Origin of the sequence: Pseudomonas sp. SJZ103, assembly GCF_007828335.1 — a bacterium.
Taxonomy (GTDB): domain Bacteria; phylum Pseudomonadota; class Gammaproteobacteria; order Pseudomonadales; family Pseudomonadaceae; genus Aquipseudomonas.
Window position 1 is genome coordinate 569,063 of sequence record NZ_VIUN01000002.1, and the last position, 57,180, is coordinate 626,242.

The 57,180-nt window shown below is 60.1% G+C and carries 53 protein-coding genes (2 of these 53 only partly in view); 20 read left to right on the top strand and 33 right to left on the bottom strand.

What is annotated here, in order from left to right:
- A protein-coding gene (locus FBY10_RS07885; protein WP_131697709.1) for a cation:proton antiporter crosses the window boundary here: on the bottom strand, positions 1-1,624 show its 5' portion. Its footprint begins 140 nt before the window's first position; the window shows 1,624 of its 1,764 coding nt (coding positions 1-1,624); it begins with the start codon at positions 1,622-1,624; its stop codon lies beyond the left edge, outside the window.
- 291 nt (positions 1,625-1,915) lie between these two features.
- Between FBY10_RS07885 and FBY10_RS07890 the strand changes: the two genes are divergently transcribed.
- On the top strand, positions 1,916-2,401 hold the full coding sequence (locus FBY10_RS07890; RefSeq protein WP_003177014.1) for an acyl-CoA thioesterase: 486 nt from the start codon (positions 1,916-1,918) through the stop codon (positions 2,399-2,401).
- A 26-nt stretch (positions 2,402-2,427) separates the two neighbouring features.
- Here the strand turns inward: FBY10_RS07890 and pdxY are convergent, their stop codons facing one another.
- Positions 2,428-3,300 carry a pyridoxal kinase PdxY gene (gene pdxY, locus FBY10_RS07895; protein ID WP_027608215.1) on the bottom strand — a complete coding sequence of 291 codons (873 nt, stop codon included), beginning with the start codon at positions 3,298-3,300 and terminating at the stop codon, positions 2,428-2,430.
- A 117-nt stretch (positions 3,301-3,417) separates the two neighbouring features.
- Between pdxY and FBY10_RS07900 the strand changes: the two genes are divergently transcribed.
- Positions 3,418-3,813 (top strand): DUF3301 domain-containing protein, encoded by a 396-nt coding sequence (locus FBY10_RS07900; RefSeq protein WP_065926772.1) that lies wholly within the window; start codon positions 3,418-3,420, stop codon positions 3,811-3,813.
- Here FBY10_RS07900 and FBY10_RS07905 read toward each other — a convergent pair.
- Genes FBY10_RS07905 through dksA form a run of 4 tightly spaced genes read right to left on the bottom strand, consistent with a single transcriptional unit; the run spans position 3,807 to position 7,095 of the window.
- Positions 3,807-4,769: a GTP-binding protein gene (locus tag FBY10_RS07905; RefSeq protein ID WP_145337382.1), complete on the bottom strand. Its 963-nt coding sequence runs from the start codon at positions 4,767-4,769 to the stop codon at positions 3,807-3,809. The two genes, FBY10_RS07900 and FBY10_RS07905, sit on opposite strands and share 7 nt — an antisense overlap.
- A gap of 44 nt (positions 4,770-4,813) precedes the next feature.
- A complete protein-coding gene (locus tag FBY10_RS07910; protein ID WP_131697711.1) occupies positions 4,814-5,458 on the bottom strand; it encodes a DUF1826 domain-containing protein in 645 nt (214 codons plus the stop codon).
- Positions 5,458-6,663: a zinc metallochaperone GTPase ZigA gene (zigA, locus tag FBY10_RS07915; protein WP_145337381.1), complete on the bottom strand. Its 1,206-nt coding sequence runs from the start codon at positions 6,661-6,663 to the stop codon at positions 5,458-5,460. Before zigA ends, FBY10_RS07910 begins: the two co-directional genes overlap by 1 nt.
- 27 nt (positions 6,664-6,690) lie before the next feature.
- The gene (gene dksA, locus FBY10_RS07920) at positions 6,691-7,095 is read right to left on the bottom strand and encodes an RNA polymerase-binding protein DksA (RefSeq protein WP_131697713.1); all 405 of its coding nucleotides are present in this window, start codon (positions 7,093-7,095) and stop codon (positions 6,691-6,693) included.
- 127 nt (positions 7,096-7,222) lie between these two features.
- On the opposite strand from dksA, the gene FBY10_RS07925 reads away from it, so the two are divergent.
- Positions 7,223-7,591, top strand: a complete 369-nt coding sequence (locus FBY10_RS07925; protein ID WP_053127519.1) for a hypothetical protein — start codon at positions 7,223-7,225, stop codon at positions 7,589-7,591.
- Here the strand turns inward: FBY10_RS07925 and FBY10_RS07930 are convergent.
- Positions 7,588-8,799, bottom strand: a complete 1,212-nt coding sequence (locus tag FBY10_RS07930; protein WP_145337380.1) for an N-acetylmuramoyl-L-alanine amidase — start codon at positions 8,797-8,799, stop codon at positions 7,588-7,590. The two genes, FBY10_RS07925 and FBY10_RS07930, sit on opposite strands and share 4 nt — an antisense overlap.
- Before the next feature lie 128 nt (positions 8,800-8,927).
- Here FBY10_RS07930 and folE2 point away from each other — a divergent pair, with 128 nt between their 5' ends.
- Genes folE2 through FBY10_RS07965 form a run of 7 tightly spaced genes read left to right on the top strand, consistent with a single transcriptional unit; the run spans position 8,928 to position 14,547 of the window.
- Positions 8,928-9,818, top strand: a complete 891-nt coding sequence (folE2, locus tag FBY10_RS07935; RefSeq protein ID WP_145337379.1) for a GTP cyclohydrolase FolE2 — start codon at positions 8,928-8,930, stop codon at positions 9,816-9,818.
- Positions 9,815-10,483, top strand: a complete 669-nt coding sequence (locus FBY10_RS07940) for a metal ABC transporter ATP-binding protein (protein ID WP_145337378.1) — start codon at positions 9,815-9,817, stop codon at positions 10,481-10,483. The genes folE2 and FBY10_RS07940 overlap by 4 nt, the downstream gene beginning before the upstream one ends.
- Positions 10,483-11,349, top strand: coding sequence for a metal ABC transporter permease (locus FBY10_RS07945; RefSeq protein WP_053127510.1), 867 nt, complete (start codon positions 10,483-10,485; stop codon positions 11,347-11,349). The genes FBY10_RS07940 and FBY10_RS07945 overlap by 1 nt, the downstream gene beginning before the upstream one ends.
- 11 nt (positions 11,350-11,360) lie before the next feature.
- Positions 11,361-12,239 carry a metal ABC transporter substrate-binding protein gene (locus FBY10_RS07950; protein ID WP_145337377.1) on the top strand — a complete coding sequence of 293 codons (879 nt, stop codon included), beginning with the start codon at positions 11,361-11,363 and terminating at the stop codon, positions 12,237-12,239.
- The gene (hisI, locus tag FBY10_RS07955; protein ID WP_083236315.1) at positions 12,236-12,649 is read left to right on the top strand and encodes a phosphoribosyl-AMP cyclohydrolase; all 414 of its coding nucleotides are present in this window, start codon (positions 12,236-12,238) and stop codon (positions 12,647-12,649) included. The genes FBY10_RS07950 and hisI overlap by 4 nt, the downstream gene beginning before the upstream one ends.
- Positions 12,646-13,206 carry a DapH/DapD/GlmU-related protein gene (locus FBY10_RS07960; protein ID WP_131697719.1) on the top strand — a complete coding sequence of 187 codons (561 nt, stop codon included), beginning with the start codon at positions 12,646-12,648 and terminating at the stop codon, positions 13,204-13,206. Before hisI ends, FBY10_RS07960 begins: the two co-directional genes overlap by 4 nt.
- 3 nt (positions 13,207-13,209) lie before the next feature.
- A complete protein-coding gene (locus FBY10_RS07965; protein ID WP_131697720.1) occupies positions 13,210-14,547 on the top strand; it encodes a dihydroorotase in 1,338 nt (445 codons plus the stop codon).
- A gap of 21 nt (positions 14,548-14,568) precedes the next feature.
- On the opposite strand, the gene FBY10_RS07970 is transcribed toward FBY10_RS07965, so the two are convergent.
- A complete protein-coding gene (locus tag FBY10_RS07970) occupies positions 14,569-15,090 on the bottom strand; it encodes a DUF3617 domain-containing protein (protein WP_092355965.1) in 522 nt (173 codons plus the stop codon).
- 130 nt (positions 15,091-15,220) lie between these two features.
- Between FBY10_RS07970 and cls the strand changes: the two genes are divergently transcribed.
- Positions 15,221-16,660, top strand: coding sequence for a cardiolipin synthase (cls, locus tag FBY10_RS07975; protein ID WP_131697721.1), 1,440 nt, complete (start codon positions 15,221-15,223; stop codon positions 16,658-16,660).
- A gap of 137 nt (positions 16,661-16,797) precedes the next feature.
- Here the strand turns inward: cls and cfaB are convergent, their stop codons facing one another.
- The 8 genes from cfaB to hflK (FBY10_RS08015) form a co-directional block, all read right to left on the bottom strand.
- On the bottom strand, positions 16,798-17,982 hold the full coding sequence (gene cfaB / locus FBY10_RS07980; protein WP_145337376.1) for a C17 cyclopropane fatty acid synthase CfaB: 1,185 nt from the start codon (positions 17,980-17,982) through the stop codon (positions 16,798-16,800).
- A gap of 88 nt (positions 17,983-18,070) precedes the next feature.
- On the bottom strand, positions 18,071-18,859 hold the full coding sequence (locus FBY10_RS07985) for a DNA-binding domain-containing protein (RefSeq protein ID WP_131697723.1): 789 nt from the start codon (positions 18,857-18,859) through the stop codon (positions 18,071-18,073).
- Positions 18,850-19,695 carry a DUF692 domain-containing protein gene (locus FBY10_RS07990; protein ID WP_131697724.1) on the bottom strand — a complete coding sequence of 282 codons (846 nt, stop codon included), beginning with the start codon at positions 19,693-19,695 and terminating at the stop codon, positions 18,850-18,852. The genes FBY10_RS07985 and FBY10_RS07990 overlap by 10 nt, the downstream gene beginning before the upstream one ends.
- Before the next feature lie 66 nt (positions 19,696-19,761).
- The gene (locus tag FBY10_RS07995) at positions 19,762-20,013 is read right to left on the bottom strand and encodes a hypothetical protein (protein WP_065937926.1); all 252 of its coding nucleotides are present in this window, start codon (positions 20,011-20,013) and stop codon (positions 19,762-19,764) included.
- 116 nt (positions 20,014-20,129) lie between these two features.
- Positions 20,130-22,016, bottom strand: a complete 1,887-nt coding sequence (locus tag FBY10_RS08000; RefSeq protein WP_145337375.1) for a cation-translocating P-type ATPase — start codon at positions 22,014-22,016, stop codon at positions 20,130-20,132.
- Positions 22,013-23,047, bottom strand: a complete 1,035-nt coding sequence (gene hflK, locus FBY10_RS08005; protein ID WP_092355974.1) for a protease modulator HflK — start codon at positions 23,045-23,047, stop codon at positions 22,013-22,015. The genes FBY10_RS08000 and hflK (FBY10_RS08005) overlap by 4 nt, the downstream gene beginning before the upstream one ends.
- Positions 23,044-24,033 (bottom strand): protease modulator HflC, encoded by a 990-nt coding sequence (gene hflC / locus FBY10_RS08010; protein ID WP_167655939.1) that lies wholly within the window; start codon positions 24,031-24,033, stop codon positions 23,044-23,046. The genes hflK (FBY10_RS08005) and hflC overlap by 4 nt, the downstream gene beginning before the upstream one ends.
- A 9-nt stretch (positions 24,034-24,042) precedes the next feature.
- Positions 24,043-25,947 carry a protease modulator HflK gene (hflK, locus tag FBY10_RS08015; protein WP_145337373.1) on the bottom strand — a complete coding sequence of 635 codons (1,905 nt, stop codon included), beginning with the start codon at positions 25,945-25,947 and terminating at the stop codon, positions 24,043-24,045.
- Positions 25,948-26,265: 318 nt separating this feature from the next.
- Between hflK (FBY10_RS08015) and FBY10_RS08020 the strand changes: the two genes are divergently transcribed.
- The 9 genes from FBY10_RS08020 (at position 26,266) to pbpC (ending at position 40,768) form a co-directional block, all read left to right on the top strand.
- On the top strand, positions 26,266-26,889 hold the full coding sequence (locus FBY10_RS08020; protein WP_053127483.1) for a CDP-alcohol phosphatidyltransferase family protein: 624 nt from the start codon (positions 26,266-26,268) through the stop codon (positions 26,887-26,889).
- 10 nt (positions 26,890-26,899) lie between these two features.
- On the top strand, positions 26,900-28,654 hold the full coding sequence (locus tag FBY10_RS08025) for a bifunctional alpha/beta hydrolase/class I SAM-dependent methyltransferase (RefSeq protein ID WP_145337372.1): 1,755 nt from the start codon (positions 26,900-26,902) through the stop codon (positions 28,652-28,654).
- 2 nt (positions 28,655-28,656) lie between these two features.
- A complete protein-coding gene (locus FBY10_RS08030; protein WP_145337371.1) occupies positions 28,657-29,955 on the top strand; it encodes a phosphatase PAP2/dual specificity phosphatase family protein in 1,299 nt (432 codons plus the stop codon).
- On the top strand, positions 29,945-30,388 hold the full coding sequence (locus FBY10_RS08035; RefSeq protein WP_145337370.1) for a hypothetical protein: 444 nt from the start codon (positions 29,945-29,947) through the stop codon (positions 30,386-30,388). The genes FBY10_RS08030 and FBY10_RS08035 overlap by 11 nt, the downstream gene beginning before the upstream one ends.
- 9 nt (positions 30,389-30,397) lie before the next feature.
- Entirely contained in the window at positions 30,398-31,018 is a 621-nt protein-coding gene (locus FBY10_RS08040) for a 1-acyl-sn-glycerol-3-phosphate acyltransferase (RefSeq protein ID WP_131697732.1), read from the top strand.
- Between the two features lies 1 nt (position 31,019).
- A complete protein-coding gene (locus FBY10_RS08045; RefSeq protein ID WP_032885177.1) occupies positions 31,020-31,952 on the top strand; it encodes a phosphatidate cytidylyltransferase in 933 nt (310 codons plus the stop codon).
- A gap of 438 nt (positions 31,953-32,390) precedes the next feature.
- Entirely contained in the window at positions 32,391-32,591 is a 201-nt protein-coding gene (locus tag FBY10_RS08050) for a DUF3077 domain-containing protein (RefSeq protein WP_145337369.1), read from the top strand.
- Positions 32,592-32,685: 94 nt separating this feature from the next.
- Positions 32,686-38,490 (top strand): alpha-2-macroglobulin, encoded by a 5,805-nt coding sequence (locus FBY10_RS08055; protein WP_145337368.1) that lies wholly within the window; start codon positions 32,686-32,688, stop codon positions 38,488-38,490.
- Positions 38,471-40,768: a penicillin-binding protein 1C gene (gene pbpC / locus FBY10_RS08060; protein WP_145337367.1), complete on the top strand. Its 2,298-nt coding sequence runs from the start codon at positions 38,471-38,473 to the stop codon at positions 40,766-40,768. Before FBY10_RS08055 ends, pbpC begins: the two co-directional genes overlap by 20 nt.
- On the opposite strand, the gene FBY10_RS08065 is transcribed toward pbpC, so the two are convergent.
- From FBY10_RS08065 to FBY10_RS08145, 17 genes are all read right to left on the bottom strand, one after another.
- Positions 40,765-41,142 carry a hypothetical protein gene (locus FBY10_RS08065; protein ID WP_131697736.1) on the bottom strand — a complete coding sequence of 126 codons (378 nt, stop codon included), beginning with the start codon at positions 41,140-41,142 and terminating at the stop codon, positions 40,765-40,767. The two genes, pbpC and FBY10_RS08065, sit on opposite strands and share 4 nt — an antisense overlap.
- Before the next feature lie 1,650 nt (positions 41,143-42,792).
- On the bottom strand, positions 42,793-43,350 hold the full coding sequence (locus tag FBY10_RS08070; RefSeq protein ID WP_145337366.1) for a hypothetical protein: 558 nt from the start codon (positions 43,348-43,350) through the stop codon (positions 42,793-42,795).
- Positions 43,351-44,081: 731 nt separating this feature from the next.
- Entirely contained in the window at positions 44,082-45,323 is a 1,242-nt protein-coding gene (locus FBY10_RS08075; protein WP_145337365.1) for an MFS transporter, read from the bottom strand.
- Positions 45,313-46,044: a 2OG-Fe dioxygenase family protein gene (locus FBY10_RS08080; RefSeq protein ID WP_145337364.1), complete on the bottom strand. Its 732-nt coding sequence runs from the start codon at positions 46,042-46,044 to the stop codon at positions 45,313-45,315. The genes FBY10_RS08075 and FBY10_RS08080 overlap by 11 nt, the downstream gene beginning before the upstream one ends.
- A gap of 4 nt (positions 46,045-46,048) precedes the next feature.
- Complete coding sequence (locus tag FBY10_RS08085) at positions 46,049-47,413, bottom strand: acetyl-CoA carboxylase biotin carboxylase subunit family protein (protein WP_145337363.1); 1,365 nt, start codon at positions 47,411-47,413, stop codon at positions 46,049-46,051.
- 30 nt (positions 47,414-47,443) lie between these two features.
- Positions 47,444-48,598: a KamA family radical SAM protein gene (locus FBY10_RS08090; protein WP_145337362.1), complete on the bottom strand. Its 1,155-nt coding sequence runs from the start codon at positions 48,596-48,598 to the stop codon at positions 47,444-47,446.
- A 147-nt stretch (positions 48,599-48,745) separates the two neighbouring features.
- The gene (locus tag FBY10_RS08095; RefSeq protein ID WP_145337361.1) at positions 48,746-49,963 is read right to left on the bottom strand and encodes a phenylacetate--CoA ligase; all 1,218 of its coding nucleotides are present in this window, start codon (positions 49,961-49,963) and stop codon (positions 48,746-48,748) included.
- 27 nt (positions 49,964-49,990) lie between these two features.
- Positions 49,991-51,286 carry an ATP-grasp domain-containing protein gene (locus tag FBY10_RS08100; RefSeq protein ID WP_145337360.1) on the bottom strand — a complete coding sequence of 432 codons (1,296 nt, stop codon included), beginning with the start codon at positions 51,284-51,286 and terminating at the stop codon, positions 49,991-49,993.
- A gap of 5 nt (positions 51,287-51,291) precedes the next feature.
- A complete protein-coding gene (locus tag FBY10_RS08105; protein ID WP_178116727.1) occupies positions 51,292-52,149 on the bottom strand; it encodes an arylamine N-acetyltransferase in 858 nt (285 codons plus the stop codon).
- Positions 52,139-52,861 (bottom strand): SDR family NAD(P)-dependent oxidoreductase, encoded by a 723-nt coding sequence (locus FBY10_RS08110; protein ID WP_145337358.1) that lies wholly within the window; start codon positions 52,859-52,861, stop codon positions 52,139-52,141. The genes FBY10_RS08105 and FBY10_RS08110 overlap by 11 nt, the downstream gene beginning before the upstream one ends.
- Complete coding sequence (locus FBY10_RS08115; protein ID WP_145337357.1) at positions 52,854-53,195, bottom strand: hypothetical protein; 342 nt, start codon at positions 53,193-53,195, stop codon at positions 52,854-52,856. Before FBY10_RS08115 ends, FBY10_RS08110 begins: the two co-directional genes overlap by 8 nt.
- Positions 53,185-53,736, bottom strand: a complete 552-nt coding sequence (locus FBY10_RS08120) for a hypothetical protein (RefSeq protein WP_145337356.1) — start codon at positions 53,734-53,736, stop codon at positions 53,185-53,187. Before FBY10_RS08120 ends, FBY10_RS08115 begins: the two co-directional genes overlap by 11 nt.
- 27 nt (positions 53,737-53,763) lie before the next feature.
- Complete coding sequence (locus FBY10_RS08125; RefSeq protein ID WP_145337355.1) at positions 53,764-54,153, bottom strand: hypothetical protein; 390 nt, start codon at positions 54,151-54,153, stop codon at positions 53,764-53,766.
- Positions 54,154-54,210: 57 nt separating this feature from the next.
- On the bottom strand, positions 54,211-54,738 hold the full coding sequence (locus tag FBY10_RS08130; RefSeq protein ID WP_145337354.1) for a DUF6622 family protein: 528 nt from the start codon (positions 54,736-54,738) through the stop codon (positions 54,211-54,213).
- 8 nt (positions 54,739-54,746) lie between these two features.
- Entirely contained in the window at positions 54,747-55,526 is a 780-nt protein-coding gene (locus tag FBY10_RS08135; RefSeq protein WP_145337353.1) for a nicotianamine synthase family protein, read from the bottom strand.
- Positions 55,527-56,768 (bottom strand): AMP-binding protein, encoded by a 1,242-nt coding sequence (locus tag FBY10_RS08140; RefSeq protein ID WP_145337352.1) that lies wholly within the window; start codon positions 56,766-56,768, stop codon positions 55,527-55,529.
- Between the two features lie 14 nt (positions 56,769-56,782).
- Positions 56,783-57,180: the end of a beta-ketoacyl-[acyl-carrier-protein] synthase family protein gene (locus FBY10_RS08145; RefSeq protein ID WP_145337351.1), read on the bottom strand. The gene runs 865 nt beyond the window's last position; only the last 398 of its 1,263 coding nucleotides appear in the window; its start codon lies off the right edge, out of view; its stop codon occupies positions 56,783-56,785.

Below are 57,180 nucleotides of genomic sequence, written 5' to 3' on the forward strand. Positions count from 1 at the left end.
TGGTCGGCAGAATACTGGCCGACAAGGCTGCCAATAGCACAAAGATCACCAGCAGCGACAAAATCGGGATCAGCTCCGCAATCACCCGTCGCACCCGCTGGGTATGTCGCCCGGCCATTTCCGGTTTCACGCTCATCTCCGCCAGCAACATCGACAGCGCCTTGAGCTTGCGGTACGCCGCAATCAGGAACGGCAGCGACAACAGCAATGCCCCACCCCAGATCAACGCCTTCTGCCAACTTGGATCACTGATCCAACCCTCCAGATACCCGCCAATGCGCACCGCGAAAAAGCTTCCGGCGAAGAAAATCGCGATCACCAACGCCAGGTTAACGCCCACCTGCAGGATGATCTTGCGGATCATCGACGCCAGCATTGCGCCCTCGCCCTGAGGCTGAATACTGCGCAACCATTCGCCGTACATGCCAAACACCCGGCTCATGCGCTTTGGCATCACGGCGGCGATCTTCAATGACAAAGGGTCGGCAGCGCGAATCAGGTATGGCGTGAGCAGTGTAGTGATCGCCGAAACGGCCACCGCCACCGGATACAGGAAGTCGCTGGTGACCTGCAAGGTCATGCCCAGCGCGGCGATAATGAAGGAAAACTCGCCAATTTGTGACAGCCCCATGCCTACGCGCAATGAGGTACGGCCGTCATTACCGGCGATAAAGGCACCCAGGCCGCAGGACAGCATCTTGCCCAGCACCACGGCCACGGTGATCACCGCGATCGGCCAGGCGTATTGCAGGAGAATCTGCGGGTCGATCATCAAGCCGATCGCCACGAAGAAGATCGCGCTGAACATGTCGCGAACCGGCTCGATCAGGCGCTCGATCTTAACCAACTGCCGGGATTCGGCCATGATCGCGCCGATCAAAAACGCCCCCAGCACCATGCTGTACTCCAGCTTGACCACCAGCAGGCAGAAACCGAAACACAGGCCCAGTACGGTGATCAGCAGCATTTCGTTGCTTTCGAACTTGGCCACATAAGCCAGTAGGCGGGGCACCAGCAAAATACCGATGACCAACGCGACGATCATGAACAGCGAGAGCTTGCCGACCGTGGAGAACACCTCGCCGGAACTCACCGTACCGCTGACGGCGATGCTCGACAGCAAGGCAATGATGCCGATGCCGAGGATGTCCTCCACAATCAGCACACCAAAAATCAGTTGGGCGAAGCGCTGGTTTTTCATCTTCAGGTCATTGAGTGCCTTCACGATGATGGTGGTAGAGGAAATCGCCAGGATCGCGCCGAGGAACAGCGAGTCCATGGTGTTCCAGTCGAACCAGCGGCCAATCTCGTAGCCGATCCAGATCATCAGGATGATTTCCAGGAAGGCCGCGATAAACGCCGTGGCCCCCACCTTGAACAGTTTGCGCAGGCTGAACTCCAGGCCCAGGCAGAACATCAGGAAGATGACCCCCAGCTCGGCGAGGGTCTTGATGGTGTCTTCGTCGTGGATCAGGCCGAACGGCGGTGTGTGCGGGCCAATGATGAAGCCGGCGACGATGTACCCCAGCACCACGGGTTGCTTGAGGCGGTGAAACAGGACGGTGACCACCCCTGCCACCAGCATGATCACGGCCAAGTCCTGAATAAAGCTGATGGCGTGCATGGCGAGGGGCTCCTTGAGGGTACTGGCGCTTTTCCCACTTCCGCACGCGCCTTTGAAAAATCGCAAAGTGCGGAAGGAAAAGTCTGCCTTAATCGTAAGAAATGCCCTGAGATGGGCTTTTGAAGGTTAACACCGCGACTTCCGCCGGAAAGCCGGTGCAATATATGGAAACAGATCGGTGAACGCGTGACGGCAAGCCGCCCACCGGCGTCCCGTAAGGGATGGCGCTGCAAAGATCCCAGCACCCGCAGAGGTGCCCCCCAACCAATGCCTACAACCCGTGAGTGTGCTATGGAACCCGGAAACGCCCAGCTGTCGATGACGGTATTGATGACCCCTGACATGGCCAACTTCTCAGGCAATGTCCACGGCGGCACCTTGCTCAAGTACCTCGACGAAGTGGCCTACGCCTGCGCTAGCCGTTATGCCGGTCGCTATGTGGTGACGTTGTCGGTGGATCAGGTGATTTTTCGCGAGCCGATCCATGTCGGCGAGCTGGTGACATTCCTTGCATCGGTCAACTACACCGGCAATACGTCGATGGAAGTGGGCATCAAGGTAGTGACCGAGAACATCCGCGAGCGCTCGGTACGTCATACCAACAGCTGTTTCTTCACCATGGTGGCCGTGGACGACCAGCGCAAACCCGCTGCCGTACCGCCGCTGCAACCGCACAACAGCGAAGACAAGCGCCGGTTCGTGCAGGCCCAGCAGCGCCGGCAGATCCGCCAGGAGCTGGAGAAACGCTACCAGGAAATCAAGGCTGACGCGCTGTAAGTCCGGGACTGTAAACCCTCCCGCACTTACAGGCTGATCGGCGTCGCCTCGAAACGTACGCGAGGATGGGCGATGCGGTCCTGGGCGCGTACCAGTTCCAACTCGTAACTGGCGCAGGCCTGGGTTTCCAGCAACACTTCGTGCACCGCCGCGGCCGTGAACTCAAAAGCCGCCAGCAGACTGTCGCCCAGCAACACCCGCGCCAGGAACAGCCCCGACGTCAGGTCGCCCACGCCCACCGGCTGGCGCGGGAACGCCAGCAGCGGCCGACGCAGGTGCCAGCTGCCCTCGGCGGTTACCAGCAGCATCTCGAAACCGTCCGGCAACTTGCCCGGGTAATCCAGGTGCTTGACCAGTACCGCCTTCGGGCCACGGGCCAGCAATGCCTTAGCCATGCCCAGGCAGTCGAACAGCGATTGCGGCTTACGCCCGGCAAAGCTATCCAGTTCCAGTTGGTTGGGGCACAGGAAGTCGGCCATGGCCGCAGCTTCATCCAGCAGGAAATCGCTGACTTCCTGCGGCACGATGCAGCCCTTTTCCGGATGGCCCATCACCGGGTCGCACAGGTACAGGGCCTTGGGGTTGATGGCCTTGATGCGCGCCACACCGGTAAGAATCGCGCGGCCCTGATCCGCACTGCCCAGGTAGCCGGACAGGATCGCATCGCAGTTGCCCAGCTCGCCGATGGCGGCAATGCCTTCCACCAGCGCAGGAATCTGCTGCGGCGCCAACACTTCGCCCGCCCACTGACCATACTGCGTATGGTTGGAGAACTGCACCGTGTTCAGCGGCCAGACATTTACCCCGACCCGCTGCATGGGGAACACGGCGGCGCTGTTTCCGGCGTGGCCAAAGACCACATGAGACTGGATCGCAAGCAGATGAGGTGTGCGTTTCATGCAGGGGATTTCCGTAAAGCCATTGAAATTCTGGCCGCGCAGTATGCGACTAAACGCAGCCTGTACGACAGGCCGACGACACAGTTAAGCTGCTCTCACTTTGTTGGAGTTTTTCGCATGCTCACCCTGGGAAACATCTTCGTGTTGATGCTGCTGGCGACCGGTGCCGCCTGGGTATGGCACAACCACGGCCTGCGAGAGCGGGCGCTGGCGCGGGTCAAGCAGCATTGTGCCAAGCTCGATATCGAATTGCTCGACGGCGCCGTGGCGTTAAAGCGCATCGGTTTTGTGAAGGATGCCAACGGTCGGCGGCGTCTGGCGCGTATCTACAATTTCGAGTTCACCGTCACAGGCGAGACTCGTCACAGCGGGACCATCACACAATTCGGTGCCCACAGCGCGCAGATCGAACTGGCGCCCTACCCGTTCGAGGTCAAGGAAGCGCTGCCCAGCGCCAATGTGATCGAGCTGAGCCAATGGCGCCAGGACCACGCCACCAAGAACCGTCAGTAACGGCAGGCAGCCAGTGCGGCCTGCAATGCGGCCACGTCCTGTGGTGCGCTGAAGATCAGTTCGATACGTGAGTCGCGACGCCATTCGCTGGGTTGCCAGACGAGCGGGCTGTTATCCACAGCGTTGGCCGAGATCCACCCATCACGGCTGTGGATAACCAGTTTGGCGCGGCACCACTCAAGCCCTGTCAGCCACAGGTGCAGACGCTCGGAATCGAATTGCTGGCTCGGGTGCCAGCGCCAACCGATACTCCAACCGCCCTCCTGGGCCTGACTCAGGCAGATCGGCACTGCCGGATCGCTCCAGATAGCCGGCAATTGAGCCAGCCCCTTAGGCAGGGCAAAGTTATCCACAGCAGCTTCAGCCTGTGCATTCAAGCCTGGCAGTTTGCCGAGCGGCACGCGCGCCTGTTGGGTCCAATAAATATCGCGGTCGGGTAGCTGTCGTTCGACCGCCTCACGTTGCCCAGCATCCAGCCCCTCATCCTTGTTCAGCACCAACAGTCCGGCACTGGCCAACGCTTCCTGCTGCGTTGGCGGTAAGGGTTTGCCCGCTGCCAGCGCCTGGACATCCAGCACCAGCACACAGGGCTGAACCGCCAGCACCTGCTGCCACGGCGCTTCGCGCAACTGCTTGAGCAACTGCGCAGGATGGCCCAGGCCCGAGGGTTCGATAAACAACCGATCTGGATTGGCCTTACGCAGCAACCGGCCCAGGCCTACCTGGAACGGTGCGCCATTCACACAACAAAGGCAGCCACCGGCAACTTCACCGAGGGCAATGCCGTCGTCATCCAGGGTCAGCAGTGCAGCGTCCAGGCCGATCTGGCCGAACTCGTTGATCAACACCGCCCAGCGCTCGTTGGCCGGGCGTTGGGCGAGCAGGTGCTTGATCAGGCTGGTCTTGCCGGCGCCCAAGGGCCCGGCAATTACGTGGGTGGGAATGTTCTGCAGCATGAGAGCCATCGTTCGGACCGTGTAGAGCGTTTGATCCTACGCGGTTACGCGAGCCAATCCAGCGTCAGAATCAATCGGCGCTCATCCGCTTTCAGCGCGGGGGAGCGATGGATCAGGCCGTGGTCTTCGTTGCCATGCCATTTAGTGCCTTTGAGCAGCGCCACTTCACCGCACTGGATCTGTTCGATGCGCTGGCTCGGTTCGGCGTCCGGTTGGCTGAGCTTGCGGCGGTCCATCACCCCTTCGCGCAACCACTGGCTGCCGATGCCGGCATAGGTGGTGATCAGCCGCACCGGCACATGGTCAACGTGAAAACGGGGGCACATGGCTTTATCCAGCAAACGCAGGCGCACACCGATGCGCTTGGCGCCGAGCAGGCACGCAAAGGCGCTGACCAGCCACGACACATCGGCGATAAAACCTTCGTAGCCTTCAAGATCGCGGTAACTGGACGCCAGACCGCGCAAGTTCGGCTCGGCGTCCTCTCTGTTGAGTTCGATCACCAAGGACTCGGCCAACGGCTCATTGAGCGCCACCAGCAAAGCGCCGAACTCGGCGATATGCAACGGCAATTGACGCTGCCACAGCGCCAGGTTCACGCCATCTTCGAGAATATCGGACAGCGCCAGCGGGGTGTCACCACGGGTCTGACGAACCACGGGGCGCAAGGGGATAACCGGTGCCAGCATCAGGCAACCTCTTCGTACCAGGGACCAAACGGATCAGCCAGCAGGCGCCAACCTTCGACGCCCTGGGCCATTTCTTCATCGGTGAGCAAGCACGCGTCCAACTCGGTACGCATCCGCGCGAAGTCGATGTTCTGTCCGATAAACACCAGTTCCTGACGGCAGTCGCCGGTACTGAGCTGCCAGTTACCCATGATTGCCGCGACGCTTTCTTCGTCTTGGGGCCATTGGCTTTTCGGCACAAAGCGCCACCAGCGTCCGGCAAACCCGTGGCGCATCAAGCCACCGGCCTGGGACCAACTGCCCGCATCCTGATGCTTGCTGGCCAGCCAGAAAAAGCCCTTGGAACGCAGCAATTTACCGTTGACCCAAGGCCGGTCGATAAAGTCGAAGAAGCGTTGCGGATGGAAGGGGCGCCGTGCGCGATAAGCGGTGGACGCGATGCCGTACTCTTCGGTTTCCGGCACATGTTCACCACGCAACTCCTGCAACCAGCCTGGCGCTTGCGCGGCGCGTTCGAAGTCGAAGCGGCCGGTGTTGAGGATCTTGTTCAGCGGCACTTCGCCCATGACCATCGGGATGATTTCCGCCTGGGCATTGAGGCGCTCAAGGATCGCCATCAGCTCTTCGCGCTCACAGCTGCTGATCAGGTCGATCTTGCTGATCAGGATCACGTCGGCGAATTCGATCTGCTCAATCAACAGGTCGGTGATCGAGCGTTCGTCCTCCTCTCCAAGGGTTTCGCCCCGTGAGGCGAGGCTTTCGGCAGCCTGGTAGTCGAGCAGGAAGTTCATGCCGTCGACCACGGTGACCATGGTGTCCAAGCGCGCGATGTCGGCCAGGCTTTGCTCGTTTTCATCACGGAAGGTGAAGGTTTCAGCCACCGGCAACGGCTCGGAGATACCGGTGGATTCGATCAACAGGTAATCGAAGCGATCTTCCTTGGCGAGTTTTCCGACTTCTTCGAGCAAGTCTTCACGCAAGGTGCAGCAGATACAGCCGTTGCTCATCTCCACCAGTTTTTCTTCGGAACGGTTGAGGGTGACGTCACGCTGCACCTCGCTGCCGTCGATGTTGATTTCGCTCATGTCGTTGACGATCACCGCCACGCGCAGGTTTTCGCGGTTGCGCAGGACGTAGTTGAGCAGCGTGCTTTTACCGGCGCCGAGAAAGCCGGACAACACGGTAACGGGGAGACGATTGGGCATCAGGTAATCCTCATCAGGGTTGGCCGGTCAAATCGCCCGTTTATGGCGTTCGCGCAGCTCTTGACGTTCTTTGGCTTCGATACACAGGGTGGCGGTGGGGCGCAGCAGCAGACGTTGCAGGCCGATGGGCTCGCCCGTTTCGCGGCACCAGCCGTACTCGCCACGGGCGAGCAGTTCGAGGGCGTCGTCGATCTTGTCGAGCAGCTTCTTTTCCCGCTCCAGCAAGCGCAGTTGCCACTGGCGCTGTTCTTCGGCGCTGCCCACATCGGCCGGATCGCTGTTGGGCTCCTGCTCGCGCAGTAACAGGAATTCGCCCTCGATGCGCGCTTGCAGTTCATTGCGCTGAGTCAGCAACAGTTCGCGGAAAAAGCCCTGCTGGGCTTCATTCATATAGTCGGCGGGCGGCTGGGCCAGCAGGTCTTGTTCGGTCATAGGGAATGGGTCACGGGTCAGGCTGTGCTTTGATGTTATAGTATAACAATACAAATAAGCCAATCCCCCTTGCTCGTTGCGACGAAGGGCGCAATGCTTGAACACTTCCCAGCCCCCGAGATCCCTTATGAAATACCTGGTGTGCGCCCTGTTACTGGCAGCGGCAGGGCCTGCCTGCGCCCAAGCGCCAAGCTTGCTGGCCAATTGCACGCGCAGCGCCAACCTGTTGGCCTGTGTGGACCCGCTGGGCAATGCCTACAGCGTAGCGACGGTGGGCACCACCACGTATTTGCGCGGTTTCGAGGTGGTCGGTAAACGTTATTGGGCACAAACCAACAGCCGCTACGGGCAACTGACGTTCTTTACCGGCCTGGCGTCGGATGGGGAGGCATGGGTCGGCTACACGCGGCGGGTGGGCTGGACCACGATCAACCGGTTTTCCAGCTCCGGAGGCGCCACTGCCAAGTTCACGTGCAGCCGAATTACCGGCTGTTAGGCCTGAGCGTTCTTCTGTTCCTGCACCCAGGCCATGTAGCTGTTCATCGGCGGGTTCTTCTGGAAGTATTTTTTCAGGCCTTCGAACAAGCCATCCGCAACCGCTTGTTGATGGCGCGCCGTCACCAGGCGCTGGGCGTCCTGGGCGTTGGAGATAAAGCCGGTCTCCACCAGGATCGACGGCACGTCCGGTGACTTGAGCACCGCGAACCCCGCCTGTTCCACACGTTTCTGATGCAGGCTGGTGATGCTTTGCAGGCTCCCCAACACCGAGCTGCCCAGTTGCAGGCTGGACGCGATGGTGGCGTTCATCGACATATCAAGAATCACCCCGGCCAGCATCGGATCCTTATCCTTGAGATTGAGCAACGTGGTGGCGCCCAGCAAATCCGCGCCGTTTTCACGCTGGGCCATAAAGCGCGCCGTGGCCGAGGTCGCGCCGCCCTCCGACAGCGCATACACAGAGGCGCCCGAGGCCGTGAGCCGTGGCGCGGCATCGGCATGCACCGAGATGAACATATCGGCCTTGTGCTGACGGGCGATGTCCACGCGCTTGCGCAGCGGCACAAAGAAGTCGTCGTTACGCACCAGTTTCACGTCAAAACCCTTTTCACGTTTCAAGCGCTTGGCCAGCAGTTGGGCGATCGACAGCACCACATCTTTTTCGCGCTGCCCCTTGGACCCGACAGCACCGGGGTCTTTGCCGCCGTGGCCGGGGTCGACCACCACAATGATGTCGCGCTTGGGGTGCGCCTTGTCCACCGAAGCCACCAAGGGCACGGCTTCAGCAGCGATTTGACGCGGTGCACGGGTGGCGCTGGTCAGGTCCAGCACCAGGCGATGCCCCTGCCCGTCCTGAGGCGGCAATACAAAGCTGTTGAGCTGCATCGGCGCGGCCAGGTCAAGCACGATGCGTGTATCCGCCTTGCCGAAATGCCCCGAGCGAATCGAGGTGATCCCGCTGTTCTTCAGCTCAAGTTGAGAAAAGTCACCACTGAGGCCTGCGCCGCTCAAGTCGATGATCAGGCGTTCCGGGGCAGTCAGGGAGAACGTCTTGTATTGCACTGGGCCGCTTAGGTCGAACACCAGCCGCAGCTTGTCGTCCGAGCGCCACAGGCGTGCATTGCGGATCTGGGTCGCGTGGGCGGCGAACGGCAAAGCAAACAAAGGGCTGGCCAGGAGCAGGTGGAGGAGCTGACGTCTGTGCATGACAAATACCGCGAATAAAGGAGCGTCCGTACTCGACATGACTGAAAAAAGGTCGGGGCAGAAAATTCATCGTCGACTCTATTGTTATACTATAACATGTCGAATTATTTCCAACGATGGACCTGCTTATGAATGCGCTGACTCTGCCGGATATTGCCGCGCAGGCTTCACGCCAAGCCTTGCCACTCGACTGGGTGGGCATGTGCGGCATCGCCCTGCCGATCCTCATCGATGGCCAGCGCCTGACCGCCACCGCCGATGCCGGCGTCAGCCTGGACGACGGCACCGCCCGTGGTATTCATATGTCGCGCCTTTACCTGGCGCTGGAGATGCTCGACCAGCAGCCCATTACACCCGCACTTCTGCGCAATGTACTGCAGCGGTTTCTCGACAGTCATGAAGATTTATCTAAGAACGCCTACCTGCGTCTGCACACGAATTTACTGCTGAAACGCCCCGCGCTGGTCAGCCCACTGGCCGGCTGGAAGGGCTACCCGGTGAGCATCGAGGCGCGCCTGAAAAACCAGATGTTCCACGTGGAACTAAAAATTGACGTTACCTATTCTTCAACCTGCCCCTGCTCCGCTGCCCTCGCCAGGCAGTTGATTCAGCAGCAATTTCTCCAAGACTTCGGCAACACGTCGTTGCTGCATGAAGACGTATTGACCTGGCTCGGCAGCGCCAACGGTATCGTCGCCACGCCCCACAGCCAGCGCAGCAGCGCGCAGTTGCACGTGCACCTGCAAGGCGATCACCTGCCACTGACCGAGCTGATCAACGCTGCCGAAGCCGCCCTCGGCACCGCCGTACAAACCGCCGTAAAACGCGCGGACGAACAAGCCTTCGCCCTGGCCAATGGGCAGAACCTGATGTTCTGCGAAGACGCCGCACGCCGCCTTAACCTCGCCTTGAAACGCTCGGATGCCGTCAAAGCCTTCCACCTCAAAGTGATCCACGCCGAAAGCCTGCACGCGCACGATGCCGTGGCTGAAAGCCGCTGGACGAGAAACCCTTCATGATCAGTTGCACCGCCTTGCGCTGGGGCGCCCCCGGCCAACCGCTCACTCCCGCCGTGGATTTCACCCTGGAAAAAGGCAGCCTCACCGGTGTGATCGGCCCCAACGGCTGCGGCAAAAGCAGCCTGCTCAAAGTCATCGCTGGCCTGCAAAAACCGTTGGCGGGCAAAGTGACCGTGGATGTTCCACGCCGAGGTGGCCTGTCGTTCCTGCCCCAGCAACAGCACCTTGACCGTCAGTTCCCCATCAGCCTGCAAGAACTGGTCGCCGCCGGTTTATGGGGCACACGGCTCACCCCGCAACAACGCAGCGAACGCCTGCAAGCGGTACTGGAAGACTGGTGCCTCAGCGGTCTGGAACAGCGCCCGCTGATGGCGTTGTCAGGCGGCCAACTACAACGCGCATTGCTCGCTCGCATGAGCCTTGCCGAGTCGCCAGTGTTACTGCTTGACGAGCCCCATGCCGCTCTGGACGAAGAAGGCCAGGCGCTGTGCTGGAACCACATCCACGCCTGGCACGCCGAAGGCCGAACGTTGGTGGTGGTGTGCCATGACCTCGCCTCCGTACGCCATCACACCCAGCAAGTGGTGCAAATCAAAAGCAGTGGCTGTGTGTTCGGTTCCAGCAAAGAGTTGATCCGCCCGCAGCCTCACATGCAGGTGGCCTGATGCACTTCGCCGCCCACCTGTGGATGCCCTTCCTCGACTTCGTCTTCATGCGTCGCGCCCTGATCGGCGGGCTGGTGCTCGCCTGCAGCACCGCTCCGCTCGGCGTATTTCTGATCCTGCGCCGCATGAGCCTGATCGGTGACGCCGTCGCCCACGGCATATTGCCCGGCGCTGCACTGGGCTTCTGGTTCGCGGGCTTGAGCTTGCCCGCGCTGACCATCGGCGGCCTGGGCGCGGGCCTGAGCATGGCCGGCCTGTCGGCGTGGATCACCCGCCGCACCGGCCTGCGCGAAGACGCCAGCCTCGCCGCTATCTATCCCATCTCCCTCGCCGCCGGTGTATTGATCCTGGGCCTGGCCGGCAAGCGCCTGGACCTGCTGCACCTGCTGTTCGGCTCTGCCCTGGCCGTCGACGAAACCACCCTGACCGGCATGCTCTGGGTCTCCGGGTTCAGCCTGATCGCCATGGCGCTGATCTACAAACCGCTGCTGCTGGACACCCTCGACCCGCTGTTCCTGCAAACCGTCAGCCGCCTTGGCCCCCTGGCCCACGGCTTGTTCCTGACCCTGGTGGTACTGAACCTGGTGATTGGCTTCCAAGCCATCGGCGCCTTGATGGTGGTGGGATTGATGATGTTGCCGGCCATCGCTTCACGCTTCTGGAGCCGGCGCCTGCCGGTGTTGATCGCTGTATCGGCGGTGCTGGGATGCCTGTCGGTGTGGTTGGGTTTATTGCTGTCGTTCTACTTCTCGCTGCCCAGCGGCCCGGCGATTGTGCTGGTGGCTGGCGGTGGGTACCTGCTGTCCGTGGTCTTCGGTCCGGTGCACGGCTTGCTGCGCCGCCCGCCTTTGCTTACATCCCAATGAGGTGTTTCCCGATGCGCGCTCTACTCGTGCTGTTCAGTCTGCTGCTGCCGCTGTCGATGGCCCAGGCCGCCGACAAACTCCAAGTGGTTACCAGCTTCAGTATTCTCGATGACATCACCCACCAGATCGGTGGCGAGCACATCCAGATCAGCAACATGGTCGGCCCCGACGCCGATGCCCACACCTACGAGCCAACCCCGGACGATGCCAAGGCGCTGCTCAAGGCCAAGGTGATCATCAAGAACGGCCTGGGCTTCGAGCCGTGGCTGGATCGCCTGGTCACCAGCACCGAAACCAAGGCCACGGTGGTCACCGCCAGCAAAGGTGTGATCTCCCACACCATGGAGGAAGACGGCGAAACCATCCCCGACCCGCACGCCTGGCACAACCTGGCCAACGCCGAAATCTATGTGAACAACATCACCAAGGCGCTGGTAGCTGCCGACCCGGCCAACAAGGCCGACTACCTGCGCAACAGCCAGGCCTACCTGAAGGAAATCTACCGCCTGCTGGCCGAAGCCAAGACCAAATTCGGCGCGCTGCCGCCGGGTAACCGTCGCATCGTTACCTCCCATGACGCCTTCGGCTACCTGGGCCAGGCCTATGGCATCCAGTTCCTGGCGCCGCAAGGCCTGTCCACCGAACGTGAACCGTCGGCCGCCGAAGTCGCCGCGCTGATCACCCAAATCCGCAAAGACAAGGTCAAGGCCGTGTTCATGGAAAACATCAAGGACTCGCGCCTGCTCAAGCAGATCGCCGATGAAAGCGGCGCGCAGATTGGCGGCACGCTGTACTCCGACGCCCTGGCTGCAGAAGGGCCGGCGAGCACCTTCATCGGGCTGTTCGAGTACAACCTCAACACCCTGTGCGCAGCGTTGAGCAAGCCATGACCCTGAGCATGCTCGAACTGGAAGGGGCTGCCGTCGGCAGCCGCTTTCCACTCGCAGCCGTGCTCGACGCCCTGCCGTGGAACAGCGACGGCCTGATCGCCGCCATCGCCCAGCAACACGGCAGCGGCGAAGTGTTGATGTTGGCCTGGATGAATCGCCAGGCCCTCAACGAAACACTGGCTACCGGGCAGGTCTGCTATTGGTCGCGCTCGCGCCGACAGCTCTGGCGCAAAGGCGAAAGCTCCGGCCACTGGCAACAGTTGGTGGAAGCGCGCCTGGATTGTGACGGCGACGCGGTACTGCTGATCGTCGACCAGCAAGGCCCGGCCTGCCACACCGGCCGCCACACCTGTTTCTACAACGCCATCGACGGCGCCTACGTTCACATCATTACGGAGCCAGTTGCATGATCCGCAAGAACCCTTCCGGCGATCTGCCGGTGATTGCCGAATCGGCCTACGTCGACAAGACCGCGATCATCTGCGGCAAAGTCATCATCGGCGAGAACGTGTTTGTCGGCCCCTACGCCGTGATCCGCGCCGACGAAGTCGACGCCAGCGGCGCCATGGACCCGATCACCATCGGCGCCAATTCCAATATCCAGGACGGCGTGGTCATCCACTCCAAGTCCGGCGCGGCGGTGACGATAGGAGCATTTACATCCATCGCGCATCGCTCCATCGTCCACGGCCCCTGCACCGTCGGCGACCGCGTGTTTATCGGTTTCAACAGCGTGCTGTTCAACTGCGCCGTCGGCGATGGATGCGTGGTGCGCCATAACTCGGTGGTCGACGGCCGTGACTTGCCCGTCGCCTTCTACGTGCCCTCCACTACCCGTATCGGGCCGAATACCGACTTGTCGCAATTCCCGCCGGTGAGTGTCAGCGCCTCGGAGTTTTCCGAAGACGTGGCACGTACCAACGTCGACCTGGTGCGCGGTTACAAAGCCCTGCAAAACGAGTTCTGAGCCATGAGCCGCCTGCTGATCCGCAATGCCCGCCTGGTGAATGAAGGCCAGGAGTTCGATGCCGACGTGCTGGTCGTCAATGGCCGTATCGAGAAGATCGCCAGCAGTATCGAGGGGAACACCGCGCCGGTGGCCATCGACGCCCAAGGCCAGTGGCTGCTGCCGGGCATGATTGACGATCAGGTGCATTTTCGCGATCCGGGCGCGCCGGACAAGGGCAGCTTCTACAGCGAGTCCCGCGCGGCCGTGGCCGGCGGCATTACCAGCGTGATGGACATGCCCAACACCCAGCCCGCCACGCTGAACCTGGAAGCCCTGGCCGATAAAAAGCGCCGCGCGGCCCTGCACTCGGTGGCCAACTATGGCTTTCACTTCGGCGTCAGCAACGACAACCTCGACACCGTCGCCGCCCTCGACCCACGCGAAGTGGCCGGGGTCAAAGTGTTCATGGGCGCCTCTACCGGCAATATGCTGGTGGACGATCCACGAATCCTGGAACGGCTGTTTGCCGAAGTGCCGACCATTCTGCTGGCCCACTGCGAACACACGCCGAGCATCCAAGCCAACGAGCAGCGCATGCGTGAGCGCTTTGGTGACAAGATCCCCGCCGTTGCCCACCCGCTGATCCGTGATGCCGAAGCCTGCTATCGCTCATCCTCCTTCGCCGTGGAATTGGCCAGGCGTCACGGTACACGCCTGCACGTGCTGCACCTGACCAGCGCCCGCGAGCTGGAATTGTTCGAAGACAAACCGCTGGCGCAAAAACGCATTACCGCTGAAGTCTGCGTGCATCACCTGCTGTTCGATGACCACGACTATCACCGTCTCGGCCACCAGATCAAATGCAACCCGGCGATCAAGACCCGCGCCGACCGCGACGCCCTGCGCCTGGCCTTGCTGAGTGATCGTCTGGATGTGATTGGCACGGACCATGCGCCGCATACCTGGGCGCAAAAACAGTTGGGGTATCGTGAAGCGCCCTCGGGTTTGCCCCTGGTGCAACACGCGCTGCCTGCGCTGTTGGAGTTGGTGGCCGATGGGCTGCTGCCCCTGGCCACCCTGGTGGCCAAGACCAGCCACCGTGTCGCCGACCTGTTTGCCATCCCCGACCGGGGTTATCTACGCGAAGGGTATTGGGCCGACCTGGTGCTGATCAAACCGGAGCCCGAGGGAAAGCCGGTCAGGGATGAGCCGATTCTTGCCCGCTGTGGTTGGACGCCGTTCGCCGAACGTCGCTTTCGCCACAGTGTGAGCACCACCTTGGTCTGCGGCCACCTGGCCTGGCACAACGGCCAGGTAGTCGACAGCTGCCAGGGTTTACCCCTGCATTTCCTAAGGTAGGAGCGCGCTTGCTCGCTCCTATTAAGCGCGAGGCTTGACCGTACCGCAATCGGTGCCCAGCCATTGGGCGTGGGTATCCAGGCTGCCCTTCTGCTGAACGCCGGTGGCATTGAAGGTGCCGTTGACGGTGGTGGTGAATTCTTTCTGGCTCTGGAAGGTAGCGACGCCGGTGCCCTGGGCTTTCGGGCAACTGAAACGGAATTTCCACTGGTTACCGGTCTTGTCGGTCACTTCCTGTTTGCAGCCCGATTGCGGGTCGGTCAGGGGGATTGAATCAGAGGCGACCTGTGCCGGGGTGAGGCACACCTGCACGCCTTTGCCGGCCATGGTGATGCCTTGCTTTTCCAGCATGGCGCGCTGTTCGGGGGTCATCTGTTGCTTGAGCTGACCGAGGATCAGCGACAGGTCCGGCAGGTCCTGGTTATCGACTTTCATGTTGCTGGTGGTCAATTCCCACAAGCCCGGCGCCAGCATCTGCGCCTGCGCTGCCACCGGCAACGACAAACCAACAACCATGGCCAAACCAAGCAGACGAGCATTCATCGGGTAACTCCTGGGCAATTGTGGGCGTTAGACGCCACAAAAGTGCCAGTGTTGCACGGCAAATAAAATAGCGACATTCGCAGCCGTTCATGGTCTGTTAGGCATTGGATTGCCTGGAGTACCGTCGTCCATGGATTTCTTTGGCCCGCACCTGCTCGCCTACTTCATCGCCACGCTGCATTTTCTCGGGACTCTCGCCGCGATCCACGCGGTGCTGACCGTCAGGACCGCCCAAGGCTCGATCGCCTGGGCCCTGTCGCTGATGTTCATGCCCTACCTCACGCTGATCCCCTACCTGATTTTTGGCCGCAGCACCTTCGACGCGTACATCCAGGCCCGCCGCCAGGCCAATCAGGAAATGCACACCGCCATCGCCGAGCTGAACTGGCGCCCATGGGTCGAAGAAGCCCTCGCCGCGCGTAATTCCAGCGCCTACGCCTCACTGCGTGCCATGCCCAAACTGGGCCGCATGCCGTGCCTGGCGAACAACGAAGTGCGCTTGCTGATCAATGGCGACGCCACCTTCGGTGCGATCTTCGAGGCCATCCGCAACGCACAAACCGCCGTACTGTTTCAGTTCTTCATCATCCATGACGATGAACTCGGCCGTCAGTTACAGGCTTTGTTGAAGGAAAAGGCCGCCCAAGGCGTGGGCATCTACGTACTGTACGACCGTATCGGCAGCCATGCCCTGCCCCATCGCTACGTGCAATCGCTGCGCGACGCCGGGGTGCAGGTCAAGGCATTCGCCACCCGCAGCGGTTGGCTCAATCGTTTCCAGGTCAACTTCCGCAACCATCGCAAGATCGTGGTGGTGGACGGTGTCACCGGGTTTGTCGGTGGGCACAATGTGGGCGATGAATACCTGGGCAAAAAACCGCCGCTGGCGCCGTGGCGCGATACCCATGTGCAAGTTACCGGCCCGGTAGTGGCGTGCCTGCAGGAGTCGTTTGCCGAGGACTGGTTCTGGGCCGCGCGCGAGCTGCCGCCGCTGATCCTGCCGGACGCCTACCCCGAAGACGGCGTGCTCTGCCAATTACTCGCCAGCGGCCCGGCCGACCCGTATGAAACCTGTTCGCTGTTTTTCGTCGAGGCTATCCACGCGGCAACCGAGCGCGTGTGGATCACCAGCCCGTATTTCATCCCTGACGAAGCGGTCTTCGCCGCCCTGCGCCTGGCGGTCCTGCGCGGGGTGGATGTACGCCTGCTGCTGCCATCGCGGCCCGACCACCGCATCGTGTACGCCGCGTCCAGCCTGTATGCGATCGAAGCGGTGCGCGCCGGTGTCCGGGTGTTCCGCTACACACCGGGTTTCCTGCATCAAAAGGTGGTGTTGGTGGACAGCGAGATCAGCGCCATCGGCAGTGCAAACATGGATAACCGTTCGTTCCGGCTGAATTTCGAAGTGATGTTGCTGACGGTCGACGAAGCCTTCGCCAAGCAGGTGGAGCAGATGCTGCTGGACGACTTCGCGCAGGCCCATGAAGTGAGCCAGGAAGAAAGCCGCGAGACCCGCCGCCTGCAACAACTGGGCATGCGGGTGGCGCGCTTGATCTCACCGATTCTCTAACAGCCAATGCGGTAAAAAATGTGGGAGGGAGCTTGCTCCCGAGAGCGGGTGGTCAGTCAACTGGTGGCGACTGCTATACCGCTATCGGGAGCAAGCCCCCTCCCACATTTGGATCTCCACCTTTCTGGAACATCAGCTCAGCGATAGATATCCTCCCGCGTCCACGGCAGTTCATGGCTGCCATCCGCGTGAGGCTTCACCGCGAGAATCTGGTGCAGGTTGATCCAGCCCCGCGCAAACGCATAAGCACACCCGGCCAGGTACAGCCGCCAGATGCGCAACGCTTGCTCCGGCACCAGCTTCGCCGCCGCTTCCAGGTTGTCTTCCAGGCGCTCGCTCCAATGGTCCAGGGTGCGCGCGTAATGCAGGCGCAGGCTTTCGACGTCGACCACTTCCAGCCCGACTTCACTGATCTCAGCGGTCATCATCGCCAAATGGGGCAGTTCGCCGTTGGGGAACACATAACGCTCGATAAACTCCCCAGCGCCACGGCCCACGGGCCGGCCGTCGGTGTGCTTGGCGGTAATGCCATGGTTCATCACCAGGCCGCCTTCGCGCACGGCACCAAACAGGGTCTTGCAGTATTGCGCCAGGTTGGCGTGGCCGACGTGTTCGAACATGCCCACGCTCACCACTTTGTCGAAACGACCATCCTGGGGCAGATCGCGGTAGTCGAGCAGTTGCAGGTCGATCCGGTCTTCCAGGCCCTCGGCTTTCACCCGCTCCTTGGCCAACGCCAACTGCTCTTTACTCAGGGTGATGCCAAACACCTTGACCCCGAACTCCCGCGCCGCAAACCGCGCCAGCCCGCCCCAGCCACAGCCTACGTCGAGCAGGTATTCGCCTGGCTGCAAACGCAGTTTGCGGCACAGGTGGCGGAATTTGTCTTGCTGGGCCTGGTCGATGGATTCGCTGCCGGTTTCGAAATAACCGCAGGAGTACGCCATGTCCTGGTCCAGCCATAGCTGGTAGAACCCGTTGGACAGGTCGTAATGGTAGGAAATGGCCGCGGCGTCGGTGGCCTTGTCGTGGATCGAGCGCACCGGACGACTCCCCTCGTCGTCGTCAATCAGGGCATGACTCAGTTCGTCACACACCCGGATCACTTCAGTGATGGAGCCTTCCAGCTCCAGTTTGCCCTCGACGAAGGCTTCGCCCAACGAGTCGAGCGTGGGGTGGGACAGTTTGGGCACGACCGTGGGGTCCTTCACCACGATGGTCACACTGGGCTCGGGGCCCAAGTTGAATTCATGGCCATCCCAGAGTCGAAGACGCAGCGGCAGCTGTAGATTCTGTAAGGCCGGTGGAAGTTGCGCGAGCATGAGTAGTCCCCCCCTTGTTTCAGACGTCTGGAATGAGGGTAGACCATCCCGAGAAAAAGTAGGAGGCTATCGATTTGATAGCGTTCTTCTATGGGGCTCGGCGCTGGAGCAAACCGTCCTGGATCCACTGTTTCAGCCATGTCACCGCTTGCAGTGGTGCACCCTCTCCATAAGTGACTGCCAACTCTGCACACAGTTCTGAAAAATCCCAGCCGGTGGTCACCATCCCCGCCAAGGCGCAGGCCTCGAAGGGTTCCAGGCTGCGGTAACGGCATACATTCTGGTGGCGCCACACCACGCAGATGTGTGCCGGATCAAGCACCTCGCTGCCTGGGAAACTGGATTTATCCTTGCTGGATCGCCAGATCGCCAGCGTGTTGAAGCGGCAGAGTAACTGCTGCACTGAAGGCGCCAGGTTGACCTGTAGACCCGGCCACTCTTCGGCAGGCAACAACGCCATGTCGTCCAGCATCAGCAACCGCCCTTCGGGCGCGTCAAACGCCAGGGTGAACGCCCACTCCAACCGCGCCAGCTCGGCCAGCGGCGCGCTTTGTTCGGCCACCAGATGCTCAAGGATAAACGCCGCAAACCGCTCCCCCAGCCAGCGCAAACTGTAATGCGCAGAGGGATGGCGGCGAACATAGGCTTCGCTCAGCAACGCAAACTCATCATCCCCCAGCCAATACCGGATGGCACCGAAGTCATGTCGCAGCACGTCCTGCAACCGCGAGAGGTAGGCATTGTGATAAATCGCCAGGCCCGTTTCCACATCCAGTGTCGGCCCACCAAGCAACGTGGCGGCGAAATCACTGCTGGCAACCGGCGTCTCGGATAACAGGTGCCGTTCAAAAGCCAACTGCCAATCGGTCAGGCGCATAACGCTCTCCTGGCCAGGGCGGTGGCCCCCAGTTCGCGGGCCTTGCTCAACTCGGTGAGCAGTTCTTCGAGCGGCGGGAAATGGTCATCGCGCTCCAACAATGTCGAGACCGGCCCCACGTGCTCCAGGGTCTGTTGATACAGCGCCCACACCGGATCGCACACCGGATGGTCGTGGGTATCGACCACGTAGTCGCCGTAATCCATATGCCCCGCCAAATGCAACTGGCGGATGCTGTCGGGCGGCAGGTTGCGGATGAAGGTCCAGGCATCGAAGCCATGGTTGCGTGCACTGACATACACATTGTTAACGTCCAGCAGCAACTGGCAGCCCGACAAGTGGGCCAGGGCATTGAGGAATTCCCATTCGGTGAATTCATCCGCCTTGGCACGCACATAGCTGGAGACGTTTTCCAGCACCAGCGGGCGCTGCAACACATCCTGCACTTGGCGAACGCGAGCGGCCACGTGGTAGAGGCTTTCTTCGGTGTAAGGCAGGGGCAGCAGGTCGTGCAACTGGTGCGCGCTGCCACGGCTCCAGCATAGGTGATCGGAAATCCACGCCGGCTGGATGCGCTCGGCCAGGGATTTGATTTGCTTCAGGTAATCGATATCGAGGGCATGAGGCCCACCAATGGACAGGGACACACCGTGCATCACCAGAGGATAGCGCTCGGCTATTGCGTCCAGGTAGTACAAGGCCTTGCCGCCCTGAACCAGATAATTCTCGGAGATCACTTCGAACCAATCCACCGGCGGCGATTGTTCAAGGATCTGTTGATAGTACTCACTGCGTAAACCCAGGCCGTAACCAAGGCTCGGAAGGGAAACAGGCATAGGACACTCCAGGGAAAAGTGTCCGCAGCGGTGGGTGCAGCCGCTGCGGTTGCACTCGGTGGCCGGTTATTCGCCGACGGTGCCGCCTTTCTGGTCGCACATGGCCTTGCTCATGGACAGGAAGCCCTGGCCCTTACAAGCTCCCTGGCCTTTGCAGGCGTGGTCTTTGGTCTTGCAATCGTTCTGGCCTTTGCAGGCGTTGACGCCATAGCAGTGAACGGTGGCGTCTGCGGCTTGTACCTGGGTAGCAACACCAGCAAACATGGTGGCGGCGGCCATCGCCAGCGCAGCACCAGCAGCAGCGGATTTAATCTTCATTCTTGTATTCCTCATGATCGGTAGTGGCGTCGGCCTGAACGGATTGCCCAGTCTCGACACTGCACTAGAGTGAGGCCCCACATCGGCGTTACAGCCGTGTGCAAATATTCCTGAAATTAATCCTCAAGCTTCGACAGCGGTTCCTGAAACCGCAGCAAACGCCCGGCATTGCCCAGTACCAGCAAGGTGCTGAGGTTATGCAACACCGCCGCAATCATTGCCCCCGCAGCACCCAACCAGCCAAAGGCGGCAAACACCACGATGGCCAAAGTCCAGCCCAGGCCGATGACCACGTTAACCTGCAACGTACGCCGGCACTGGCGACTCAAGCGCACACAGGTGCCCAGGCGCCGCAGGTCGCTGCCGATCAACACCACATCCGCCGAGGCCAGCGCAATGTCCGCCCCGCCCGCGCCCATGGCCACGCCGACCACCCCAGCCTTGAGCGCCAGGGAATCGTTGATCCCATCACCGACCACCATGGGCCGGAAGCCGCTGCCGATTTCCCCCAGCACGCGGTTGAGCTTGTCCTCGGGCAATGCCTGGGCTTCGACATCGCTGATGCCCACGTCCAGCGCCAGGCTGTCGGCCACGCTTTGACGGTCGCCAGTGAGCAGCAGTTGGCGGCCCAGGCCCAAATCCCGCAACTCTTGCAGGGCTTGGCGCGCCTCCGGCTTGACGCTGTCGGCCAGCAGCAGCCAGGCCAGAAACTGCCCGTTCAGGGCCAGCCCGGCAATCGGGCCGTCATGGTCAGGCACGGCGGTGGTGACAATACCCAATTGCTCGAACAACTCGGGACGGCCCAACGCCGCTTCGCCCTGCTCGGTCTGTGCCACAACGCCCAAGCCCTGGCGCTCGCGAATATCCGTGAGCGCCAGCATTTGCGCCTGAGTCGCCAACCCCGCCAACGCACGGCTGACCGGGTGGCTGCTGGCCGAACCAAGGCTGGCCGCAAGGTTGAGCAGCGCCTGGCGGTCGGTCGACGAGGTGTCGATGGACTGCAAACGCAGGGTGCCAAAGGTCAGGGTGCCGGTCTTATCCACCACCAGCGAGGTCAGGTCCGCCAACTCTTCGAGGAACGCCGAGCTGCGAATCAGGATCCCGTGCCGGGCCGCGACGGCGATGCCGGCAATCGCCGTCGCCGGTGCCGACAGCACCAGGGCGCAAGGGCACGCCGCCACCAGCACCGCGAGCATCGCCTGGGCGTCATTGGTCACAAACCAGGTCACTGCCGCCAGCAGCAACACCAGCACCATATAGCTGCCCGCGTAACGCTCCAGCAGCCGCGTGATCGGCGGCTTGGAACGTTCGGCGTTCTGCATCAGCGCGATGACTTTGCCCAGGGTCGACTCATTGCCGGTGCGCGTCACTTGCAGACGGAGCAGGCCATCGAGGTTGATCGCCCCGCCAAACACCTGCACCCCCACACTGGCTTCCAACGGCACCGACTCGCCGGTGATCGGCGCCGTGTCCAGGCTCGCCTGGCCCGACAGCACCACGCCATCGGCAGGCACGCGATCACCGGCCCGCACTTCGACGATATCGCCGGTGCTCAGCGTGCCGTTATCCACTTCGATGATGCTGCCGTCGGCCTGCACCCGCCGCGCATGGCTGCGGGTCAGTTTACCCAGGGCATGAATCGCCTCCTGGGAGCCGATCACGCTGCGCTCTTCCAATACGTGGCCGAAGATCATGATGATCGGCAGCAGCGCGGCGGTCAGCAGATCGCCGGTGGCCCAGGCGCCGAGCATCGCCAGGGCGATCAGTTGGTCGGTAATGCCATGCAGGCTGGGAAAACGCAGGCTGTACCAGGCCGAGCGCATCACCGGCACCGCCACCAGCAACGAGGCCACACCGAGCAGCAACTGGCTGACGCCCGTCTGGTCCGGCGCCAGCCAGCGCCATACCAGGCCCAGCATCAGCAAGCCCAGGGCGAGCATGGCCAGGGTCAATTGCCGGGCAGCGCTGCGCTGTTCGGCGGAGGTCAGCATGGGTGCGCTCATTGTTCGGCTCCCTGGATGATCAAGCGGGAGTCGTCTTTAGGATCGACCGTGGTCACCGAGCCCGCCTGGCCGAGAATCTTCGGCATACGCTCGCGGTACAGGCGCAACAGCAAGCCCGGGTCTTTGACCTGGGCCAGGCTGGCGACCGTAGCGGTTTGCGCCTGGGCATTGGCCAGGCGTTCACTGGCCTGGGCGTGGGCGACCTGCACCAGGCGGTCGGCCTGCTGGTTGGCGGTCTGGGTGAGTTTTTCCGCTTCGGTCCGGGCGTTTGCCACGGCTTTGTCGGCTTGTTGACTGGCGGTGAGTACGGCGTTGAACGCGTTCACCGCCGGGCCCGGCAGGCTCGATTGCACATCCACCCGCGTCACCTCGATGCCCAACCCCAGGCCGGTGGCGGCCAACTCGGCCAGGCGCTTGTTGATGCCTTGCACCAAGTCACCCCGCAGCCGCTCGCGACGCTCGGCGGCGCCATTGTCGGTGCCGATCAATTCGGGGCGCGCCACCAGGATCGTGTCCAGATCGCGCGCCGCCGTCAGGGCCACGGCGCTGCGGGTCACCAGGCGATCCAGGGCAGGCAGCACATGCGCGCCCTGCAACACAAAGGCGTAGGGCTCGGTGACCTTGTAGAACACCCGCACATCCAGCTGCACCACTCCGGCATCGCCGGTCAGCAAATAGCCGGAGCCGGCCAGGGCGTCGCTCAAGGGCGTGGCGAAACTGGCCACACGGTCCGCCTGCACCGCCGCATCGGAGCGCAACAGGTTCTCCACCCGACGCTCGATCACCCGGTCGGCCGCCGGCAATAACACCACCTGCTCGAACGGCTGCGGCCAGGCCAGCAGCAGCCCGGCATTCTGGATGCGGTCGAGGGCGCCGAAGTGCAGCACCACGGCGCGGTTCTGCGGGTCGATCTGCCGCACATTGGAAAACGCCCACGCCAACGCCGCCAACACGGTCACCGCGTACAACGCCAGGAACGTCAGGCGCCCGGCCTGGATCCAGGGGCTGTCCGGGCTGTCACGCTCGGTCATGGCTGAACGTCCTTGGGCCCGTCCACCAACGCGCGAAAGGGCGCGGCGTCGGTGCGCAGGATGATCTTGGTGCCGGGGGTCACGACCGTGCCCAAGGTGTCCAGGGAGCGCAGCAGGTTATACAGCTGCGGATTGCCGGCATAGGCACGCCCATAAATCTGCGCGGCCTCGACCCGTGACTGGGCTTCGATGTCGGCGGCTTTCACCGTGGCGTCGGCCTGCACGATGCGCGCGTCACGCTCAGCCGCGGAGCGAATCTGCGCGGCCTCGCGCTTGCCCACGGCCGTGCGTTCGGTGGCGATGGTTTCACGCTCGGCACGCATGCGGTCGACGGTGGCGGTCAGCGTGACCGACGGCAACGTCAGGCGCTCGATCCCCACCTGCACCACACGCACGCCATAGGTGGTGAGCAATTGTTGATCAATCTGCTGGCGCAGCTGCGCCTCGAAATCGGCGATGCGCACCTGGCTGGCGTCGGTGTTGATCAAGCTCGACAGGTCAAAGCTGGCCGCCGTGGTTTCCAGCGCCGAGCCGACGAAGGTGCGAATCTGCCGCGCCGCCTCATCCGGCTGGTTCTGCACGGCGCGCATAAAGCGCTGCACATTGTCGGCATCGCCCTGCACCTGCCACGCCACATAGGCCTGCACGATAATCCGCAGGCCGTCGCGCGTGCCCACATCCTGCAAGCCGCTGGAGGTGGTGCGCAGGCGCAAGTCCACCGGGATCGCCGCTTCGAACGGCGCCGGCCAGCGCCAGCCCAGGCCCGGTTCCAGCAACACCCGCGACGGGTTGCCAAAGCGGGTAATCACCGTGGCCTCGCCGGAGCGCACCTGCACCAGGCTCGCCGCCGCCACCGCAAACAGCACCAGCAACACCGCCCAGGCCATGCGACGCCAAGGGAAAGGACCCGCCGCCTGTTCATCACCGTGATGATGGTGATGGTGGCCGTGGTGGTGACCATGATCGTGAGAGTGAGCGCTCAACAGACAGACTCCTTATTGAACGGCTTTACGCGGCAGAGAAGGGTCGGCCGGCAAAGTAAAAGAACGCAGATCAATCGTCGGCGCGCCCTCGGCGCCCAGGCGGTGATCCAGAATAAGCAGCTTGGCGTGGGCCAGGCCCAGGCTGAGTTGGCCCAGGTACTGTTCCAGCACAAAGGCCCGACCGGCCGTGGCGTAGGCCTTTTGTTCGGCGGTAAAGCGCAGGTCGGCCGCTTGGGCGCCGGCATTCACTTCGCGGGCAGTGGCCAAGGCCTGGTCGCGGGCGGTGCTGGCTTGCAGCAAGGCCTGGTTAGTGTGTTCGCTGGCGGCGCCGCGCTCGCGGGAGATCAGGGCCTGGGCGCCGATCTGCGCGGCTTGCACGCCGTGGTAGGCGTTGGCGGCGCCGGCCGGTGGGTGGATGGCTTCCACGACGGTGGCGAGGATTTCCACACCGCTGTCGAGTGTCTGCAAGTCCGCCTGCACGGCGCGGCCGATTTCGTCGGCCAGGCGGGTGCGTTGTTCGCCGAGCAATTCGTCGAGGGTACGCGAAGCAAAATCGTGCACCAGGATGCGGCTGGCGGTGCTGCGAATCAGGGTCGGCACATCCGCACTGTTATAGGTGGCGGCGAGTGCGGCCTGATCGGTGAGGCCGATGCGGTAAACGAAGCGCACATCCATGTTGACGATCTGGAAGCTCTGTTTATCGCCGCTGCTGCTGGCGATCACCTGGGATTTGTCATTCACATGGCTGGCGTCCCACAACCGATTGGCAATCAGCGGTGCCGGGCCTTCGGCAGGCGCCAGCTCAGGAATAGAGGCTTCGCTGACGCTGGTGGCCAACTCATGCACCACGCCGTTCTCCACATTGATCACGCGGCCCAAGGGCCACGGCAACCCGGCATGCAGGCCAGGACCGAACACCTCGACGGGTTTGCCAAAGCGTTCATAAATCCCACGGCCTTGCAGAGGCACTTCATGCACGCCGGTCAGCGCCCAGCCGACCGCCAGCACCACCAGCAACACCGGCAAAAACGCGCGGCGCATGTAGGTAAACGCCCAGATCTGGCGCAGGTCGATGCCGAAGCGGTTATGTAATTCGTGCTGCAACGCCAGCAGCGGTTGTGGCGGCCAGCGCAGCAACCCGGCGATGAAGCTTTGCGCCATCAGGCGTGGTTCAAGGCGCGGCTGGCGCGGGCTGAACAGCGACAGCACACCTCTTAATAGAAACTCCAGCGCCACCAGCGCCGGCAACAGCCCGACCAGCACCGCCAGGCGCAACGGCCAGACCGACTCATCCCCCGCAAACAGCAGGCAAATGGCGCTGACCACCAGACAGATAATCGCGACCCGACTCAACTGCGCCAGTTGCGCGGCTTCCGGCCACTGGGCCGTGGTTTCCTGAGCCAGGCGCCGTTCGAACACCAGCAAGCCGAACGCCAGCGCCAGCGCCAATGCCGCCCCCACGCTGGCCGCTTGGCCGACAGGCGCCGAGGGTAGGGCCAGGTTCCAGAATTCGATGATGCTGACCAGTGCCAGCAGCGACCAGCCGCCCAGCCACAAGACCGGGGCGCCAATCTGCCGGCCAAAGCGCCCCACAAGGCGTGCGTAACGACCCGTTTCTTCAACGGGTAATTCGGCCGCCGGCTCCTCCAGCGCCTGGGCGCGCCAATCGGCTACCCACCACGCCGACTGCAGCCCTGCCACCAGCACCAACAGGGCCGATGCGCAGTTGATCAACACCACCGGCCAGATCGACACAGGTGCAAACAGCGCGACAAACAACGCCAGCACCCAACCAACAATGGCGAGCACCGTCAGGCTGATACCGGCTTGCCGCAATCGGCGGGCATGCAACAGCCCCTGCTGAAAACGCGGCAGGCCTTCAACCCAAGCGCCATCCGCCCCTAGATCCACTTGCATCCACTCACGCCCGCTCGTACACAATTCGTTACGATATAACACGCGGCGTGAAATTTTTGTTCGTTAAACAGCGTTTTGAACATGGCAAAAATCTCTTGTGGGAGGGGGCTTGCTCCCGATGGCGCTGGATCAGCCGGCACATGCATCAACAGGTAGACCGCTATCGGGGGCAAGCCCCCTCCCACATTTGTCCTTCAGTGCTTTCAAGATCGTGACTAAACCCCCATAAACACGAGCCATCACTGGTACAGGCCATGAATAATCGGCACACTCCAGACAGTTTTTCGCGGGCTCTCGGACAAGGAAGCGTCACCCCTCATGATTTCGATCTATCAGCTCAAACCGCGTTTTCAGAACCTGCTGCGCCCCCTCGTGCAGCGCCTCTATGACAACGGCACCACGGCCAACCAGATCACCGTGCTGGCCGGGGTCATTTCCCTGCTGGTCGGCCTGTTGATCGCCAGCTTCGCCCAACACCTGTGGCTGTTTGCGCTGATCCCGCTGTGGATGATCCTGCGCATGGCCCTCAACGCCATCGACGGCATGCTCGCCCGGGAATTCGGCCAGCAGTCGCGTTTGGGCGCCTACCTCAATGAACTGTGCGACGTGATTGCCGACAGCGCGCTGATCCTGCCCTTCGCGCTGATCCCCGGCGTGAGCCTGGTGCCGGTGTTGCTGGTGGCGCTGCTGGCGGTGTTCAGTGAATACGCTGGCGTGCTGGGGCCGATGGTCGGTGCGTCACGGCGCTATGACGGGCCGATGGGCAAGAGTGACCGTGCGTTCGTCCTCGGCGTGCTGGCCACCGGTGTGGCGCTCGGCTGGCTCGGCGCCGGCTGGGTCGACACGGTGATGTGGCTGGTTGCCGCCCTGCTCGCCTACACCCTGGTCAACCGGGTGCGCCAGGGCCTGAAAGAAGAACAACACATCTCCCCTTCTGCATAAGGATTTTGCAATGCGCGAACAGCAAGAGCACACCTTCAGTACCCATGACGGCGTCGAGCTTTTCTACCGTCATTGGCCGGCCAGCGTGCCGGCGGACGGCGAGCCGCGCAAGGCGATCCTGCTGTTTCACCGTGGCCATGAACACTCGGGGCGTATCGCGCACCTGGTGGATGAACTGGACTTGCCGCAGTTCGATTTTTTCGCCTGGGACGCCCGTGGCCACGGCCAATCGCCTGGCGAACGCGGCGACAGCCCGAGCTTCGCCACCAGCGCCCGCGACGTGCAGACCTTCCGCGACCATATCGGTGCCACCTATGGCATCGAGGAAGAAGAGTGTGCCGTGATCGCCCAAAGTGTCGGCGCGGTGATCGCAGCCACCTGGGTGCATGACTACGCGCCGAAAATCCGCGCCCTGGTGCTCGCGTCCCCGGCGTTCAAGGTCAAGCTGTACGTGCCCTTCGCCCGGCCGGGCCTGGCGCTCATGCGCAGGTTTCGCGGCAACTTCTTCGTCAACAGTTACGTCAAGGCCAAGTTCCTCAGCCATGACCCGGAGCGCGTGGCGTCCTACGACAGCGACCCGCTGATCACCAAGGCCATCTCGGTGAACGTGCTGTTGGGCCTGTACGAAGCCGCCGACCGGGTTGTCGCCGATGCCCAGGCGATTCAGGTGCCGACCCAACTGCTGGTCTCGGGCTCCGACTTTGTGGTGCACCGCAAACCCCAGCAGCAATTCTTCGACCGCCTTGGCAGCCTGAAAAAAGAACTGCATATCCTCCCCGGTTTTTTCCACGACACCCTCGGCGAGCGTGACCGCGCGGTGGCCGTGAGCAGCGCCAGGCGTTTTATCCTGCAGAACTTCGCGCAGCCGCTGGATCGCGCATCCCTGCTGAACGCCGACAAACTGGGCGCCACCTGCGCCGAATCCGAATCCCTCGCAGCCCCCTTGCCACGCAACTCCCTGCGCGACCTGTACTGGCGCCTGACCCGCGCCAGCATGGGCCTGGGCAAGAACCTGTCGGACGGCGTAAAGCTGGGCTTCGACACCGGTTTCGACTCCGGCAGCACCCTGGACTACGTGTACCGCAACACGCCCACCGGCAAAGGCGGGTTGGGCCGCATGATCGACACCAACTACCTCAACTCCATCGGCTGGCGTGGCATTCGCCAGCGCAAGCTGAACGTCGAGGAACTGCTGCGCCTGGCCATGGCCAAGCTGCGCGCAGAAGACCGCGAAGTGCGCATCGTCGACATCGCCGCTGGCCACGGGCGCTACATTCTTGAAGCCTTGCAGGGCGTGTCGCCGCTGCCGGAATCGATCCTGCTGCGCGACTACAGCGACATCAACGTGCGCGACGGTGGCGCGCTGATTCGTGAGAAAGGCCTGGGAGACATCGCGCAGTTCGTCAAAGGCGATGCGTTTGACCGCTTGGATTTGGCGGCACTGCAACCCAAGCCAACGCTGGCGGTGGTGTCCGGGCTGTATGAATTGTTTGCCGATAACGCCATGGTCGGTGGTTCGTTGGCCGGCCTGTCTGAAGCCGTGGAGCCCGGCGGTTACCTGGTCTACACCGGCCAACCGTGGCACCCGCAGTTGGAACTGATCGCCCGCGCACTGACCAGCCATCGCCAGGGCCAGGCCTGGGTGATGCGCCGTCGCAGCCAGGCGGAAATGGATCAACTGGTAGAAGCGGCAGGCTTTCGCAAGATCACCCAGCGTGTGGATGAGTGGGGCATCTTTACCGTGTCCCTGGCCCAGAAGATCTGACCATGCGCGAACCCGGTTTATTGAAACCAGCGGTCCTGTGGCTGCTGCTGTTGGCGCCGCTGTTTTTCAGCACTTACGGCTTCGCCACCTGGGTCACCAGCCAGCGCAGCGACGTCGGCACCCTGGTGTTCGACTGGGAAACCCATATGCCGTTCTGGGCCTGGACCATCGTGCCCTATTGGTCCATCGACCTGCTTTACGGTATCTCCCTGCTGCTGCCCACCAGCCGCCATGAGCTGAAGCAACACGCGCTGCGCTTGCTGAGCGCGCAGGTCATCGCCGTGAGTTGCTTCCTGATCTGGCCGCTGCGCTTCACCTTCGAGAGGCCGGAACTGGATGGCGTGTTCGGCTGGCTGTTTGCCGTGCTGGCGGGGTTCGACAAACCGTTCAACCAGGCGCCCTCGCTGCATATCGCGCTGCTGGTGATCCTGTGGGTCATGTATCAGCGCCACACCCAAGGGTTATGGCGCTGGCTGGTGCATGGCTGGTTCGCCTTGATCGGTATTTCGGTACTGACCACTTATCAACATCACTTTATCGACTTACCCACAGGCGCCCTCGCCGGCTGGATCTGCGTGTGGCTGTGGCCGGTGGAACATCCAAGCCCCCTGCTGAATGCACGGCTTACCCGAGATTCGAAGCGCTGGCGCTTGGGCCTGCGCTACGGCCTGGGGGCGTTGGCACTGGCAGTTCTCGCGTTTTCCCTGGGCGGCGCCTGGTTATGGCTGCTCTGGCCGGCGGTGTCCCTGGGCTTGATCAAGGTGAATTACCTGGTGCTCGGCGCGTCGGGCTTTCAGAAACGCGCCGATGGCCGGCTCACGCCTGCGGCGCGCTGGCTGTATGCACCCTATCTGGCCGGGGCGTGGATAAATTCGCGCCTGTGGACACGCAAACACCCACAGCCGGACCTGATTGTGGATAACGTGTGGCTTGGGCGGATTCCCAGTGCGAAAGAGCAGGATTCATTCAACGCCATCGTCGACCTCTGTGCCGAGTTGCCGATTAATCCACAGGGCCGCGCGTATCAAAGCATCCCTGTGCTGGACCTGATCGCCCCGACACCCACCGAATGCCAGCAAGCCGCCGAGGCCATCGAGCGCCTGCGTTCAAGCGGCCCGGTGCTGGTGTGCTGCGCCCTTGGCTACTCACGCAGCGCCACCGCGGTCGCCGCCTGGCTGCTGCACAGTGGGCGCGCCGCCACGGTGGACCAGGCGCTGGCTATTATTCGTACAGCACGGGCCCAGGTGGTCCTGCATCCTGCTCATCGTCAAGCGTTGGAGGGTTTGCCCCATGCCCGCTGATATGGAACTCCAGGTGGTCGCCAGCCTGCTGCGCCGTGGCCGTTCACTGGATCAGTTATCCACAGGCCTGACCGTGGCCGGTGTGTTATTTGGCCTCGCCCAGTTGCTGATGGCGAGTATTTCAACCATCTGCCTGCTGCTCAGCCTGTGGATGATTATCCTGGGGCTGCTGCAAAAGTACTGGGCGCTGCGCGTGGCCTTCGACGCCGACCTGTTCGCCCTGCTGGCCCGCGATACCGAGCGCACCCCGGACCTCGACCAAGCCCTGCAAGCCCTCGGCCTGCAATCGCCCAAGCGTGCCGGCCGGCCCTGGACCGAGCGCCGTCGCGGTGCCCTCAAACTGTTGCGCAAACAAGCCTGGCTGCTGGGCGCGCAAGCGCTGCTGACCCTCGCCGTGATCCTCGCCAGCCCCTGGCTGCCTTTCGCCGGATAAGGAATCCCCATGTTCGAACCCGTGGTCGCCACGCTCATTACCTCCATGGCCCGCACCGTCACCGGCGCCCGCAGCCTGTGGCTGGGTTGCGCGCCAGTGCCGGTGCAACGTATCTATTTCGCCAACCACAGCAGCCACGGCGACTTCGTGCTGCTGTGGGCCTCGCTGCCGCAGAACCTGCGCAAATTCACGCGCCCGGTGGCCGGCAGCGATTACTGGAATAAAAGCGCCCTGCGCCGCTACATCATCAACCGCGTTTTCAATGGTGTGCTGATCGACCGCGAGCGCAAAGACCCTGTGGATAACCCCTTGCAGCCCATGCTCGCCGCGCTGGAAGGCGGCGACTCGCTGATCATCTTTCCCGAGGGCACGCGCAACCTGGAGGACGGCTTGCTGCCGTTCAAAAGCGGCATCTACCATCTGGCCAACAGTTACCCACAGGCCGAATTGATTCCGGTGTGGATCGCTAACCTCAACCGGGTCATGCCCAAGGGCCGCGTCCTACCGCTGCCTTTGCTGTGCACCACCAGCTTCGGCGCTCCATTGCAATTGGAAGAAGGCGAAGACAAAGCCGCGTTCCTTGCCCGAACCCGCGATGCCCTGCTCGCCCTCGCCCCGGAGCACTCCTGAGATGGATAGCCAAACCCTGATGTTATTTGGCGGCATCGGCGCGATCCTGGTGCTCGCCTCGCTGATCGGCCTGATCCTCAAACTGCGTACCCGTGGCACGCCCAATGCGGTGATCGACAACCTCAACGCCCGCATCAACGCCTGGTGGGTGATGGTGGTGGTCATCGGCATCGCTTTCTGGCTCGGTACCGGTGCGGTGATCCTGCTGTTCTACGCGGTGTCGTTCTACGCCCTGCGCGAATTCCTCACCCTCACGCCCACCCGGCGCAGCGACTACCCGGCCCTGGTGGCCGCGTTCTACCTGGCATTGCCGCTGCAATACCTGCTGATCTACTCGGACTGGTACGGGCTGTTCTCTATCTTTATCCCGGTGTATGTGTTCCTGCTGCTGCCGATCCTCGCCTCCCTGGGCGGCGACACCACGCACTTCCTGGAACGCGCCTCCAAGGTGCAATGGGGCCTGATGATCGCGGTGTTCTGCGTGTCGTTCGTGCCCGCCCTGCTGACCCTCGACATCCCCGGCTACGAAGGCCGCAACCTGCTGCTGATCGCCTACCTGGTGATCGTGGTGCAACTTTCGGACGTGCTGCAGTACGTGTGCGGCAAGCTGTTCGGCAAACACAAGATCGCGCCCAACCTGTCGCCATCGAAGACTGTGGAAGGCTTTGTCGGCGGGATTCTGTTGTCATCCCTGATCGGCGCGGCGCTATGGTGGACCACGCCGTTCAACCCGTGGCAATCGTTCCTGATCGCCTTGCTGATCAACCTGCTCGGCTTCGCCGGCGGCATCGTCATGTCGGCAATCAAGCGCGACCGGGGGGTGAAGGACTGGGGGCATATGATCGAAGGGCACGGCGGGATGCTGGATCGGCTGGATTCGGTGTGTTTTGCGGCGCCGATTTTCTTCCACCTCGTGCGCTACTGGTGGACCTGACCCACACCCCTCTCAAGCCCAATGAAGATCAAACTGTGGGAGGGGGCTTGCCCCCTCCCACATTGGTTTTCTGGTGTTATCGAGGTTTAAGCAAAGTCTGAAACCGCTGCTCCTACCTCTCGCTTCTCTTTATTTCGCAGGACATTTCCGAGAGAATCCCAGCCGCTTGTGCTCTGCCTTTTCGGTGGCTAGTCTGCGTCCGTCACTGCCAATTCAGTGACCGGGTTTAGTCGCTCGGGAAAGATTTACATTGGGCGCACAAGCGCCATCTCAAGCATGGCGTTTTTTTCTGCCAACGCTTTATGGTGGCTGTGCGCAGGGCACCTTCGGGTGCGCCGGGTTCCCAATGTTCCGGTCGACTAACCTGCGTACAGCTGCCACCCCATCGTTTAGTCGCGACTCGTGGCAGCTCCAATTACCTACATTGGAGTTACCGCAATGAGCAAAGTAAAACCCGGTCCGCCCCATCCCTTTTTCATCCCCCACCCCGAAATCAGCTTCGAAGACGCACTGGTCTACGCCTCAGACCTGCTCCACTGTGCCGAACAGTTGCGCGACTCGCCCAAAGCCGCAGGACACCTCATGGAAATGGCCAGAGTGATGGTCGACCGCTCATTGGAATGCGTGGGGCCCCGCTGACGCGGTAAACATCCCCGCCGTGCGGCGTATCGGCGTCATCTTTTGTATCAAAGACGCGTGTAAGATACGCCGCACTTAGCCAGGGATGCTCACCATGTTCGATTCGCTCAAAGCCGTCAGCCGTCGTGTTGTCGGTGTGTTTCTGACTGTGGTGGGGGCCGTTTTTGGCCAATGGCATCCGCCGCTATGGCTGCGCGCTATCGGCCGTGGCCTGGTGAACCTGGGCAACAAAGCCCGCGCTTATCCGCGCCAGGCCGGTGCCGGCGTATTGGGCCTGGTGCTGCTGGCGGCCGCTGGCTTCTATGGCTGGCACTGGTACTCCAACCTGCCGCAGCCCCACACCGTGGGCTATTCGCTGCACAAACCCAACCTGACTGACTACACCCAGCAACCGCCGGTTGTGGATAACTTGCAAGTGCGTTTTGCCGAATCGGTGGCCCCGCTGGCCGCCATTGGCAAGCCGGTCACCGAGGGCATCACCCTCAAACCTGGCGTGGCCGGTACCTGGCGTTGGTCCGATGACCGCACTCTGCTGTTCGTACCGGAGAAAGACTGGCCCATCGAAGCGGGTTACACCCTTGATCTGGCCAGGAAAGGTTTGCTGGCCGATGGCGTACTGCTCAGCCAATACAGCAGCCAGTTCTCCACCCAGCCATTCCGCGCCACCCTGGCACACAACGAGTTGTATCAAGACCCGTCGAACCCGACGCTGAAACAACTGGTGGCGACCTTCCATTTTTCCCACCCGGTCGATGAAGACAGCCTGCGCAAGCGCGTCTCCGTAACCCTCGGCAAAGGCCTGGCCTACCGCGACGCCCAATTGCCCAACCGCCCGGAAATCAGCTTCGACGAGACCAGGCTGAACGCCTACGTACGCTCCGCCGCCCTGGCCACGCCGCTGGAAAGCACGCCGGTCAGTGCCAAGTTGGATGAAGGCATCAAGGCCCGCAACGGTGGTAACGCCAGCACCGCGCCACTGGTGGCGGAAGTCACGGTGCCTGGCCGCTATCGCCTGACCTTTACCGGCGCCGAAGTGAGCTTTGTGGACAACGAGCGCGGCGAGCCTGAGCCGGTGCTGATGTTCAGCAGTTCCAGCGCCGTGGCCGATGACACCATTGCCGGTAAGGTCCAGGCCTGGCTGCTGCCGGAAAAAGCCCAGGACGACACCCGTCCCTATAACAGCAACGACATAGATGACGCCCTGCTGGCCCGTAGCACCAAGGTCACGCTGACCCACGTGCCCAGCGTCGAACCGCTGAACACCCTGCACGCCTTCAAGTTCAAGGCCCCGGCCGGCCGTGCGCTGTATGTGCGCGTGCCCGCCAACCTGGAAGCCATCGGTGGCTACCTGGCGAAAAACCCGACGGCCTCGCTGATCAGCATGCCGGCTTATCCGCGCACCTTGCAGTTCCTGTCCGACGGCGCGCTGCTCAGCCTCAATGGCGAAAAACGCCTGGGCTTCATGGCCCGTGGTGTACCTGGCGCCCATGTGGAAATCGCGCGCTTGCTACCCAACCAATTGCAGCACCTGGTGGACCAGAGCAGCGGCAGCTTTGCCCGGCCCAATTTCGGCAACGAGTACTTCGACCGCATGGTTGAGCGCCAGTCCCTGGATATTGCGCTGTCGTCCTCGGACCCGGCGAAAACCGTCTATGACAACGTCGATCTGAGCCACTACCTCACCGCCAACGGTGGCCGTCGCGGTATTTTCGTGCTCAAGCTCAGCCCTCAGGATGAGCCGGCCGAGCGCACGTTCGACTATTCGCGCAGCACCACCTCTGACCTGCGCTTTATCGTGGTCACCGACCTCGGCATCATCGCCAAGCGCTCCAGCGATGGCAGCCATGACGTGTATGTGCAGTCCATCGGCAACGGTTCGCCGGTGTCCGACGCCCAGGTCGACATCATTGGCCGCAACGGTCTGCCCGTGAGCAGCGGCCACACCGACGGCGAAGGCCACGTGCATTTCGCCAAGCTGGATGAACTGCGCCGTGAGAAGACACCGCTGATGTATGTGGTCACTCGCGGCAATGACCAGTCGTTCCTGCCGATCGCTCGTCAGTCGCAGCAGCTGGATTTGTCACGCTTCGACGTAGGCGGTTTGGAAGAAGACGGCGCGATTGATCGCCTCAGTGCCTACCTGTTCACCGACCGTGGCCTCTACCGCCCTGGCGAAACCGCGCACCTGGGCATGATCGTGCGCAGCGGCAACTGGAAAGGCGCCCTGCAAGGCCTGCCCGTGGAGTTGCAGATCACCGACCCACGCGGTCTTGAAGTGATTCGCCAGCCGCTGAAGCTGTCTGCCAGCGGTTTTGAAACCTTTGATTTCCCCAGCAGCGAAGTCGCCCCCGCCGGTGACTACACCGCGACCTTGCAGTTGATTGGCCAGAAACAGACCCGCACCGACCTCGGCAGTGTCAGCTTCAAGGTCCGCGATTTCGAACCGGACCGCATGAAGGTCAACCTGAGCCTGCACGACACCCCGGTGCAGGGCTGGATTCCACCGGACCAGGTGGTGGCCAAGGTCACCGCGATGCACCTGTTCGGCGCCCCGGCGGCCGGCCGTCGCGTCACCGCAAAGATGTCCCTGAGCCCGACGCTCGCGGCATTTGAGCGTTATCCCGACTACCGTTTCCGCCTCAACGATTCCCTGGAAGAGGCCAGCACCGAAGACCTGGCCGAGACCACCGCCGACGACAACGGCCAGGCAGTACTCGATCTCAACCTGCAACGCTTTGCCAACAGCACCTATCGCTTGCAGGTGATGACCCAAGTGTTCGAGGCCGAAGGGGGTCGTAACGTGGCGGCACAAAGTGCGTTGCTGGTGTCGTCCTCCCCCTATCTTGTGGGTGTGAAAAGTCAGGACTCGCTGTCGTACGTCGCCAAGGATGCCCCGCGCCAGGTGCAATGGATGGCCGTCGCGCCCGACCTCACCCCGCTGGCGGTGGATGGCCTGACCAGCGAAGTGGTCGAACACCGCTACGTGTCGGTACTGGTGAAACAGTCCAACGGCACCTACAAGTACGAGTCGCGCATCAAGAACATCAGCCAGCCGGCCTCACCGCTGGTGATGACCAAGGACGGCGCCAGGCAGACCCTGAACACCGCCACCCCTGGCGATTTCACCCTGCAAGTGAAGGATGCCAACGGCAACCTGCTCAACCAGATCGACTACAGCGTGGCCGGACGCGGGAATACTTCGCGCTCCCTGGAACGCAACGCCGAGCTGCAACTGCGCCTGGATAAACGCAGCTACGCCACCGGCGATGAGATCGCGATCAGCATCCGCGCGCCTTACACCGGTGCAGGCCTGATCACCATCGAGCGGGACAAGGTCTACACCCAGCAGTGGTTCAAGGCCGACAGTACCAACAGCGTGCAACATATCCGCGTGCCTGCGGGGCTTGAGGGCAATGCCTACGTCAACGTGCAGTTTGTGCGCGACATCGGCTCGTCCGAGGTTTATATGAGCCCGCTGTCCTACGGGGTGGTGCCGTTCAGCATCAACCTGGATGCACGGCGCATGGCGTTGAAGGTCGAGGGCCCGGCGAAAATAGAGCCGGGGCAGACCCTCGACATCAAGGTCAACGCCGACCGACCCGGCCGCGCGGTGGTGTACGCGGTGGACGAAGGCATCTTGCAGGTAGCGCGCTACCAGACGCCGGATCCGCTGGGTTTCTTCTTCCAGAAGCGTGCGCTGGAAGTCGGCACCAGTCAGATCCTGGACCTGATCCTGCCGGAATTCAGCCGCCTGCTCAGTGGGGCGGCGCCCGGTGGCGATACGGAAGGCGCCCTGGCCAACCACCTCAACCCATTTAAGCGTAAACATCAGCCGCCAGTGGCCTGGTGGTCCGGGCTGGTGGACTTGCCCGCCGGCGAAACCGTGCTGCATTACCAGGTGCCCGACAGCTTCAACGGCAAGCTGCACCTGTTTGCGGTGGCAGTGGATGCCGACAGCGTGGGCGTCAGCGAGGCCAATACCGAGGTCCGTGGCCCGATCGTCATCACGCCGAACGTGCCAGCCTTCGTGGCGCCGGGTGATGTGTTCAACGTCAGCGCCGGGGTATTCAGCAACCTCGAGGCTGCGGCGGACGTGAAGTTTGAAGTGCAGACCAGCGACAGCCTGGTGGTGCAGGGCGACAAAGCCAGTACCTTGTCCCTGCAACCGCGTAAGGAGGGCACCGCCGAGTTCAAGATCAAAGTCGGCGAAACCCTCGGTTCGGCGGATTTGCGCTTTGTTGCAGTGTTGCCGGATGGCAAGCGGATCCAGGTGGCGGAAACCACTTCGATTCGCCCTCTGAGCGAGCATCGCGTGGCCCTGAGCCTGGGTCGCTTCGACAGCGCCAGCAAAGAGCTCAAGCCCACCCGTGAACTGTTCAGCCAACTGCGCGACGTGCAACTGGGCGTGGCGGCCTCGCCGCTGGTATGGGCCAACGGCCTCAAGCATTACCTGGATGACTACGGCTATGCCTGCACCGAGCAACTGGTGTCCAAGGCCATGCCGGCGTTGATCTGGGGCGGTACCGCACCCGAAGCCGAACACGCCTTCAGCAGCGCGGTGCGCATGCTGCGTCAGCGCCAGAACCAGGCCGGTGGTTTCGGTTTGTGGGCCGCCAACCCGGATGTGGCGCCCTACGCCAGCCTGTACGCCACCGATTTCCTGATCGAAGCCAAGGAACGCGGGCTGCCGGTGCCCGAAGACCTGCTGGTGCGCGCCAATAGTTATCTGACGGACTTGGCCAACGGCCCGAGCGAAGGCCTGTCGGAATTGCGCAACCGCGCCTACGCCAGTTATCTGTTGAGTCGTCAGGGGATTCTGGTGAGCGGCGCCTTGAGCGATATACGCGAACGCTACGAAAGCTACTTCAAGGACAGCTGGCAGAACGACCTGGGCGCCGCCTACCTGGCGGCCAGCTACAAACTGCTCAAGCAGGATCGCCAGGCCGACACCTTGTTCCGCAAGATCCCTTGGCGTTCGCTTGTGGATAAGTGGGACAGCGATGGCCTGTATTACGACCCGCTGGTCCACGATGCCGAGCACCTGCACCTGCTCGCTCGCCATTTCCCCGAGTTGCTGGACGATGTTCCTACAGCCCTGCTGGATAAACTCGGCAAACGCCTCAACGAACAGCGCTACAACTCGCTGTCGGCGGCGCTGTTGCTGCGCGCCCTGGACAACTACGGCCAGCGCGCGCAAAGCGATATGACCCTCAAGGCCACCGCCTGGCTGGGCGACAAGCAGCAACAACTGCTGGAAATGGCCGGCCAGCCACCCCGAGCGGCTGTACCGAGCGCCACGCAAAAACTGCTGATGGAAAAATCCGATGGCCCGGCGGCGTTCTACATGCTCAGCGAAGCCGGTTTCGATAAGGGTGCCAAGCTCAAGCCAATCAGCAACGGGCTGGAGATCATCCACGAATACCTCGACCTCAAAGGCGAGCCGGTGAGCACAGTGGCCGTGGGCGATGAGTTCCTGGTGCGCTTGCGCCTGCGTGCCACCGACCGTGACCAGGTGCAGCAAGTGGCCGTGGTCGACCTGCTGCCCGGTGGCGTCGAGCCTGTGTATAACTTGCCGCCGGAGCCGGAAACCGCCAGCAGCGAGGAAAGTGAAGGCGAAGAGTCCGATTACGTAGAAGAAAGCGATCAGGAAGCCGATGCCTGGCAAGCGCCGATCGGCGAAACCGAGCTGAGCAACTGGCAGCCGGACTACGTGGATGTGCGTGATGATCGGGTGGTGTTGTACGGCACGGCGCTGCGCGACGTAGGCACTTTCGTCTATCGCGTACGCGCCACCAACGCCGGCACGTTCAATACGCCACCGGCCTACGCCGAAGGCATGTACGAAACCACCCTGCAAGGGCGCGGCAAAGTAGGCCAGCTTGAAATTACCAAGCCTTAAACACCTGGCGCCGCTGCTGGCAGCGGCGCTGGTGCTGGCGGGGCTGCGGCTGTGGCCCCACGCTCCGCTGGAACAGGCTGTGACGTCGTCACGGGTGGTGTTGGCCGATGACGGTTCGCTGCTGCGCATGACCCTGGCGGATGACGGCCAATACCGTTTATGGCTACCGCTGGAGCGCATCTCGCCGTCACTGGTGGAGGCCTTGCTGCTCAAGGAAGACCGCAATTTCTATTGGCACCCGGGGATCAATCCCCCGGCGTTGCTGCGCGCGGCCCTGGCCACCTACAGCGGCGGCCAGCGTCAGGGCGGCTCGACCTTGAGCATGCAATTGGCGCGGCGCCTGTGGGATCTCAACACCCGCCAGGTACCCGGCAAATTGCAGCAGATGGCCTTGGCCCTGTGGCTGGAGGCGCGCTACAGCAAGCACGACATCCTTGAGGCGTACCTGAACCTGGCGCCCATGGGCGGCAATATCGAAGGCGCCGAAGCGGCCAGTCGCATCTACTTTGGCAAGGCGGCCGCGCAGTTGTCGTTGTCCGAAGCCTTGGCGCTGGCGGTGATTCCCCAGCAGCCGGGGCGGCGCGCACGCTTTGGGCCGTCACTGCAAAACGCGCGACTGCGCTTGATGAATGACTGGCGTGAAACTTATCCACAAGACCCGCGTAACGACAGTTTGCTCGACCTGCCCCTGGAAGCCCGCAACCGCCAGCAGATCCCGTTTCTGGCGCCGCATCTGAGCGAGCAGTTATTGGCATCCCAGCCAGGCAACGAACTCAATAGCACCCTCAACCTGCCCCTGCAGCAATTGCTCGAACGCCTGATCAGCGGCTTTATCGCCGAGCGGCGCAGCACCGGTGTGGAAAATGCCACGGCCATCCTGATCGACAGCCGCGACCAGAGCGTCAAGGCGCTGGTGGGCTCGGCGGACTACTTATCCACAGGCATCCACGGCCAGGTCAACGGCGTGTTGTCACGCCGTTCGCCGGGGTCGACCCTCAAGCCGTTTCTCTACGGGCTGGCGCTGGATCAAGGGGTGATCCACCCCATGAGTATCCTCAAGGATTTGCCCAGTAACTTCGGCTACTTCCAGCCGGAAAATTTCGACGGCAGTTTTGTCGGGCCTCTGACCGCACGGGATGCGTTGATCCGTAGCCGCAATATCCCGGCGGTGTGGCTGGCCAGCCAGGTGAAGTCGCCGTCGTTGTATGGGTTGCTGCAACGCGCCGGGATCAAGGGCCTGCGTGCTGAAAGCCATTACGGCCTGGCCCTGGCCCTCGGTGGCGGTGAGATGACACCGGAAGAGCTGGCGCGGCTGTATGTGATGCTGGCGGGCGACGGCCATCTACGGCCGTTGCGCTATTTACAGGAGCAACCCCAGGCCACCGGCCCGCAGCTCCTCACCCCGCAGGCCGCCTTCATGGTGCGCGACATGCTGCGCCGCAACCCGCGACCGGATGGCCTGCCCGCGCGGCACTGGCGCACCGCCTGGAAAACCGGCACATCCTGGGGTTTCCATGATGCGTGGAGCGCGGGCCTGGTCGGTCCCTACGTGCTGGTGGTGTGGGTGGGCAACTTCGATGGTCGACCCAACCCGGCGTTTATCGGTGCCAAGACCGCTGCACCGCTGTTCTTCCGCATCGCCGACGCCCTGCCCCTGGCCTTGCCCAACGTCGTGATCAAGGCCGACAAACCACCCGCCGGCCTGGTGCGCATCGACGTCTGCGCCGCCTCGGGCGAATTGCCCAACCGCTGGTGCCCACAAACCCGCAAGACCTGGTACATCCCCGGTGTTTCACCGATTCGCGTGTCCAACCTACACCGCCCGGTACTGATCGACACCCGTACCGGCAAGGCCGCGTGCCCGCCGTTCGAGGCGCAATACACCCGCGAGGAAGTCTTCGAATTCTGGCCCAGCGACATACAACGCCTGTACCGCGCCGCCGGCCTACCCCGCCGCACGCCACCCAACGTGATGAAAAACTGCCAGCCCAACCGCATCAGCGACCAGAGCGAAGCCCCGCAGATCCGCTCGCCGCTGACTCAAGTGAGTTATCAGTTGCGCCTGTCCCAACCCCAGGAAAGCATCCCGCTGAACGCGAATGCGGCCAGCGATGCGGCGACGCTGTACTGGTTTGCGGATCAAACCTTGATCGGCCAGGGCCCGCCGCAAGCCACATTGAACTGGCGGCCGGGTAAGTCGGGGGAATATCGGCTGCGGGTCAGTGATGATCAGGGGCGTAGTGCGAGCCGGGGGTTGAGGGTGGAGTTTGTGCCTTAGGAGTGGCCATCGCACTCTGCAAGCTCCACGTAGTTCGACTCCCCACCTCCTGTCGCCCCCGACAACCAACCCCACACGAAACTCAGCGTGGTACGCCCGGCAGCATCGACGCCGATGATGCCCCGGGACCAGCCGGCCAGCAGCTCACCCTCCAGCGTCAGGCACTGATACAGCAGTTCGATAGAGTCTGGGCCTGTGACGCGGCCGACCTGCGTACCCAAGCGAATTCGACCACCTTGGTAGGTGCCGGAAATGGCATCGCCGTCGACAAGGTAATGAAACACCGTGCCCGCGCCGGATAGCCCGTGGGTGTTATTGGCGACGGTGAATCGGCGGTTGTGCAAACGCTCGTGGATTTGCGAGAGGGTGTTCATCGAAGGCGCGTCCTTTCGCGGGTACCTGGAGACCCGGGCTGATCCTACTGAATAAAGTCTGTCGGATCGAGCCCAGCAATTACAGGCGCTAGCCGATGCGCTAATCAGAAATAAAGTCTGTCGCAGCGCCATTTTTTGAGATTTTGAAGCCAGACCTACTAAATAAAGTCTGTCGTTAACATGCAGGCTATTGATTAGAAAGGCTTTTCAAAAAAAACCAGCAAATGTTCCGAGCGCAAGCACAATGGCGCTACGACGACCCAGAATGCCTTGCGCCGTTATGTGCCTAATGAAGAGTCTAATAATAAGCCATCCGACTACTCTTTTGGCCGATGTGAGCCTGTCATGACGGGCGGCAGTCGGTCCAAAGCGGTCTCTCAGTTTCTTTGCGAATCGGGGGCAATTTAGTCACCGGTAGAGTTGAAAAAATTGTCCGCAGCGAGCCTGTAGGGTATTTAAAAACCCCAGGTATTTTAACTCTCGGATTATGCAGCAATGATGATATCCGATATGTTGTTATAGCGTTCATAGAACGGATAATGATCGTCAGCTAAGGATGAAATTACATGCAATGCATTCATCCTCTACAAGCTCCAATGACAAAAGCTACCATTAAAGTAGCTTCTGCCAGCGACAACCTATTTTTTTGAGGACTTGCTAGGTTTCAAGTCGGGTTTGTTTCCCGGCGTGTCTTTGTTATCACGGCGACGCTGATCAAGTTCACCGGTTGACTTAGCAATTGGCTTTGGGCCTGGTTTAAGCGCCATAACATTTCCCCTTGATTTTAATATTATTTTTGGTTGTTGCAGAATCATCTTATAGGTACTGATGAATACTTTCAATAGACATAAGACGCTTGATTTTAGCTATGTAAAAAATTGAATTAGCTATGGCAGCTACACTTAATATCTAAAGGTAGACCAGTTTGTTGATTTACGCCCATTGGTGCGACGTTACAGTTAGCACAGCACGCCCAGAGTCATTCGAGCATCGCCTCGGGCGAGGTAGGCGCCGACCTCCGGCCCCGAATTCGCTGGCGGCCTCGGTCAGTATGATCCAGCGCGATTGCAAGCCCTGGCGCCCTTCTACACATTCACCATCCCATGATGGCATACAGCAGTATTGCTCAGGCGGTATTCAGTTGGGAGGGATAGTTCGTGGCGCTGGCCGGTCAGCGACAATAGGCGCTGATCTAAAGAGATGCTGTAAGCCACGACCATTCACCCCGCGACGATAGCCGCATATTTCTCAGCTACCTCTGGCCCGGTCAATGAGGTGGCCATCATGTCGTCGGTGATACCTATGAATCCATGTGAAATCATGCACAGTTTGAGACAACCAGACCAAGGCCTCCTGGCGTGGGTGTGGGCAGGCCCTACCTGATGTTCACGGAAAGTCATAATAATTAAAGGGGCTATAGTGGTGTGAGGGCAAATGGGGGTCAGGTATGTACTCGTCCACTGCGAAATTTCGCTGTCAAGCCGCTAGCACCCCGAGATTTAAGGACTGCTTCTGGCCGACAGCTGTCGGTAGCAAGTCTCCTACTTCGGCCAGCATGTTCGCTATGAGTCAAGCCATCAGTTCTTGCGACATCATGTTTTACGCTAATTCGAGTCCGTAAATCATGGTCGCAAGACTGGTCACAGGTCTTTACTTAACCAGAATGCGCATTGCTTCGTTAAGAGAGCGTAATGCCAAGAACATTGCTTTCGGTAATGGCCCTAGGCCTTTCAGCATTTCATCTACGGTAGGCTCCCGACGGGACGCGGCCTTGATGATCTCACGAAGCTGACTAACGTTGGGATCGACGGATATTTCTTCGTCTAACGCTTGAACTTTCTCGGCACTCTCGGACGCGGCACTTAAGGCTGCTCTTAGATGATCGTTTTTCTCTAACTCTTCAATGACTTGACGCTCGTGATGCGAGTACTGCTCCTTTAAAAAAAGTGCAAGGCTAGCCTTCTTGACGAGAAGCTCCATCTCTTTCTTTTTGATTGCAAGCCCGTCGATTTCTTGTTCGGTTTGGGCGCGAGTAGATTGAAGTTTTTCAAGCTGCTCAGCGGTTGCGGCCATAGATTTTAGAGCCTCAATCTCAGCGCCCTTGAAATCCGATTGAGTTATGGCCGGACGCGTCAGGGCTAAGAGCCCCGCAACTGACGCGAATCCTCCCACGATTCCAGCATAGGCAAAATAGTCATCCCTAGTCACGACCCCGAATCTGCTAGCAATCCACCCTCCAATAAAGTAAGCGATGCATGCGAGTATGATAGCTGCGTAAGCTTTTCTCAAAATAATTCCCCCCAGATTTTTGGCGGTACTCTCCACCTCGCAGGGGCTGGAGACCTAGGCCCCGTACGAGATGCACCCAAACTCGCCCATGCTTCGTCGAAAACAGGCCAGGAATACTCGTGTGCAGCAAGCCAACTCCGCAGGGGGTTCGTTGCGGATATTGATGTAGAGCTCAAGCGCAAACACGAGGCAACCGGATTACGTATTCAGTAGTGAAGAACATCAGGACGTAGGCGCTAATGCTGGATGGCCATCGTCCCATTTCACGGTTCAATTGTGACCATAACTACAAGCTGCGAAGAAGGATAATCGTGGATGTCTGGCAACATGATTCCCTTTGGCGAGTGTGGCGGGCAGTTGCTCCAGGCTGACGAAGTCGCCAATGGACTGAGGTGCGTATGCCCTAAGTGCCATCGGGCTTTGGTGGCGGCGAATGAGGGCACTAAAGTCTTTCCCTATTTTCCCCAACAGCAGAGCGCCTCCGAGGGCGGTCATCCGGCATGCGTAACACGTAGAGCCATTGAGTTGATTCTTGCGGAACTGCCGGAGCTGGATCGAAAACGTTCTGGAGAACGCAGGCCTAGCGAACTGATGGAAACACCGCACTCACTCGTGTGCCGGTACAGCACGCGAGCGAGCGCCCACGGGCGTCACTCCTCGAACAGTGCCTTGGCGGGCAAACGCCGACGCCTGAGGTACATCCACACCGCCATGATACTCAACGCACTTAACGGCAGGCCGTGGAACAGCACAATCACCTGCGCCGGGCTCCAGGCCAGATAGAACGGCCCGACGATGAGCATTCCCACGCCGAAGCCGGTCATCTGGATCAGCGTCAATAAGCTGAACAGCGGCAAACGTAGCGCCTCAGGTTCACGCTGGGCACGCGATATCAAGGCCACTTCGGCCATTCCATCGCCCACGCCCGCCCAGACAATAAACACCAGCGCCAGCCACAACTGCGCCTGCTGGAAGGTCAGGATGAAGCCAGTCGACATCAGCGCGACTCCGACCATGAACAAGCGCTCCATGCCTTGAATGCCGCATCCTTTCAACAGTGCATTGGCCAAACGCGCCCCGGCAAACTTGCCGCATGCCCACACTGCCAATAAATAGCCCATGACCGTGTTCACGGTATCGGGGGCAATGAGCTGAGACAGCACCGGAAACCCGACGTTGTGTGCTGCACTGCCCAGGGTATCAAGCAGGCTGATGAGCAACATCGCCGCTAGTACAGGCGTACTGCGTAGCCCCTGCTTGAGTGCGTGCCACTCTCCCGACAGCCCTTTGTGCGCCACGGGAGATACCGCATACAACGCCCGCAGCGGAACAATCAGGATGGCGGCCAGCAAGTAAGTCGCGATATTGGTTGCAAAGACGGCCTCAAATCCGCCTTCTGCGATCAACAATCCCGACAGCAGGCTGCCGAATATTGCTCCCGTGGCGGCCGCGGACGTCAGCCAGGCATTAGTGTTCACACGCAGGCCGGGGGCAACCCAGGTAGGCAACTGGCTATTGAGGCCGATCGCAAAAAGGGAATTGCATAACCCGATGCCGAACGCGATGAAAGGCAGGATGCTCAGCTGGTGGGCCGGTGCCAGTAAGAGCAACGGAGTCAATAGCATAGCTCTGGAGAGATCCAGCCCGGCCAATGCGCCTCGTCCGGGAAAGTGCCTGAAAAAGCTGATCCCGAACAGGCTGGCGACAATGCCGCCCGCGACTCGACACGCCAGGAACACACTGACGAACACCACGCTTTGGCTTAGCCAATAGACGTAGGTCGATAAAGCCACCATGTTAAGAAAGGCACCAAAATCGGAAACGCCTCTGGCGAATACGATCAGGCGTCCGTTGCGGGCGGACCGGGGAAGCGCAAGGTCGTCATTGAGCATGACCCGCACCCTCTACGTTAGCGGGCAGGCGTCGGAATCCGACAAGCAGCAGGTCGCGGCTGGCGGGCAGATCGCCGCTCAATGGGCGAACCAAGCCGGCGCGGTGGTAGACCTTGCTGTCGTTGATCGCGATGGTTTCCAGGAAATGCTCCATGGGCACGCTGAGCAGACATCTGTCAGCTTCCTGCGAGGCGTAGATCTCAGAGACCACAGGCACCGTATTGCACGCGTCGATGAAGTGCATGAACACCCAGTCAAGCCCATCCTGATGAATCCCCGAGGTTGTCGGGCTGCCGGTTGGTTTATCCGCCTTGACCCGAAACTGGTGGATATCAATGGCGTACATATGCTTGCCTAACTGCGGACCAATAGCAGCAATGTCGGTGGCCAGAAGCCGCTGCAAGAGCGGATGGGAGATAAAACCTTCCTCTGAATAACTCAGGGCATTCACCCCTTGGCGGTACTCAATTGGGTAAACGACCGAGGAGGCGTAATTGGCATCTCTGTTCATCTGCAAATGCCCGTTGGGCGCTAAGCGATAGCGCAGAATCCGCCGCTCGCGGTGGGTGTACTCTCTGAACGCCTCGTCCCGGACCAGGTTCGACCAGTAGGCCCGGAAGCTGTGTTCCTCCTCTTGCTCGATGTGCAGCAACTCGCGGAAGTGACGTCCATGCCAATAATGACGCTGGCTCAAGTGAGCCGAAATCTGTGAGCTATCCATAGCGCTATCCTGCGGAGGGGTCGATAACTGCGTTGAGGTTTTGCCGGACCGCATCATGCAGTGCACAGGCGTGGGCAACATCGTCGACTTTGGCCCAGCATTTGAGCAGGTAATGCTCTTCAATATCGGCGTCGAGATAGCCACCGGCTTCCTGCACGGCGTATTCCACCACAGCCGGGTGATCGTCCAAGTACCCTAGCCCTTCAAAACCTTTGAAACAGCCACTGCTTTCGGGATAAACCGCCAGCATGGCGTAGCTTTGCGTTGCCGCACCGACTTTGCGTTGCACGGTATCAAGCAGCGTGTCGACTGCCGGATCACGCAACAGCAGGGAAACATACAGCTGATACGGATCGAAGCCTGCGAGATCGCGCAAAGCGGCATTAACGTACAACCCACCCAATCGGGGGTTGATCTCAATGACCACAGGCCCCTGCTCCGTCATGCGAAATTCGAAATGCGCGAGCGCGTCAGTCAGGCCTAATGCCTGCAAGCAGGCAGCGGCGTAACTGCGGATCTGGTCACACTGCTGCGCCGTGAACGAAACAGGAGGCGTAATCAACAGATTCTCCAACACGGTGCCGCTGCGCTCTGTCAGCATTAGCTTTTCGTTGATCAGCACGGGATAAATTCGATTGCCCGCCGCCACACATTCCACCGTGCCTTCAACGCCCTCGATAAATCCCTCAAGCATGAGGCTTCGACCCGGAATGTACTCACGTGAAGTCCCGTCGTCGTTGGGCAAGGTATGGGCGCACCCGTAGAAATCGGCACATGCGGCTTCACCGTGACGCGCGACAAACTGCACATAGTGATCTCGCAACTGCGCCCAGTTCGAACAACGCTTGATAAAAGCCGACGCGCCGCCAAACGCAGGCTTGGCAATCAGCGGGTAGCCCACCCGGGCGGCGCCCTCTTCCAGCTCTTTTTCATCATTGCACAGCGCAAAAGGAACTGAGCGCAACCCGTGCTTTTGCAGGGCGCGACGCATCAGGTACTTGTTGTTGCACGCGGCTATGGCCTCGGCCGACGCAGAAACCAGACCGAGCTTTTGGCACACCCTTGCGACGATACAACCCACTTGCCCTTGGGCAGAAGCATGTCCCGCATGACAAAAGATGGCTCGCACGGTGTACCGATCCTGAAGCTCGTCGACCAGCTCTAAAATAGTTTGCTCGCTCAGGGTTTCAAGCAAGAATACCTCGTCACTGTCCTGCTCCAACCGTTGCAGTTGGTTGCGCCCACAGACTCCTGCGATAAGGCACAGCAGCCCTTGCAAGCGAGCAGCGGCAAAGTGTGGTTCACGGTAGCGATAGCGCACAGAGGGGCCGTCGTCGATATCAATAAACAGAATAGCGTCTTGCTTCATCGTTGTTCACCACGTCTAGTCAAAGGCTGCTCATGCATCGTGCCAACTGCACCGATGACCGTTCCAACTCTGGAACGTGTAATAACGCTGACCATCGCGCATTTCAAAGCGGGGCAGCTCATCGGGCTTATCGAAATCCATGATGGGCACCGTGAATTTGCCTTGGGCATGGGGAAGCACGTATTCAGGCATGGCGATATTGGAAACGCGCCGTTTGAGGCATTTCATCAGCGCGATCGCGTGGCTGATAGACGCTTTGTATTCACTGGCACCGGGAGAAAACGGCATGAAGTGGTATAGGTAATAGGGCTTGACGCCCATGCGGTAGAGATCGATGAATAGAGTGTGAAGCGTCTGCTCATCGTCGTTGACGCCGCGTAGCAACGGCATGTTCGAAAAGACTATCGGCACTACCGACTGAATACGTTTAACGGCACGTGCAAAGTCGTCACTCAATTCAAGCGGGTGGCAGACATGTAGGCCGAATGCATTGACCTTGTATTTTTCCAGCATCGCCACCAGCTCGTCGGTCACGCGAAACGGGTTGAAACTCAAGGCCCGCGAGTGGATACGAATCAGCAGGTCATCACTGATCGAGCGCAGCGCCGCCAGGTTTTCCTCCAGCTTGCGATCGGACAGCATTAACGGATCGCCACCGCTGAGAATGACTTCCTCAATGGCAGGCGTATTACGGATATATTCAAGGGAATCGAGAAAAGAGTTGGTATTGGCGTTGGGCTTCTCGGTCCCGACTTGCAGAGTCCGCAGCGCCTCGAAGCAGAACTGACAATAGGCGTTGCAGGTATTGGTCATGCGCAGGATGACGCGGTTATCGTATTTATGCTGGCAGATCGGTGTTTTCATTTCATGGTGCAACTCCCAGTTCTCAGAAATACCATCGTAATCATCTTGGGCAAGTTCGTTCCAGTAGGGCACTACCTGCCGCCAAAGTGGATGTTCCAGCACACTGCCAGCGTTGCGCGACCGCATGATCAAATCAATATAGTAGGGCGTGATCTGCAACTTGCGTCCTTGTAAGTTGTGCACGATATGGGCCGTCACGTCGTCGCCCCAACCGCCGCAGGCCTCACGCAGTGAGCGCTCATCGCGCACGGCGTTTTTCTGTTGCCAGCGCCAGTCGCTCCATTGGTTTTCAACATGGATAACCTGATTGATTGTCGTCATTGACCGAATGCCTCCCTCAGTAAATATTTACAACACGGTAGTTAATATCGCACTGATCAGAACGTGCGGGCGTGGCTAAAACCAATGAGTGAAACATCGACTCAATTGTTCTATTTGAATAGTGGTCCGCCATCGGGGACCGAATACTTATGTCTGGCGTAAATCGCGCAAGGTAGGAATTTTTTCCCGCGCGCTGACCCAAAATGCCGCGTCGGGCTCAACCTGGATCGTCGCGACGCCGCGTCGCAATCCTTCCGCCAACGCCGGCATTGCCATCAGGGCGGATTCCATATCGGCACGCGCTGCTTGGGCGTCGGTAAAGTGGGTCAAATCACCCGTTACACACAGGTGATCTTTACCCGCATCGCCGCTGGTCAGTGTCAGCTGCAGAGCGAATGGCTGGCCGCAGTGCTGCCATATCGTTTCGCTCACCTGGGATAGGCTTAATAAATTACCGCAGAAGTTAAAACTTTTATCACTGCGCCCGTGCAACACCAAGGTGCCGACCCGCGGGTTAGAAGTGGGTAATAAAGTCGCCAGGTCTCCGGTGTCATAACGTAATACCGGAACCCGAGGTGCTTTCAAGTCGCTAAGGTACAACTTGCCTTGCTCATCAACTTCCGCCAACACCCATTTACTCAAGAAATCATAATGTCCCGGCGGGTGCTCGGGAGTCGATACGCCTACCAATCCTACTTCGGTATTGCCATAAATACCGTAAAACGCGGCGTTTGGCCAAACCGTACGGATATAGCGCTGCTTGGCCGCGGAGAAGGCCTCGCCAATATAGATAACCTTGCGAATATCCAGCTTCACATGCGCCTGCACCGCCCAGTGCGCGGCTTGAATAATACCGCCAGGTGTTGCCAACAAGGCCGATACGCCGGCGTCTCGGCATATCTGCAGACAGGTTTGAGGGCAATCCTGTGCGTCCAAACGACCAACCGGCAAAAGGGTGCACCCAATGGGTTCCAATAAACGCGAAAGCCCTTCATATAAACAACCAAACCCGCCAGGCACCAATAAATTGGCCACCACATCGCGGCTGGAAAATACCCGCTGCCCTAGAAAGCGGCGGATCTCCAGAGAATAAGCATCACGTAATTCGCCGGCGGCATAATCACTGGCAACCACTAAAGGAGACGCCGTGGTACCTGATGAACTGATCAGATAGCACTGACGCAAACCACCTGCCTGTCGAAGTTTCTCCGATCGCTCATGCAGATCGGCTTTTGAAGCCTGAGGATAAAGCCGGTCGAACTGCTCATAGTTCAGCACTCGCGGATAGCCCGCGTAACCGGCATCGTGATAGTGCTGAACCATTCGGTCGAACGACTGCGTATCAAAAAAAGAGTGATTGATCATGCAAGCTGTCTTCCCTGCAGGGTCTTGCTAAAAATAGGCGCGGTACTCATCCCTGAGAAACTGCCACGCGGTCGGCGTTAATGCCGCACCGTTCAAGACGGTCTCGGTCCATCGTTCAAATGCTGCCAGGTCGTCCCAAAGAACCGTTTCGTCTTGATGGGAAAACGCCGCATTCATTGATGACGAAAACAAATCGGTGGTGGTCTTGAAGCGCTCGCCCACTTCGACTGAAGCCTGAAGCCCGATGAAACTTTCGAGCGGTGCAAGCGCTTCGTCTGCGCCGTTGAATACACCCGGCGCCATACTGATGACGTCACTGATAATGCCGCGCCTGATCAGCCTGGCTGAACCGACCTCGCCGCCCCCTGCAAAACTGGTGGCGTATAGTTGACCCAACAAATGCGGCTCATAACAATGTTCGAACAGCATCGGCGTAATGGTCCCGTGCAACCGCGCGCCGACTTCGATCATGACCGGCCCAGCCGGACTATCAAGCAACTCCATATGGATCGCGCCCGTATGAATACCCAACGCGCACGCGGCCTGTTGCGCGTAGGCGACCAGCGCACGAAGACGTTCGCAGTCCGGGTCCAGTAAAAAGGTAAACTTCTTCACGAAGGGGCAGCTATCAATTCCCAGTTCATCGCACCGAATATAACGACAGACCGATGAAACAACGTACTTGCCCGCCTGCGCCACCATGTCGACAACGTACTCTTTGCCGGTGATGAATGGCTGCAGCACAAAGCAGTCATTATTGGACCATGTCGATGAAAAACCACCCCAATCCGCGCCCAGAAAAGCCCGCTCCAGTTCAATACGGTTGCGGCAAAACACGACCCCTTCCCCTCCTGCGGAGGATTGCGGTTTGAATACACAGGGATAAGCCTCCCAACACGGGAGTAGCGAGAGGGCCGCCGAGAGTCCGTCCAGCATGCAAGTCGGTATTGCGGCCAAACCGGCCTGTGCGAGCGCCCGGTGCATGGCATCTTTATGACGACGGAGCCCGGAGTGCGCCGGGTCATTGCCCGTCAGCCCGTGTCGCTGGCTCAGGCGCTCGGCAAGCACAACGCCGTTTTCGCTGCCGGCCAGGATAATATCGAACGGCAGTTCCTCCGGCCCCGGCACCTGCTCGGCCGAGATGAAGATGCCGTGATAAAGCTCGGCGTTGAACTCACCTTTCTTTTTCTCGCTCAATGATGGCATCCGGCTGACTTTATCCATCTCGATGACGGCATAACAGTCGACACCTTGTGCCTTCAAATACCCGACCAACAGGTTCGCATTGGAGACGGGGTTGGTTATCAGACAGCGCTTGGTCATTGGTGCTAACCCCTGCCGATCCCGGGCGGTAAGTGGTGAAATCTTTCCGGAGAAAGCGTGATATTGAAGTGTGATTTGAGCAGGCCGATCAATTCGTCAAGCGTGCGCGCGGTATAGCTCGTGCGACGCTTTGCGTGAACACACACCAACGTCCCGTTCTGCAGAAGATCGCCGCCTTCCCAATGAGGCCGGGCACAAATGAAATTGCCGGCAAACAGTGAAGTGGGTGAATGGGTGTTATAGAAGTGCGTGACACGAAACTCTTCATAGGGATAGTCAGCATCCCGAACCACCAACAAACCTTGCCAGGACTCACCGCGCAGGTACTCCACCAACCACTCTCGTGTGACCAGCCGTTTGACACGGTAACGATGACAGCCCTGCACTTGCGTCACCTGATCGTCACGTTCATCCAGTGAAAGCGGCCTTATCGGACCACGCAGGCCAAACCCGACATCACACAGCCAGCGCCGTCCCTCCACATCGACCAACAGCGCCATATGGGTGGACAGCTCCCGGCATACGCCATTCTGAAAGGTCTTGGCCAACGTGCGTCGGACCTGGAACCCAAGGCTGAGCAGTGCTTGAGCAAAAATGCCATTCATCTGTGTGCAGCCGCCGCCCCGCTGTTCGTGGACGATTTTCTGAGCTACATCGTCCAGCAAGAAAGGCACCTGAGCATCCAGGAAGCCATCCGCCATATCGAAGGGAATATGGGCGATGTGCGCCTCATGCAACCGGGCTAGGCAGGCAAAATCCGCCCCGACGGCATTCGGCCCGCCCAATCGCTGAAAGTATCCGGCCAACCATGGCGGGCTTACCGACTGCACAGCGGGGCTGACTTTGAAGGTCTCACCCCACATTTTCGCCATTCCCTACACGCAATACAGTGCCCAGAGTGGACAGTTGTCGAGTGGCCAGCAAACACACGATTTGTGCAACTTCATCCGCTGTCATGACGCGCCTTGCAGGTATCGACTTCAGGATCTCTCTGGCCTGCTCACCGGCGAACGTCTGAAACATGTCCGTGTCCACGAAGCCCGGCGATACACAGTTGACGCGGACATCGAAGCGCGCAAGTTCAACTGACAGGCCCAGGCTCAAGCGCTCTATCGCCGCTTTAGCGCAGCCATAGGCCGTGTTGCCCAACTTGATCTTTTGCGCGGCCACCGAGCCGATATTAATGATATTGCCGTGGCGCGCCTTCGCCATGAGCGGCGCGAACACTTCACAAAAATTCAGGGTGCCGCCAAAGTTGTTGGCCATCACCTGTGCGAACGAGGACGGCTCCTGACTCAGAAACAGCCCGTCACGTGCGATGCCTGCGTTATTGACCAATACCGAGGGCAGAGGATAGTCGATGAGTTGCGCCTGGAAGCGCTCGACCTGACCCAGATCGCTACCATCAACACGTGCGGTAATGACGCGTGCGCCGAACTCGCCGGACAGTCGGTCAGCGGCGGCCTCATCGTTGTGATATGTGGCGAAAACGGTGAAGTCCTGCGCGACCAACTTGGCGACGATCGCACGGCCTATTCCACGCGTTCCCCCGGTAACGATAGCCATATCAGTCATACATGACGCTCCCTCGGCAATGTATAGAATGTGAGGTTTTCAGGATAAAACCGATCTCTTTAGCCTCTGGAAGATCAAGCCCTGAAAACTGCAACTGCAAACAGGCGCCCGGCATTATCGGCTTGATGAAAACCACACGCTTGACCCGTACCGCACTCTGCGACAGTAACTGTCTACAGCATGCCAGCACGAAGCCGACCGTGAACGCCCCTGGAACAATCGGATAGCCCGGAAAATGCTCATCAAAAATCGGCGCAACGGCATCCACTTCAACATGCACCGTAGTGTTTGAGTTGATCAATTCGAGGGCAGTATTGAAAACCTCATAGCGCACGGTTTCGCTCTCCTTGAGCCAAGTAAACTTCCGGGTACTTCTGGGTAAAAACAACTGCACACAGAATGGTGAAGTAAGACATCAGCAGATAAATCGGCCAGTCGTCCAAATCAATCAAACTTGCCAAGCCAAACCCAAAGTTAAGCGTGAATACCGCGTTCCACACCAACGTTATTTTTTTATTGATATGAATGAACGGCGGCGTATTCCAGAATTCCCGGGGTGTTTCCAACCTCGCATACTGCAACGTAAAGGGTTTACCGACGCAGTAGGACACCCACCCTGTAATAGCCAACAAGCCATAAATCAAAGGCTTGGTAAATGATAGACTGAAAAAACTGGGTTGAACATAAGAGACGCCGGCGATCAAAACAAAACCACACGCGACACTCCAGTCAATGACGAACTTATTTTTCAAGCTTTTATAACAAAGCGCCACCAGCACCAACAATGACAATAAAGCAGCTTCAACATAATTCCCGGTGCGCCACTCGAGAAAGTACGGAAACAGCAAGGGTGGAACAAGAAGATTAATCATCACGAAGTCATCCCACAACAGTAGAACGCATTAAGTGTCGGCACGCTGCTCATTCATGGGCCGCAGGGCCATGACCGTAACTGAGCACAACAGATCATTATGAGCCTCTGAGGCGGCCGATGAATAAATCTGCACAGTTCCGCCCTGCTGCTCCCTGGAAACCTGTCCGAACAAATAACCGATTTTCCGAATGTCGGCCGTACTCAGTTGACGCAGGGATACCGGCAGAAAGCGCTCACTTGCGGCGCCTGCATCCACCGTCGCACGCACGCACCGCACCGCGAATTGATGACAAAGTTCTACAGTGACAAGGGTAGCGTCAAAGCGTGACAGAAACGTCGCCAGCAAATCCGGATCAAGCCGAACGCGAAAAAGCGGTCCGTGCCTTTCCAACTCTGGACACAGATCAAGGTAATTCATGCCAAGTACCCTCATCGCCTCATCAGGCTCTTTATTATTTAAAACTCATGGACTCGTTCATTTCTTGTTTGCACAGGCAACCTCAACTTCGCTGTGACGGGAAAATGCATTCATGATCGACAACATTTTCCACGCCCGGCCGCACAATAATCCAATGGTTAAACCCGAGGCGGCGCCTATCAGCAGTCGCATTGGCAAGGAGCCGGCAAATAGTGGGTCTGTCGCCTGTTGATAGCCGATAAAGTATTTAATCGCGAAAAAAAACATCGATAGCACCAGTAACTTGAATGACCCCGGTACCGAAATAGAATGACGAGCCTCACCCTCGGTAATACCGTGATAGTCAAACCACCGCATAGCGATCATCACCCCCACGAACACGCCTGCTATCCAACTGCCCATCGAAACCCAGGGTTGAGTGGCATAGTCCATGGCCATCAAGGACCAAGCTACGAATATCGCCGGGCTGAGCAACAGTGAGCGACGGGTTTCATTACTTCTGAAGCACGCCATTACACCGTAATAAAGCAGCAGAAAAAAAACGGCATAAACCCACAGCGGTGTTTCGCGCAATATGACTAACATGGTATCCCTCAATCGTTGGATCGAACGCCGTAGATGGCACTGCTGATCGGGCAGCCTGAAGAGTGAGTGAGCAACTCCAACTGTTGTTGGCTGGGTAAACCCATCGGGCGATAAATAAACTGTTTCCAACCCTCGGTATCACGCAACACAATTCGAAGTTGCGGCTTGCGGCAGGTATCAAGAATGCGCTGCAGGACGTTGGATCGTCCAGAAACCGTCATGGACAGCACAACGACATCGTAGTCACCGTAATCAAAATCCGCGCCGTCAGCCTCGACCAGACTCAAGCGCTCACGGGGTATATCCAGTGCGCTGAATACCGCGTCCAGCCCTTGCCGCGCTCGCACAATCGCCGTGGGGTCAATGTCAATTCCCGTGACGACAAACTCGGTTTTCTGCACATACAGCAAAATACTCAGCGGCATGGCGCCCACACCCACTTGGCACAGTTTTCCATGGTGGGAGTCGAGGCCAGTGAGTTCGCTGCTGACCATGCGTTGATAAATGCGATAGAAAAACCGGCTGAGTGGACTGCCCTCAGTCAATAACGTGTTCCATTGATGACTCAGCGCCGACTCAAACAGTTGCTCTATTTCCAGCACTTTGCGCTGGCAGTCTTCCATGCGGTATCGTTCAGCACGCTCTGAGTGTTCGTAAGGAGCGCCACGTTGGCAGCTGTTCAGCAAGATCAACAAAGCCGAATACGCATGAAAAAGCTCATCCAGCCGCCCCGCTTCTGTTGGGATGGCCAGCAACCTTTCGATACTCCGTCCTGGCTCAGCATCCATTCAGGCAACTCCAACGCGCGGGCGCTCATCACGCAGTGCTGGCAGTTTTTGTCGAGCGTTGAACTTAAACCGTTCGCGTCCCATGATGGATACCTCGGCGACGCCACGCCGCAGTGCTTCGCCCAATTTGGGAATCTGACTCAGCGCCGACTCCACTCGCGCCCGTAAGCCTTCATCCACTTCAATGTCCGGCAGGTCCAGCGCCACTTCCACGCGGTCACGACCCTGTTCGGCCGGTTTGAGCGTGACCTGGCACCACGTTGCATCCACGCCTGCAACCGCAAGCTGTTGACGGACCTGGTCCAAGCGGATTTTATGTCCTCCCAGACTGAACTCCTCGCCCACCCTGTCGCCAATGGTCAAGTAGAACTCAGGGCTGGCGGGTTCAGAAAAAAGCGCGCCATAGTCGCCTATTCTGTAGCGAATAAGCGGCACGACCGGCGCCCTCAGATCGGTTACCAATAACTCCCCTTGATCGCTGACTTCGACGAAAAACCAATCGGAGAGCAGCAGATGCTGGCCGGGGCTCATCTGTGGCGTGTTGATCGCGGCGAACCCCAACTCCGTGGCGCCATAAATGCTGTAAAAATGCGCGTCGGGCCATTGCTCACGGACAAATATGCGCTTGGAGGCGTGAAAGGCTTCGCCGACGAACACCACTTTGCAAACCGGCAGCGACACGCCCGCCCGCGATGCCGCTTGCGCAACCTGTACAATGCCACTGGGAGACCCCACCAGCACATCGACGTGAAAGCGTTCCAGCAGATCGAGCAAGAGCGCATCGTTGGCCAAGGTATCCGGGCGGCCCACGGGGAGAATGGTCACCCCGATGCTTTCGAGCAAACGGCACATGCCCTCATAACTGTTTCCCAGACCACCTGCTGTCAGCAGATTGGCAACAATGTCATCAGCACTGAATACATGCTTGGCCATCGCGACACGCACTTGATAGGGATAGCTGTGTTCTGTGACGCCCTGCAGAAATTTATTCGCAAGAATGACAGGGCCGCTGGTCGTACCGGAGGTCGACACTACATAACAACCATGCATTTTTCCCGCACCAAGCAACTGCCGTCCCGAGGCTGACAGTGCACTTTTATCCATGACAGGATAGGCGTCGACAAACCTCTGGTAATCCTCGACTGTCTCAAGCGCGCCAGGGTAACCATCACGCAGGTAACCCATGATCATTTGATTAAACTTATCGACTGGAAAATCTGTCCGGCGTTGGATTGTTTGCATCCTGCAATCCCTTATTAGGCGTCAATTCGGCGAAAGATCATTGAGGCTGCCAGCCCACCCATCCCAAACGAGTTCTTGAGACAGTATTCGATGTCGGCGCTCTGCGTCTGACCTATTATGTTGGCCTTGCACTGCGGGTCCGGGGTCTCAAGGTTGCGCGTCCCAGGAATGAATCCTTCTCTCAAACCAATCAGGGTATTGAGTGTTTCCATGGCCCCCGCCGCGGCGATCATATGCCCGTGCAGTGATTTATTGGCGGTGACCGGCACTCGCTCCGATAACACTGAGCAAATAGCAGCTGACTCGTGCAGATCATTCAACACGGTTGAAGTGCCATGGGCATTGACCAACCCTATTTGACTGGGGTTGAGCCCGGCACTGGCCAGTGCCCGAGTCATTGAAAGTTTCATCT

What these genes read in the sequence shown, in the direction of transcription:
- FBY10_RS08140 (WP_145337352.1), bottom strand. Translation starts at nt 56,768, where the DNA reads ATGCAAACAATCCAACGCCGGACAGATTTTCCAGTCGATAAGTTTAAT.
- FBY10_RS07990 (WP_131697724.1), bottom strand. Translation starts at nt 19,695, where the DNA reads ATGCCTGTTTCCCTTCCGAGCCTTGGTTACGGCCTGGGTTTACGCAGT.
- FBY10_RS07940 (WP_145337378.1), top strand. Translation starts at nt 9,815, where the DNA reads ATGATCAGTTGCACCGCCTTGCGCTGGGGCGCCCCCGGCCAACCGCTC.
- FBY10_RS08105 (WP_178116727.1), bottom strand. Translation starts at nt 52,149, where the DNA reads ATGTGGGGTGAGACCTTCAAAGTCAGCCCCGCTGTGCAGTCGGTAAGC.
- FBY10_RS08025 (WP_145337372.1), top strand. Translation starts at nt 26,900, where the DNA reads ATGCGCGAACAGCAAGAGCACACCTTCAGTACCCATGACGGCGTCGAG.
- FBY10_RS07930 (WP_145337380.1), bottom strand. Translation starts at nt 8,799, where the DNA reads ATGCACAGACGTCAGCTCCTCCACCTGCTCCTGGCCAGCCCTTTGTTT.
- FBY10_RS07965 (WP_131697720.1), top strand. Translation starts at nt 13,210, where the DNA reads ATGAGCCGCCTGCTGATCCGCAATGCCCGCCTGGTGAATGAAGGCCAG.
- FBY10_RS08030 (WP_145337371.1), top strand. Translation starts at nt 28,657, where the DNA reads ATGCGCGAACCCGGTTTATTGAAACCAGCGGTCCTGTGGCTGCTGCTG.
- FBY10_RS08130 (WP_145337354.1), bottom strand. Translation starts at nt 54,738, where the DNA reads ATGTTAGTCATATTGCGCGAAACACCGCTGTGGGTTTATGCCGTTTTT.
- FBY10_RS08090 (WP_145337362.1), bottom strand. Translation starts at nt 48,598, where the DNA reads ATGACGACAATCAATCAGGTTATCCATGTTGAAAACCAATGGAGCGAC.
- FBY10_RS08125 (WP_145337355.1), bottom strand. Translation starts at nt 54,153, where the DNA reads ATGAATTACCTTGATCTGTGTCCAGAGTTGGAAAGGCACGGACCGCTT.
- dksA (WP_131697713.1), bottom strand. Translation starts at nt 7,095, where the DNA reads ATGACCGAACAAGACCTGCTGGCCCAGCCGCCCGCCGACTATATGAAT.
- FBY10_RS07900 (WP_065926772.1), top strand. Translation starts at nt 3,418, where the DNA reads ATGCTCACCCTGGGAAACATCTTCGTGTTGATGCTGCTGGCGACCGGT.
- FBY10_RS07945 (WP_053127510.1), top strand. Translation starts at nt 10,483, where the DNA reads ATGCACTTCGCCGCCCACCTGTGGATGCCCTTCCTCGACTTCGTCTTC.
- FBY10_RS08080 (WP_145337364.1), bottom strand. Translation starts at nt 46,044, where the DNA reads ATGGATAGCTCACAGATTTCGGCTCACTTGAGCCAGCGTCATTATTGG.
- FBY10_RS08035 (WP_145337370.1), top strand. Translation starts at nt 29,945, where the DNA reads ATGCCCGCTGATATGGAACTCCAGGTGGTCGCCAGCCTGCTGCGCCGT.
- FBY10_RS07995 (WP_065937926.1), bottom strand. Translation starts at nt 20,013, where the DNA reads ATGAAGATTAAATCCGCTGCTGCTGGTGCTGCGCTGGCGATGGCCGCC.
- FBY10_RS08095 (WP_145337361.1), bottom strand. Translation starts at nt 49,963, where the DNA reads ATGATCAATCACTCTTTTTTTGATACGCAGTCGTTCGACCGAATGGTT.
- FBY10_RS08020 (WP_053127483.1), top strand. Translation starts at nt 26,266, where the DNA reads ATGATTTCGATCTATCAGCTCAAACCGCGTTTTCAGAACCTGCTGCGC.
- FBY10_RS07950 (WP_145337377.1), top strand. Translation starts at nt 11,361, where the DNA reads ATGCGCGCTCTACTCGTGCTGTTCAGTCTGCTGCTGCCGCTGTCGATG.
- FBY10_RS07985 (WP_131697723.1), bottom strand. Translation starts at nt 18,859, where the DNA reads ATGCGCCTGACCGATTGGCAGTTGGCTTTTGAACGGCACCTGTTATCC.
- FBY10_RS08075 (WP_145337365.1), bottom strand. Translation starts at nt 45,323, where the DNA reads ATGCTCAATGACGACCTTGCGCTTCCCCGGTCCGCCCGCAACGGACGC.
- FBY10_RS07910 (WP_131697711.1), bottom strand. Translation starts at nt 5,458, where the DNA reads ATGCTGGCACCGGTTATCCCCTTGCGCCCCGTGGTTCGTCAGACCCGT.
- FBY10_RS08100 (WP_145337360.1), bottom strand. Translation starts at nt 51,286, where the DNA reads ATGACCAAGCGCTGTCTGATAACCAACCCCGTCTCCAATGCGAACCTG.
- FBY10_RS07890 (WP_003177014.1), top strand. Translation starts at nt 1,916, where the DNA reads ATGGAACCCGGAAACGCCCAGCTGTCGATGACGGTATTGATGACCCCT.
- cls (WP_131697721.1), top strand. Translation starts at nt 15,221, where the DNA reads ATGGATTTCTTTGGCCCGCACCTGCTCGCCTACTTCATCGCCACGCTG.
- FBY10_RS08135 (WP_145337353.1), bottom strand. Translation starts at nt 55,526, where the DNA reads ATGGATGCTGAGCCAGGACGGAGTATCGAAAGGTTGCTGGCCATCCCA.
- hflK (WP_145337373.1), bottom strand. Translation starts at nt 25,947, where the DNA reads ATGCAAGTGGATCTAGGGGCGGATGGCGCTTGGGTTGAAGGCCTGCCG.
- FBY10_RS08040 (WP_131697732.1), top strand. Translation starts at nt 30,398, where the DNA reads ATGTTCGAACCCGTGGTCGCCACGCTCATTACCTCCATGGCCCGCACC.
- hflK (WP_092355974.1), bottom strand. Translation starts at nt 23,047, where the DNA reads ATGACCGAGCGTGACAGCCCGGACAGCCCCTGGATCCAGGCCGGGCGC.
- FBY10_RS08065 (WP_131697736.1), bottom strand. Translation starts at nt 41,142, where the DNA reads ATGAACACCCTCTCGCAAATCCACGAGCGTTTGCACAACCGCCGATTC.
- hisI (WP_083236315.1), top strand. Translation starts at nt 12,236, where the DNA reads ATGACCCTGAGCATGCTCGAACTGGAAGGGGCTGCCGTCGGCAGCCGC.
- zigA (WP_145337381.1), bottom strand. Translation starts at nt 6,663, where the DNA reads ATGCCCAATCGTCTCCCCGTTACCGTGTTGTCCGGCTTTCTCGGCGCC.
- FBY10_RS08085 (WP_145337363.1), bottom strand. Translation starts at nt 47,413, where the DNA reads ATGAAGCAAGACGCTATTCTGTTTATTGATATCGACGACGGCCCCTCT.
- FBY10_RS07970 (WP_092355965.1), bottom strand. Translation starts at nt 15,090, where the DNA reads ATGAATGCTCGTCTGCTTGGTTTGGCCATGGTTGTTGGTTTGTCGTTG.
- FBY10_RS08045 (WP_032885177.1), top strand. Translation starts at nt 31,020, where the DNA reads ATGGATAGCCAAACCCTGATGTTATTTGGCGGCATCGGCGCGATCCTG.
- FBY10_RS08055 (WP_145337368.1), top strand. Translation starts at nt 32,686, where the DNA reads ATGTTCGATTCGCTCAAAGCCGTCAGCCGTCGTGTTGTCGGTGTGTTT.
- cfaB (WP_145337376.1), bottom strand. Translation starts at nt 17,982, where the DNA reads ATGCTCGCGCAACTTCCACCGGCCTTACAGAATCTACAGCTGCCGCTG.
- FBY10_RS07960 (WP_131697719.1), top strand. Translation starts at nt 12,646, where the DNA reads ATGATCCGCAAGAACCCTTCCGGCGATCTGCCGGTGATTGCCGAATCG.
- FBY10_RS07905 (WP_145337382.1), bottom strand. Translation starts at nt 4,769, where the DNA reads ATGCTGCAGAACATTCCCACCCACGTAATTGCCGGGCCCTTGGGCGCC.
- FBY10_RS07925 (WP_053127519.1), top strand. Translation starts at nt 7,223, where the DNA reads ATGAAATACCTGGTGTGCGCCCTGTTACTGGCAGCGGCAGGGCCTGCC.
- FBY10_RS08110 (WP_145337358.1), bottom strand. Translation starts at nt 52,861, where the DNA reads ATGACTGATATGGCTATCGTTACCGGGGGAACGCGTGGAATAGGCCGT.
- folE2 (WP_145337379.1), top strand. Translation starts at nt 8,928, where the DNA reads ATGAATGCGCTGACTCTGCCGGATATTGCCGCGCAGGCTTCACGCCAA.
- FBY10_RS08000 (WP_145337375.1), bottom strand. Translation starts at nt 22,016, where the DNA reads ATGAGCGCACCCATGCTGACCTCCGCCGAACAGCGCAGCGCTGCCCGG.
- pdxY (WP_027608215.1), bottom strand. Translation starts at nt 3,300, where the DNA reads ATGAAACGCACACCTCATCTGCTTGCGATCCAGTCTCATGTGGTCTTT.
- FBY10_RS08050 (WP_145337369.1), top strand. Translation starts at nt 32,391, where the DNA reads ATGAGCAAAGTAAAACCCGGTCCGCCCCATCCCTTTTTCATCCCCCAC.